We start from the raw sequence: 56780 nt of genomic DNA on the forward strand, positions 1-56780 counted from the left end.
CTGCCGGGGGTCGATGGACCGGGGCGCCTCGCGTGGCGGCCTGCCGCCGGACGAGGTCGTGGAGGACCTCGACGAGATCCTCCGGGCCACCGACGACGCGATCCGGAAATATCATGATCCGTCATTCGGGTCGATGCTGCGCGTCGCGGTCGCCCCCTGCTCGCCGTTCTCGGTCAGCGGCGAGCTCATGACCCGCTCGGCCGACCTCGCCCGTTCCCACGGCGTGCGGCTGCACACGCACGTGGCGGAGACGGCCGACGAGGACGAGCACTGCAGGGAGCAGTTCGGCGTGCTGCCCGTCGAGTACCTCGACGACCTCGGCTGGCTGGGCCCCGACGTGTGGCTGGCGCACTGTGTGCATCTGACCGACAAGGACGTGCGGCGCTTCGCCGAGACCGGCACGGGCACGGCCCACTGCCCGTCGTCGAACGGCCGTCTCGGCGCGGGCATCGCCCGGGTCGCCGATCTGCTGGCGGCGGGCGCGCCGGTCGGGCTGGGCGTCGACGGCGCGGCCTCCAGTGAGATGACCCCGCTCGCCGGGGAGATCCGCATGGCCGTCCTCACGCAGCGGGCCCGGTACGGCCCGCGCGCGCTGACCGCCCGCCAGGCTCTGGAGATGGCCACACTCGGCGGCGCCCGCTGCCTCGGCCGGGAGGCCGAGATCGGGTCGCTGGAGCCCGGCAAGCTCGCCGACGTCGCCCTGTGGCGGCTCAGCGGCTTCCACGCCGCGATCGACGATCCCGTCGTGGCGTTCGCGTACGGCGCCACGCCACCGCTGGAACGGCTGCTGGTGGGCGGCCGGACCGTCGTGGAGCGCGGGGAACTGCGCACGGTCTCCAATGAGGAGGCCGCGCGGGCCGGGGCCGGTGCCCATCGCCGCCTGACCACGGGAGATCATGTCTGAGACATCCCGGACGGATCGAGGGAGCAGGGCATGACAGGGCACGTCGTCATCGCGGTGGACAAGTTTCGCGGGTCGCTCACCGCGCCCGAGGTGGCCGCGCACGTGGCCGCCGGTCTGCGTTCTCCGGGATCGGGTGACGTGCCCGTCGTCGAGCTCCCGGTGGCCGACGGGGGCGACGGCACCGTCGACGCGGTCGTGGCGAGCGGCTTCACCCGGGTGGAGACGGAGGTGACCGGGCCCCTCGGCCACCAGGTCACCGCGAGCTACGCCGTACGCGACGAGCCCGGCGCACGGGTCGCCGTGATCGAACTGGCCGAGGCGTCGGGCCTGCGCAGGCTACCGGCGGATCCGGCGCCGCTGACCGCCACCAGCCGCGGCACCGGCGAGCTCGTCGCCCACGCCGTACGGCACGGCGCGACCCGCGTCGTGCTCGGCCTCGGCGGCAGCGCCTGCACCGACGGCGGCGCGGGGATGGTGCAGGCCCTCGGCGTGCGGCTGCTCGACGCGGCCGGCGACGACCTGCCGCCGGGCGGCGCCGCGCTGCGCGACCTGCACACGATCGACGCCTCCGGCCGCCTGCGCGGGGTCGAGGTGATCGTGGCGAGCGACGTGGACAACCCGCTGCTCGGGCCGTACGGCGCGGCGGCGGTCTACGGCCCGCAGAAGGGGGCGAGCCCGCGGGACGTGGCCGTGCTGGAGGCCGGGCTGGCCCGGCTGGCGGCCGTGGCCGCGCACACCCACGGCCTCGCGGGCGCCGCCGAGCACGACGGCGTGGTCCGCGCGATGGGCGTGGCCGGGCGGCCCGGGGCCGGCGCCGCGGGCGGGGTGGGCTTCGGCGCGCTGACGTTCCTGGACGCCGAGATCCGGCCGGGCATCGGCTACCTGCTCGACCTCGTGGAGTTCGACCGGCACGTCGAGGGCGCCCGGCTGGTGATCACCGGTGAGGGTTCGGTCGACCAGCAGACGCTGCGCGGCAAGGCCCCGGTGGGCGTCGCGGCGGCCGCGGCCAAGCACGGCGTACCGGTCGTCGCGGTCTGCGGCCGGCGGTCGGTGGGCGAGGAGGAGTTGCGGGCGGCCGGCATCGAGGCGGCGTACGCGCTGACCGACATCGAGCCCGACGCGAGCCGCTGCATGGCCGAGGCCGGGCCGCTGCTGGAGAAGCTCGCGGCGCGGGTGGCCGCCCGGCATCTCACGACATGAGGAGTGGCGCGTGGGGGAACCGTACGACCTGGTGGTGAGGTCCCGGCGGACCGTGACCCCGGAGGGGGAGCGGCCGCTCGCGGTCGCCGTACGCGGCGGTGTGATCGCCGCCCTGTGTCCCTACGACGAGCCGCCGGCGGCGCAGGAGTCCGCCGACCTCGGCGAGCTGCCGCTGCTGCCCGGGCTGGTCGACTCCCATGTGCACGTCAACGAGCCCGGCCGCACCCACTGGGAGGGCTTCGCGACCGCCACCAAAGCGGCGGCGGCCGGGGGCGTGACCACCATCGTGGACATGCCGCTCAACTCGCTGCCCCCGACCGTGGACGTGGCGGCGCTGGAGGTCAAACGGAAGGCCGCCGGGGGGCGGTGCCACGTGGACGTCGCCTTCTGGGGTGGCGCGATCCCCGGCAACCTCGCCGCCCTGCGGCCCCTGCACGAGGCCGGCGTGGCGGGCGTCAAGTGCTTCCTGTCGCCGTCCGGGGTCGACGAGTTCCCGGCGCTCGACCGCGAAGGGCTGCGGGCCGCGCTGGCGGAGGTGGCGGCCTACGACGGCCTGCTGATCGCGCACGCCGAGGACCCCGGCCTGCTGTCCGACCCCCGCGGCCCGGCGTACGACGAGTTCCTCAGGTCGCGCCCGCAGGAGGCCGAGCGCAGGGCCGTCGAGCAGGTGATCGCCCTCGCGGCGGAGACGGGCGCGCGGGCGCACATCGTGCACGTGTCGGCCGCCGCCTGCGTCGGACCGCTGCGCGCGGCCCAGGCGGCGGGAGTGCGCGTCACCGCCGAGACCTGCCCCCACTACCTGACCCTGGCGGCGGAGCAGGTCACCGGGCCCGCCTACAAGTGCTGCCCGCCGATCCGGGAGGCCGCCAACCGCGACGCGCTGTGGCGGGCGCTCGCCGAGGGGGTGCTCATGGGGATCGTCTCCGACCACTCCCCGTCGACGCCCGATCTCAAGGTGCCCGACTTCGCCGCGGCCTGGGGCGGGATCTCCTCGCTCCAGGTCGGCCTGCCCGCCGTGTGGACGGCGGCCCGCGCCCGCGGCCACGGCCTTACCGACGTGGCGCGCTGGATGGCGGAGGGACCGGCCCGCCTGGCCGGCCTGCCGCGCAAGGGGGCGATCCGCGTGGGCAACGACGCCGACCTGGTCGCCTTCGACCCCGGCGCGGAGTTCACCGTCGACGTGGCGGCGCTCCACCACCGCAACCCGGTCTCCCCCTATCACGGCGCGCGGCTCGCGGGCGTGGTGCGCACCACCTGGCTGCGCGGCGTGCCCGTCGACTTCGCCGCCCCGCGCGGACGACTGCTGACCCGAGGAGCGCGATGACCGGCTTCACCCGCCTGCCCGACCTCGCCCTGCGTACGTACGGCGGGTCGGTCGTGGCCGCCAACGACGAGTCGTTCGCCGAACGGGAGGCCCTGATCAGGCCGGGACCGGCCGAGTTCCGGCCGCAGACCTTCGGCGCCAAGGGCCAGGTCTACGACGGCTGGGAGACCCGGCGGCGGCGTGCCCCCGGCCACGACTGGGCGATCGTCCGGCTCGGCCTGCCGGGGGTCGTCCGGGGCGTGGTGGTGGACACCGCGTGGTTCCGCGGCAACTACCCGCCGTACGCGTCGGTCGAGGCGTGCGCGGCCGAGGGCCACCCCTCGCCGGACGAGCTGGACGGCTGGGCGGAGATCGTGCCGAAGAGCCCGCTGAAGGGCGACGCGGTCCACGAGTTCGCCGTGACCGACCCCCGCCGTTTCACCCACGTGCGGCTGAACATCTTCCCCGACGGCGGCGTCGCGCGGCTGCGGGTCCACGGGCGGGTCGTGCCCGACCGCACGTTTCTGGAGGGCCTCACCGTCGACCTCGCCGCGCTGGAGAACGGCGGCCTGGTCACGGCCTGCTCCGACGAGTTCTACTCCGCCCCGAACAACGTCCTCGCGCCCGGTCCGGCCCGCAACCAGTCCGAGGGCTGGGAGACCGCGCGCCGCCGCGATGGCGGCAACGACTGGCTCGTCGTCGCCCTCGCCGGGCCGGGCCGGGTGGCCGTCGCCGAGATCGACACGACCAACCTGATCTTCAACGCCCCCGGCTGGGCCTCGCTCAAGGGCGCGGACGCGGACCGGGCGCCGCTGGAGGACGAGGACGCCTGGTTCCCGCTGCTGCCCAGGACCCGCCTGCAGCCCGACACCCGTCACCGCTACCGCCTCGACGGCGACCGCAGGGTCACCCACGCCCGGCTCGACATCTACCCCGACGGCGGCCTCGCCCGCCTCCGCCTCCTCGGCACCATGGTCGCTTGACTCCCGAGCGGACCGCCACCGCGCCGTCGCGACCGGGTACGGCGGCCTCGCGGTGCGCATTGAGGCCGTGGTCGGCGAAGCGCCGTCAGCCGCTGTGCTCGCGGTCATAGGCGGCCTGGGCGGCGGCGACCGCGTCGCCGTGTCGCCTGGCCCAGTCGGTGAGCCGCAGCAGCGACGTGTGGAGTTCCCGGGCCATGTCTGTCAGCGTGTACTCGACCCTGGGCGGAACGACCGGGTGGACGGTGCGTACGAGCAAGCCGTCCCGCTCCAGCTTGCGCAGCTTGAGGGTGAGCATGCGCCTGCTGATCCCTTCGATCGAGCGTTCCAGCTCCGTGAACCGGACCGGGCCCCGCGCGACGGCGACCAGGATGCCGATGCTCCACTTCCCCGAGACGTGATCGAGGACCTCCGAGACCGGGCACGCCTCCCCGGCCAGGACTGACACATCGATGTGACGCTGGGACATGAATGTGCCTTCTTCCGCCGGGCTCGACACTCACCGATCCTGTACTCCGTATCAAATGGTGCACCGAACGGGGAGTGCGGCGTCATGCTTCAGGAACTCGCGGACCGTGCCGCGATCGTGGACACCGTCATCGCGTACGCGACGGCCGTGGACACCAGGGATTGGGGGAGGCTGGGCGCCCTGTTCACCGACGACGCCTGCTGGGAGTACGGCGGCTCGGGCGAGCGGCTCCTGGGGCCCGGCGCGATCGTCGCCAGGATCAGCGCCGGCGTGGAACGATGCGACGCCACCCATCACCTGAACGGCAACCATGCCGTCGCGGTGCACGGTGACACGGCCGGGCACACGTGCTACTACCAGGCCCAGCATGTCCGCCTCGGCCTGCCCGGCGGCGAGAGGTTCCTCGGCGGGGGCCGCTACGACGACCGGCTGCGCCGTACCCCGGACGGCTGGCGATTCACGCATCGCAGGATCGTCAGCGTCTGGAGCGAGGGAAACCGCGCCGTGTTCGCGCCCTGAGGCAGGCCGTGATCGCGGCCGGCGGCATCGGAGGTCAGTGCCAGATGGTGATCGTGCTGCCCGGCGGCTGCTGCCCGAGCGGCTTCTCACCGACCACGCGGTCGGTGCCCACCACCTTGCGGACGTTGACCTTGAAACCGGCCGCCTTCAGCTCGTTCACCGCGTCGTGGACGGACTTGAACATCACATTGGGCACGTTGACGACGGTGGGCGGAGTATGGCCGGGGTCGGCGGGGTCGGTCTCCCATGGCCAGCGGAAGCCCTGGTCCGGGCCGCGCGAGGCCGTCAGGTGGACGGTCGCCCCGGCCACCACCTCGGCGCCGCCGGACGGATCCTGGGCGATCACCGTGCCCGGCGGGGCGTCGTCGGTGGTCTCGTCGATCTGGACGTTGAAGCCCTTGTCGCGCAGGATCTTCTCCGCCTGGTCGCGCATCATCTGCGTGACGTCCGGCATCAGCAGTCCCGCGCTGACGACGAAGTTGACCACACCGCGCTTCTTGACGCGCTTGCCCACCGGCGGGTTGGTACGGATGACCTGGTCGCGGGGGATGGTGTCGCTCGCGCTCTTGCTGACCCTGCCGGGGGTCAGCCCGACCTCGGCGATCTTCGCCCGGGCGTCGGCCAGGCTGAGGCCCTCGACCTTCGGCACGGGGATGGTCTCGGGGCCGGCCGACGGGATCAGGGTGAGGACGGCGCCCTTGACCACCTCGGCGCCCGCGCCGGGCTCGGTGTCGAGGACGATGTCCTTCGGCACCTTGTCGTCGAACCTCGCCTTGCCGATCCGCACCTCGAAGCCGGCCTTCTGCGCCTCCTGCCTGGCGACCGTGATGTTCTGGTTCACCAGGTCGGGCACGATGGTGTAGCGCCCCTGGGAGAACCACCATCCGGTGAAGGCCACGCCCGCGACCATGACGAGGGCCAGCGCGGCGAGGAACCACACGGGCCTGACCCTGGTCCGGCGCCGCCGGCCCGTCTCGCCGGCGCCGGTCAGCAGTTCCGAGCGCGGCTGGATCATCGTCTGCCCGGCCGCCGGCCCGGCCTCCGGGCGCGCGTGCTGCGACGTGCCGAACGGCGAGGCCCCGCCGGGCGGCGGGAGGGTCCGGTGCGCACCCGTCCGCACGCCGCTGTGGGCGCCGGTGTGGGTGCCGGTGTCGTGGGCTCCGTGAGGGGCGGCGTGCGCGCCGGTGTGCCCGGTCCGCGGCAGCGTGCGGTGGATCTCTACGGCCGCGACGAGCATGGCGGTCGCGTCCGCCGGGCGCGCCGCGGGGTCCTTGTCGGTGGCCGCCGCGACGAGCGCGTCGATCACCGGCGGCACGTCGGGCACGATCGAGGACGGTGCGGGGACGGTCTCGTGCACGTGCCGGTAGGCGATCGACATCGGCGTCTCGCCCGCGTACGGCTGCCGCCCCGTGAGCAGCTCGAACAGCATGATCCCGGCGGCGTACACGTCGCTGCGGGCGTCGGCGGTGCCGGTCGTGACCTGCTCGGGCGACATGTAGCCGATCGTGCCGATCATCATGCCGGTCTTGGTCTGGTTGGTCGCCTCGATCGCGCGGGCCAGGCCGAAGTCCACGACCTTCACCCGGCCGTCGTCGGCGAGCAGCACGTTCTCCGGCTTGACGTCCCGGTGGATGAGCCCCGCCTGGTGGGCCGCGCCGAGGGCGGCGAGCACCGGGATGACCATCTCCAGCGCCTCGCGCGCGGGGAGGTGGCCGCGGCGGCGCAGCACGTCGCGCAGCGTCCTGCCGGGGACGTACTCCATCGACAGGTAGACGTTCGCCCCGTCCGTGCCCTGGTCGAAGACCTGCACGATGTTCGGGTGAGAAAGGCTGGCCACCGATTTGGCCTCACCGATGAACCGCCGCACGAACTGCGGGTCCTCGGCCAGCGAGCGGTGCATCACCTTGACGGCCACCGTGCGGTCGAGCCGGACGTCCAGAGCCAGGTATACGGAGGCCATGCCACCCCGGGCGATCCGGGACTCGACGCGGTAGCGCCCGTCGAGCAACTGCCCCACGAGCGGGTCGGTCAGCGTCGTGTCCACCCGCCAGAGTTTACGGGTGATTTGCCGCCGGGCGTGTTCCCGAATCCCAAACCGAGACCGATTCGGCAGCCTTCCGCGCCGTCCGAAAAGCCGTGCGGAATCCGAAAACCGGGCTTACCAGACGTGGATTCCCGCGACTGTCCGCCCGCCGGCGAAACACGCCGGACGGGCGGGGAGGACGCCTCTGCGTGGTGGATGCGGCGGGCTCAGGACGGGCGGCCCGGGGAGGAGGCCTCGGCGTAGCGGCGGCGCGGGATGCGCCCCGCGAGCCGGGCCAGGCGCCCGGCCGTGACCGCCTGCCGCATGGCCGCCGCCATCAGGTCCGGCCGGTGCGCCCGCGTCACGGCGCTGGCCAGCAGCACGGCGTCGCAGCCCAGCTCCATCGCCAGCGCGGCGTCGCTGGCCGTGCCGATGCCGGCGTCGAGGATCACCGGGACCGTGGCGGCCTCGACGATCAGCTCGATGCTGTGCGGGTTGCGGATGCCCAGCCCGGAGCCGATGGGGGCGCCGAGCGGCATCACCGCCGCGCACCCGGCGTCCTGGAGCCTGCGGGCCAGCGCCGGGTCGTCGCCGATGTACGGCAACACGACGAAGCCGTCGGCGACCAGCCGCTCGGCGGCGTCGAAGGTCTCGATCGGGTCGGGCAGCAGGGTGCGCTCGTCGGCGATGACCTCCAGCTTGACCCAGTCGGTCCCCAGGGCCTCACGCGCCAGGCGGGCGGTCAGCACGGCCTCCCCGGCCGTGAAGCACCCCGCGGTGTTCGGCAGCACCTTGACGCCGCGGGCGCGCAGCACGTCCAGCACCGAACCGCGCGACGCCGGGTCGAGCCTGCGCATCGCGACGGTCGTCAGCTCGGTGCCGGACGCCTCCAGCGCCTGGTCGAGCACCTCCAGCGACGGCGCGCCGCCGGTGCCCATGATGAGGCGCGAGGTGAACTTCTCCCCACCCAGCACGAAGACGTCGTCGGTCATGCTCATCCTCCCTGCACCGCCGTCAGCACCTCGACGCCGTCGCCGTCGGCAACCGGAGTGGAGTCCCAGGCGCTCCGGCTCACCACCTCGCCGTTCAGGGCCACCGCGACCCCGGACGTCAGGGACGTGAGGGTACGTACGGCGTCGCCGACCGTGGCGCCGGCGGGCAACTCGGCCGCGCCTCCGTTGATCGTGACTTTCACTTGCTGAATCTCCCTGGATGGCAGGCCCCGGTGACCGGGGGTGGCTCGTCGCCGGTGAGGAGCGCCGCGACGGCGTCGGCGGTGATCGGGGACAGCAGCACGCCGTTGCGGCCGTGCCCGGTCGCCGCGAACACGCCGGGCGGTCCGGCGGGGCCGATGAGCGGCAGGTTGTCGGGCGTGCCCGGGCGGAAGCCGACCGTGGTCTCGGTCAGTTCGAGCTCGGTGATGCCGGGCACCAGCTCACGGGCGTCGCGCAGCAGCTCGTACACGCCGCCGGCGGTGACCCGCGCGTCGTACCCCAGCTCCTGCGCCGTGGCGCCCAGCGTGATCTCTCCGTCGCCCCGGGGCACCAGATAGGCGGGGGAGCCGTGCACCAGCCCTCGCACGCACCGCGTGAGGAACCCCTGTGGCCCGCGCAGCCGGAGGATCTCGCCCTTGACCGGGCGTACCGGCAGGCCGGGCAGCAGGGACGCCGACCACGATCCGGCCGCCACGACGACCTGGCCCGCCGCGACGGCCTCGCCGGACGCCAGCCGTACGGACGGGCCGCCCGTCCCGGAGGCGTCGATCCCGGAGACCCGCTTGGCGACCAGCGTGCCGCCCGCCTTCTCGAACGCGGTGAGCAGGGCCCGCACGACCCTGCGCGGGTTGACCCAGGCGTCGTCGCGGGCCAGCAGCCCGCCGCGTACGGAGGGGGCGAGCATCGGCTCGTAGGAGCGGCACTCGCGCCCGGTGAGCCGCTCGACCCGCAGGCCGAGCGTCCGCTCGAAGGCCGCGAGGTCGTCCAGATAGGCCATGTCGTCCGCGCCGCGGGCGACCTCGAGCGTGCCCTCGGTCCGGTAGTCCAGCTCGACGCCGCTCTCGTCCTCGAGTTCGGCCCGGAACCCCGGCCAGGCCGCCAGCGACGCGAGGCCGAGCCGCAGCAGCGGCTCCTCCGTGTAGGTCACCTCGCTGACCGGCGCGAGCATCCCGGCCGACGCGTGGGTGGCGCCGCCTCCGGGCACGGGGTCGGCCACCGCCACCGACAGGCCCCGGCGGACCGCGCGCCACGCCGCGGCCAGACCCGCCACGCCGCCGCCGGCGATCACGACGTCGTATGTGGGGGGCACAGCGCGCTCCCTTCGCCGGCATTACCCGGATCAGGTCGGGGCGGTCGAGAGCCTCACGCTCTCCTCTCAGCCCGGTCCGCCGGGCTCCCGCGCGTCTTACGTGCACCAGCGTAGTACGCCGCCTGTCATGGCCGATCGCCGGAGGCCGCGCCGTCACACGGCCGGTGCGGGACGCGCGCCGCACGGGGGCGGAGATCCGGACGCGCGCCGTCCGGCGAAGCAGCCGTCCGTTCGAACAGGGGATCCTTCACAACGTGGGCCCCCGTCGAAGTGCGCGCTACTTGCCCAACTCGTTATGAGGGGCCCGTTGGCCAGGGCCCCCGCTGACAATCTATGGTCAAGCTGTGGATCACGTCGTGGTGGTGGGTGCCGGCCTGGCCGGCGTGCGAAGCATCGAGGCGTTGAGGGCCCGTGGATTCACCGGGCGCATCACGCTCATCGGCGAGGAACACCATCGCCCCTATGACCGGCCGCCGCTGTCGAAGGCGGTGCTGCTCGGAGGCACCGATTCCACGGTGGTCGACTCCGACCTCGACGCCCTCGACGTACGGCTGTGCCTCGGCACGGCGGCCAAGGGCCTGCGTGACGGCGTGCTGGAGACGACCGAGGGCGAGCTGGAGTACGACGGCCTGGTCATCGCCACCGGCGCCGCCCCGATCCGCCTGCGCGGCGAGGGCCGCCAGCACGTGCTGCGGACCATCGAGGACGCGCTGGCGCTGCGCGAGCGGCTGGTCCCCGGCGCCCGCGTGGCGGTGGTCGGGGCCGGCTGGATCGGCGCGGAGGTCGCCACCGCCGCGGCCAGAGCCGGGTGCGCGGTGACCGTCGTGGAGGCGGGGGAGAGCCCGCTCGCCGTGGCGCTCGGCCCCGCCGTGGGCAGCCACACCATCGGCTGGTACGCGCGGGCGGGGGTCGAGCTGCGCCTCGGCGCGATGGTCGGCACCGTGGACGCCGACGGCCTCACGCTCATGTCCGGGGCCCGGGTGCCGGCGGACGTGGTCGTCACCGGCGTCGGGGTGCGCCCCGCCGTCGACTGGCTGAAGGGCTCGGCCGTCCGGCTCGACGACGGGGTGGTGGTCGACGAGCACCTGCGCACGTCGCTGCCCAACGTGGTCGCGGTGGGCGACTGCGCCAACTGGTGGTCGCGCAGGTTCGCCACCCGCCTGCGGGTCGAGCACTGGGACACCGCGCTCCAGGCCCCCGACACGGCCGTCGCCACCCTCCTGGGCGAGGACGCGGTCTACGACCCCGTGCCGTACTTCTGGTCGGAGCAGTTCGGCCACATGGTGCAGTTCGCCGGGCACCGGGAGGCCGGCGACCGTGTGCTGCTCCGCGGTGACCCCCACAGGGACGCGAAGTGGGCGGTGTGCTGGCTGACGGCCGAGGACCGGCTCGCCGCGGTGCTCACCGTGGACCGGCCGCGCGACGTGGTGCAGGGCCGCAGGATCGTCGAGGGCGGCCAGCGGCTCGACCCGAGGCGGGTGGCCGATCCGGCCGTCCCGCTCCGCGACTGCATTATGACGTAATCGAGGTGTTTCCCGGCGGCCCGCCTGTGGTAATGGTGGATCCGTGACGCTTACTGTTGCGCAGATCGACCGAGAGACCGACCAGCTCGTCGGGGAGTGGCTCCCCCTCTCGGAGGCCGCCAAGAGGCTAGGGCTCAGCATGGGCCGCGCCAAGCAACTCCTCAAGGACAAGAAGCTCGCCGGCGTCCGCAGGGGCGGGGGCGAGCCGCAGATCCCCGCGGTGTTCATCGCCGGCGGCGACGTGCTCAAGGGCCTGCCCGGCACGCTGACGCTCCTGGCCGACGCGGGCTACGACGAGGTGGAGTCGATCCGGTGGCTGTTCACCCCGGACGACTCGCTGCCGGGGTCCCCGATCGACGCGATCGTGAAGGGCCGGCACACCGAGGTCAAGCGCAGGGCCCAGGCCCTGGGTTTCTGACCGTAGGGCCGCATGGCATTGTGGTCGGGTGATTGACACCCGGCGACAGCGGCTCGCGCAGGCCAGGCTCTACCTCTGCACGGACGGCAGGAGGGACCGCGGCGACCTGGAGAAGTTCCTCGACGCGGTCCTGTCCGCCGGAGTGGACATCGTCCAGCTCAGGGAGAAGGGCTTGGAGGCGCGCGAGGAGCTGGACCTGCTCGAGGTCTTCCGCGCGGCGTGCGACAGGCACGGCGCGCTGCTGGCGGTCAACGACCGGGCGGACGTCGCCTTCGCCGCCCGGCCCGACATCCTGCACCTCGGGCAGGACGACCTCCCGGTCCCGGTGGCCCGGGAGATCCTCGGCTCCGGCGTGCTCATCGGCAGGTCCACGCACTCGGCGGCGGAGGCGTCGGCCGCCGCCGTGGAGCCCGGGGTGGACTACTTCTGCTGCGGGCCGATCTGGCCCACGCCCACCAAACCCGGCCGCCCGGCGCCCGGCCCGGCGCTGCTGGAACACGCCGCGCTCCTGGGCACCGACCGGCCGTGGTTCGGCATCGGCGGCATCGACCTGGGCAACCTCGACGAGGTGATGGCGCACGGCGTGCGCCGGGCCGTGGTCGTCCGGGCCGTCACCGAGGCCGACGACCCCGGCGCCGCCGCCGCCGCGCTCAAGGCCCGGCTGACCGCCGTCCCGCTCTGAGCCGCCGCTGGGCCGCCGCTGAGCCGCCGCTGAGCCGTCCGAGCGCCGCGTTCCGTCAGGTGCGGCGGGAGGTGGCGGTCCGGGGTCGCCACCGGTCCGGCCGCGCGTCCCGTCAGGTGCGGCGGTCAGGTGCGGCGGGACGTGGCGGCGACGGCGAGGGCGGCCAGCGCCGTCCGGGCCTCCTCCTCGATCGGCGCGTGGTCGAGGGCGTGCAGCGCGTCGTCGAGATAGCGCTTGATCATGCCCTCGCACGCGGCCAGCGCGCCGGTCTCCTCGATCACCGCGCGCAGCCGCCCGACGCCCTCGGCGTCCAGCCCGGGGTCGCCGAGCAGAGACCGTACGACCGCCGCCTGCGCGGGGCCGGCCGAGGCGAGCGCGCGCGCGATCAGGACGGTCCGCTTGCCCTCGCGAAGGTCGTCCCCGGCGGGCTTGCCGGTCTCCGCCGGGTCGCCGAACACGCCGAGGATGTCGTCGCGGAGCTGGAAGGCGATGCCCACCTGCTGGCCGTACTGCACGCAGAGCCGGTCGATCCACGCGTGCCGGGCCCGGGCGGCGAGCACGAGGCCGAGCCGGAGCGGCTGCTCGACCGAGTACTTGCCGCTCTTGTAGAGGGCCACCCGCAGCGCGCTGTCGTAGGTGCTCTCGCCCTGCGCCTGTTCGAGCAGGTCGAGATACTGTCCGCACATCAGCTCGGTGAGCATGTGGTCGTGCACCGGCTGGGCCGCGGCGAGCGCCTCGGGCGCCAGGCCGCAGGTGCGCCACATCTCTCCGGACCACACCAGCAGCAGGTTCCCCAGCAGCACGGCCGAGCCCTCGCCGAACTGCCGCGCGGAGCCGTGCCAGCCCGCCTCGGTGTGCATCCGTTCGAACCGGCGGTGCGCGGACGGCATGCCCCGGCGCACGTCGCTCGCGTCCATGACGTCGTCGTGGACGAGCGCGCTCGCCTGCAGCAGCTCCAGCGAGGCGGCGGCCGAGTGCAGCCCCGGGTCGTCGCCGCCGCCGGCGGCCCGCCACCCCCAGTGGCAGAAGGCGGGGCGCAGCCGTTTGCCGCCGGCCAGGAAATCCTCCGCGGCGGTCAGCAGGGCGGCCAGATGCGGGTCACCGAAGTGTGGTCGCTGCCGGTCGAGGAACTCCCGGAGTGCGCGGTCCACCTCCGTACGGATGGAATCGAGCGAGACGGCGGAAGCGGTCATGCTCTGAGACTAACCGGGGTTGATCCGGACACCCATCACCAGATCCCCCTTCAAGTGGGTTAACTCCCCCAGTAAGGGAAAACGTCCACATAGCAAGACTGCGACCATCCGGAAATGAGCGGCGCTGTAACCTCTCCTGTATGGCTCTCGGTCTGCCCTCGCGGCTTCCTGATCGCGTCCCGACGGTCCGCGAACTGCTGGCCGCGGGCGAGCGCTCGTTCTCGTTCGAGTTCTTCCCGCCGAAGACCGACGAGGGGGAGCGCCAGCTGTGGCGGGCCATCCGCGAGCTCGAGGCGCTGCGGCCGACGTTCGTCTCCGTGACCTACGGCGCCGGCGGCTCGACCCGCGACCGCACGGTGGACATCGTCGAGCGGCTGGCGCACGAGACGACGCTGACCCCCGTCGCGCACTTCACCGCGGTCGACCACTCGATCCGCGAGCTGCGCCACCTCGTCGGCCGGTTCGCCGACGCGGGCGTGCGCAACATCCTCGCCGTGCGCGGCGACCCGCGCGGGGGCAACCCCCTGGACGAGTGGGTCAAGCACCCGGAGGGCGTGCTGTACGCCGAGGAGCTGGTGCGGCTGATCCGCCAGGCGGGCGACTTCTGCGTGGGGGTGGCCGCCTTCCCCTACAAGCACCCCAGGTCGGCGAGCATCGAGTCGGACACCACGTATTTCGTGCAGAAGTGCCGGGCCGGCGCCGACTACGCGATCACCCAGATGTTCTTCCGCGCGGAGGACTACCTGCGGCTGCGCGACCGCGTGGCCGCCCAGGGGTGCGACACCCCGATCATCCCCGGCATCATGCCCGTCACGCAGATGAGCACGATCGCCCGGTCGGAGCAGCTGTCCGGCGCGCCGTTCCCGCCGGAGGTGGCCGAGCGGTTCGAGGCCGTCGCCGACGACCCGGCCGCGGTCCGCCGCCTCGGGATCGAGCACGCGGTCGAGCTGTGCCAGAAGCTGCTCGACGAGGGTGCGCCCGGCATCCACTTCATCACCTTCAACCGGTCGAGCGCGACCCGCGAGGTGTTCCAGGCGCTGCACAGCGTGCCCGCCGCCGTCGCCGGCTGAGCCGGCCGGGCCGTTCAGCCCTCGCGTCAGCCCTCGCGGACCGCGCGCTCGGGCAGCGGCAGCCGCACCCCGGCGATCACGTACTCCTCGTACCCGCCGGGGAAGACGAACCTGGTCATCAGGTCGGCGAACCCGACGTCCCGGTAGAGACGCCGGGCCACCGTGGGGGCGTCGTGCGTCGAGAGCACGGCCGTACGCTCGGGGCGGCCCTCGCACAGCGTGTGGATCAGGCGCCGGCCGATGCCCCGGCCCTGGTACTCGGGGCGCACGTGGATCTCGGCGATCTCCAGGGCGTCGCCGAACCAGTCCTCCGCCACCACCGGCCCGGCCCGGTCCTGCAGCGCCCCGCGTACGACGTCGTGCCACCACTGCCCGCGGCCGCCGTGGAAGCCGTACGCGAAGCCGGCGACTCCGTCGGGCGCCTGCGCGTCCTCGGCGAGCACGCAGTCGAAGTCGGGATAGGTGGAGTGGTTACGCATGATCGCCATGCGCCCCGCGAGCTGGTCCGACGGCGGGCGCATGGCGACCGTGTAGATCTCCAGCACGGTGCCCAGCACCGCCCTGAACCGGTCGGGCCCCACCCGTCGCAGTTGGATCACCCGTCGCACACTAGCAAAACGTCGTAGGGCCGGTCCGTCAGGCGTCACTCCACCTCGGCGGCCGTGCCCCCGGTGATGCGCAGCAACTCCTCGTAGGACGTGGGGAAGACCGAGTGGGGGTGCCCGGCGGCGGCCCACACCACGTCGTGCTTGCCCAGCCAGGTGTCCACCAGCGTCCGTACGGGCGCGGGGTGCCCGACCGGGGCGACGCCGCCGATGGGCTGCCCGGTGTGCTCGCGGACGAACTCCGGCGTGGCCCGCCGTACCTTCGCCGCGCCGACGAGCCGCGCGATCAGATCGGTGTTCACGCGATGGGCGCCGCTGGTCAGCACCAGCAGCGGCGCGCCGTCCGCGTCGAAGATCAGGCTGTTGGCGATCGCGCCCACCTCGCAGCCGAGCTGGGCCGCCGCAGTGGCGGCCGTCGGGGCGGCGTCGTCCAGCACGACGACCTCGCCCGTCACCTCGTGAGCCCGCAGGGCCTCTTGGACCCGGACGACGTTCGGATGCAACTTTTCTGCCACGCGGTCACTCTAAACGGATTGCCAGGACATACGTCACCGATTATGGCCACGTGTGATCACGCGGCTCACAATCGGACCGTATGGTGGGTCCTTTGATCGAGAATCGGGCTTATGAGGGGTTGGTCATGATGAGGGGTCGACGGCGACTGGCCGCGGCCACGCTCGTCACGGTGGGAGCCGTGGCGTTCGCGGCGGCCGGCGTCACCGGCACGGCGCAGGCGCGCACCACCGCGCCCGCGGGAGCGGTGACCACGGGCACCGTGCTGTCGGCGGGCACCGTGCTGTCAGCGGGCACCGCGCCGTCAGCGCTTCCGGCGCTTCCGGCGCGGGCCGCCGTGCCCGGGCGTGCCGCCTACCCGCCGTTCACCGCACCGGGCAAGACGCTCAGGCTCGGTGCCAAGGGCTCGGCCGTGAAGGCGCTGCAGTCCCGGCTCAGGGAGCTCGGGTACATGCCCGGCTCGGCCGACGGCCGTTACGGCGGAACCACGCTGACGGCGGTCTGGGCCTTCCAGAAGGTGCAGGGGATCAAGCCGACCAGCACGATCGCCGCCCGCACCTGGAGGGCGCTGGAGAATCCCCGCGCGCCCAGGGTCCTGGTGCCCCGGGGCAAGCCGGCCCGCGTCGAGGTGGACCTGACCAAACAGGTGATGGTTCTGTACCGGAACGGCGCGCCGGTGATGATCAGTCACATCTCCAGCGGCAGCGGCGTCCCCTATACCGAGTACGCCACCTGGAACGGCAAGCGGCAGCGGTTCTCCGGCAGCGCCCGCACGCCTACCGGCGACTACAAGACCACCTGGCGGGTCAAGGGCTGGCACCGGTCCTACCTCGGGCAGCTCTACAACCCGATCTTCTTCAACGGCGGCATCGCGCTCCACGGCGCGCTGTCGGTGCCGCTCTATCCGGCGTCGCACGGCTGCGTGCGGCTGCCCATGAACGTGGCCGAGGTCCTGCCGGGCATGCTCGGCAAGGGCGTCCCGGTGCACGTCAGGGGCGCCTTCAGGCGCTAGTTCCACTTCCGGAGGGGCCCCGCGCGAGGTGATCGCGCGGGGCCCCTCCGTCGTCTCGTGCCCGCGTTTGCGCCACACTCCTCGAACACGTATTCGTTGACAGCCTTGACAGTGGACATGATCGAATCTATGTTCGATGGAGTGGGCGTGGGACTCGCGGCTCGCGCCCACCCCGTTGGATTCGTGCCTTCGTCGTCGGCGGAGACGGATGCGGCACGGCCCGCGGCGTGGGCCGGACGGGGAGAGGGGAAGCTCCTCGTCCGGCCGCCCACGGGAGCCTGAGAAAGCGTCGGGCGATCTCGAGCGGTTCACGGGATCTCCCGGCCGGCGAAATTGTCGGTGCGATCTGCGACTGTGAGGTCACCGGCGACCTTCGCCGGAGTGCCACGACTCAAGGAGGCGGGCATGACTGAGCAGAATGACGATCAGAAGAGCGGGCCCCGGCTCTCGCAGGCGGTTCTGGCACACCTCGCGGATGCCAGGGCATGCCTCGCGGACGCCACCGTCGGGCCCACCCCCGCGGACCGCTACGTGTCGGCCCACCTGGCGGCCCTCCGTGCGGCCGCCGGGATCCTCGCGGCGCGTCCGCGGCCGATGGACGGCCGCAGGCGGCGCCTGCGCAGCGCCTGGGAGCTGCTGCCTGAGGCCGAGCCCAAGCTCGCGGACTGGGCGGCCTACTTCGCGGTGAGCGCGACCAAGCGCGCGGCGGCCGAGGCCGGCATGGTCCGCGCCGTCACGCAGAACGACGCGGAAGAGATCATAGCGGAGGCGGACAGGTTCGTCGGCGAGGTCGAGTCGATCCTCGGTCTGCCCGGCCGCCCCACCCTGCCCATGGCCGGCTGACCTCCGTCTCCGGCCATGGTCCCGCTCGTCCCGTCCGGGCGAGCTGTGCGGGTGCGGGCGCGGGTGCTCAGACGGGGTCGCGCTCCAGCGGGCAGCTCATGCAACGCGGCCCGCCGCGTCCGCGTCCGAGCTCGCTGCCGCGGATCGTGATGACCTCGATGCCGTGCCTGCGCAGGTAATTGTTGGTCGTGGTGTTGCGTTCGTAGGCGACCACCACGCCCGGCTCCAGCGCCAGCAGGTTGCAGCCGTCGTCCCACTGCTCGCGCTCGGCCGCGTGCACGTCCTGCGTCGGCGTGAGGACCTTGATGTCGTCCAGGCCGAGGGCCCGTGCGATCGCCTTGTGCATGTCCTCCGGCGGATGGTCGGTGACCTTCAGCTCCTTGTCGGTGTCGCCCGGCTCCACCGTGTACGAGGGGAGCATGCCGAGCCCGGCGTACTTGGTGAACACGCCCACGTCGACGTTGGTCATCACGGTGTCGAGGTGCATGAACGCGCGGGTCTTGGGCAGGTCGAGCGCCACGATGCGGGTCGCCGACCCCGCGCGGAACAGGTTGGTCGCCAGCATCTCGACCGCCTGCGGCTGGGTGCGCTCGCTCACCCCGACGAGCACGACGCCGTCGCCGAGCACCAGGACGTCGCCGCCCTCGATGGTGGCCGGGGCCATGCGCACGCCCTCGTACCAGACGTTGAACCCGCCGTCGTCCGGGTTGCCGTAACCCGCGGCGAACAGCGGATGCCAGCGGTAGACGGCCTCGTAGTTGACGGTCTCCCGCCTGCGCGCCTTCTTGCGCATCGCGTTGATCGACACCCCGTCGTACACCCAGCAGGAGGTGTCGCGGGCGAACAGGTGGTTGGGCAGCGGCGGGAGGACGAAGTCGTCCATCGCGAGCGTGTGGAAGGTGATGGAGCCCGGGTCGCAGCCCAGCTCCATGATCTCGCGCTTGGTGATCCCGCCGGTCAGCAGCGGTGCGAGCCTGTCGGCGTCGAGGGAGTCGAGCGTGTTGCGGATCGCGTCGGCGGCCAGCGGGCCGAACCAGTGCTCGTCGACGCTGCCGTCGAGGATGTGCTTGCGCGCGTCGGGGATCTCGATCACCTCGCGCAGGAGGTCACCGAGGTGGTGCACCGTGACGCCGCGTCCGGCGAGCACCTCGCACCACTCCCGGTGCTCCTCCAGCGCGCGGTGCACCCAGAGCACGTCGTCGAACAGCAGGCCGTCCTTGTTGCCCGGGGTGAGCCGCTTGAGCGCGAGTTCGGGAATGTCGACCAGGACGCGGCGAAGCCTGCCCACCTCGGAGCCCACGTAAAACGTCATGTCCTGCCTATCCCCGCGTGACAGGAATCACTCGTACCGACGGCTCCCCGAAGCGATAGACGCCGCCCGTGACTACGCCGAGCGGGCGGGCACGGGGAGCCGCGTACGGGCCGAGACGGGAGGTCAGAAGGACTCGACGGCGCGTCGGGCCTCCGCGTCGAGCACGCCCCAGTGGATGAACTCCTCGGTCAGCTCGACCGGCGACTTGTCGTAGATGACCGCGAGCGAGCGCAGGTCCTCCTGCCGGATGGACAGCACCTTGCCGTTGTAGTCGCCACGCTGGCTCTGGATCGTCGCGGCGTAACGCGCCAGCGGGCCGGCCTTGTCCTTCGGCAGCTGCGACAGGCGCTCCAGGTCGATGACCAGCTTGGGCGCGGGCGCGAGCGGGCTGGGGGCGGCTCCGCCGGGAAGAAGCTCCGACACCGGCACTCCGTAGAAATCCGCGAGCTCGGCGAGCTTCTGCACGGTCACCGCGCGGTCGCCCCGCTCATAGGAGCCCACGACGACGGCCTTCCACCGTCCGCGGGACTTCTCTTCCACACCGTGCAGGGACAGCCCCTGCTGGGTCCGGATGGCGCGCAGGCGCGCGCCCAGCGACTTGGCGTAGTCAGACGGCATCGTGTGGCCCCCGGCTTTCTATGTCTCTTCTCACTTGATTGTGCGTCCTTGTCCTAAGCGTTCCGAACACCGGGGCTGGTGGCCGAGTCCGGCACCTTCGGTGACCGCTGCGTCGGGTTTTACCCAGGAAGGTCGCGTGTTGTGGTTACGGACAGTGACGGTAAAGCCGACACTCCCAAAGGTCAAGCTGATTGGAAAAAAGAGCGTCAAACAGTGCTCTCCCCGAAATCCCCGACACCCGGCGCGATGCGGCTTCCGCTCCCCGGTACGTCACCGGCACTTCTCCCGTCGCGTCCTCACCACGCCGCCCGCGAGCGGACCCGGGGTGCATCACCCCTGGCGGGAGGGGGGTTCGCAGACGGCCCTGATACTCTAAGCAGACCGAACACCCTTTAAGACCCGTCCCGTGAGGCGGGAAAGGCGGTGACTTTTTCATGTCTGATGCCCGAAATCCGGCCCGCGCCGTCCTGGAGGGGCCCGACATCCACCGGGCGCTCACCCGGATCGCACACGAGATCCTCGAACGGACCAGGGGCGCGGAGAGCGTCGTCCTGATCGGCATCCCCACTCGCGGCGCCACCCTCGCGCAGCGTATAGCCGAGCGCATCGCGCAGTTCGAGGGAATCAAGGTCCCCGTCGGCGCCATCGACGTCACGATGTACCGCGACGACCTGCGCCTGCGGCCCGCGCGCCCGCTCGGCCGCACCGAACTGCCCCCGGACGGCGTGGACGGCAGGACCGTCGTCCTGGTGGACGACGTCCTCTACTCCGGCCGCACCGTGCGCGCCGCGCTCGACGCGCTCAACGACGTGGGCAGGCCCAGGGCCGTCCAGCTCGCCACGCTCGTCGACCGCGGCCACCGGGAGCTGCCGATCCGCGCCGACTACGTCGGCAAGAACCTGCCGACTTCCAAGAGCGAGAAGGTCAAGGTCTTCCTGGAGGAGACGGACGGGCGCGACGCGGTCGTGCTCATCAAGGAGGACGACCGATGAATCGGCACCTGATCTCGACCGGCGACCTCACCCGCGACGACGCCCTCCTCATCCTCGACACAGCCGAGGAACTGGCCCAGGTGTCGCAGCGGTCCATCAAGAAGCTGCCGACGCTGCGCGGCCGCACGGTGGTGAACCTCTTCTTCGAGGACTCCACCCGGACCCGCATCTCGTTCGAGGCCGCGGCCAAGCGCCTGTCGGCCGATGTGATCAATTTCTCGGCCAAGGGGTCGAGCGTGTCCAAGGGCGAGTCGCTGAAGGACACGGCGCTCACCCTGGAGGCCATGGGCGCCGACGCCGTGGTGATCCGGCACAGCGCCTCCGGCGCGCCGCACCGCCTGGCCAACTGGGTGCGCGGCAGCGTGGTCAACGCCGGCGACGGTACCCACGAGCACCCCACCCAGGCGCTGCTCGACGCCTTCAGCATCCGCCGCCGGCTGGGGCGGCTCGAGGGCCTGAAGGTCGCCATCGTGGGCGACGTGCTGCACAGCCGGGTCGCCCGGTCAAACGTGCTGCTGCTGCACACGCTCGGCGCGGAGGTGACGCTGGTCGCGCCGCCGACCCTGCTGCCGGTCGCGGTTGGGACGTGGCCCTGCCAGGTCTCCTACGACCTCGACGCCGTGCTGCCCAAGTCGGACGTCGTGATGATGCTGCGGGTCCAGCTCGAACGGATGAACGCGGCCTACTTCCCCTCGGCGCGGGAGTACAGCCGCCGCTACGGCCTCGACCGCGACCGCTTCGCCCGGCTGCACGACGACGCCGTCGTCATGCACCCCGGCCCGATGAACCGCGGCATGGAGATCTCCGCGGAGGTCGCCGACTCGCCGCGCTCGACGATCGTCGAGCAGGTCACCAACGGCGTGACCGTCCGGATGGCCGTTCTCTACCTGCTGCTCGGCGGATCCGAGCCCGCGATCGGAGGCGCCGAATGAGCACCCACGACCTTCACGAGGGGACGGCTGTGAGCACCATCCTCATCAGGGGCGCCCGGATCCTGGGCGGCGCCCCGGGCGACATCCTGCTGCGCGACGGCGTCGTGGCGGAGACCGGCGACCTCGCGGGCGCGAGGGCCGGCCAGACGGTCGACGCCGACGGGCTGGTCGCCCTGCCCGGCCTGGTGGACCTGCACACCCACCTGCGCGAGCCCGGCCGGGAGGACGCCGAGACGGTCGAGACCGGCACCCAGGCCGCGGCGCGCGGCGGATACACCGCCGTCCACGCGATGGCCAACACCTCCCCGGTGGCCGACACCGCCGGCGTGGTGGAGCAGGTCTGGCGGCTCGGCCAGGAGCACGGCCACTGCGACGTGCAGCCGGTGGGCGCGGTGACCTCCGGCCTCGAGGGACGCCAGCTCGCCGAACTCGGCGCGATGGCCGACTCCGCGGCCCGCGTCCGGGTCTTCTCCGACGACGGCAAGTGCGTGTCCGACGCCGTGCTGATGCGCCGGGCGCTGGAGTACGTCAAGGCGTTCGACGGCGTCGTCGCCCAGCACGCCCAGGAGCCGAGGCTGACCGAGGGCGCCCAGCTCAACGAGGGAGAGGTGTCGGCCAGGCTCGGCCTGACCGGCTGGCCGGCGGTCGCCGAGGAGGCGATCATCGCGCGTGACTGCCTGCTCGCCGCGCACGTCGGCTCCCGGCTGCACGTCTGCCACGTCTCCACCGCGGGCTCCGTCGAGATCATCCGCTGGGCCAAGTCGAAGGGCTGGGACGTGACCGCCGAGGTCACCCCGCACCACCTGCTGCTGACCGACTCCTGCGCGGAGAGCTCGCCGCTCGGCTCGTACAACCCGATCTACAAGGTGAACCCGCCGCTGCGCACGGCCGAGGACGTGCGGGCGCTGCGCGAGGCGCTGGCCGACGGCACGATCGACTGCGTGGCCACCGACCACGCGCCCCACCCGGTCGAGGACAAGGAGACCGAGTGGGCCGCGGCGGCCATGGGCATGATCGGCCTGGAGACCGCCCTGTCCGTGGTCCAGGAGACCATGGTCGACACCGGCCTGCTCGACTGGGCCGGAGTCGCCGACCGCATGTCGGCGCGGCCCGCGAGGATCGGCCGCCTGACCGGGCACGGCCGCCCGATCGAGCCCGGCGCCCCCGCCAACATCACCTTGTACGACCCGTCGGCCCGGCAGCCCGTGGACCCCGCCGCGATGGTGTCGAAGAGCCGCAACACCCCCTACGAGGGGCTGACCCTGCCCGGCCGCGTCGTCGCGACGTTCCTGCGCGGCCGCCCCACCGTTCTCGAAGGGAAGCTCGTATGACAGCCCTGCTCGTGCTAGAGGACGGACGCGTCTTCGAGGGAACGCCGTACGGCGCCGTGGGCGAGACGTTCGGCGAGATGGTCTTCAACACCGGCATGACCGGCTACCAGGAGACGCTCACCGACCCCTCCTACCACCGGCAGATCGTGGCGATGACCGCCCCGCACATCGGCAACACCGGTGTCAACGACGAGGACCCCGAGTCCCGCAGGGTCTGGGTCGCCGGCTACGTCGTGCGGGAGCCGTCGCGGATCCCGTCGAACTGGCGCTCCCGCAGGACCCTCGACGACTACCTGCGCGACCAGGGCGTCGTCGGCATCGCGATGCCCGGCACCCGGGCCCTCACCCGCCACCTGCGCGAGCGCGGCGCGATGCGCGCGGGCATCTTCAGCGAGGGCGGCGAGGTCGCCGAGCTCGTCGAGCGGGTGCGGCGCGCGCCCGGCATGGAGGGCGCCGACCTGGCCCGCGAGGTCAGCACGCCCGAGCCGTACGTCGTGCCGGCCGTCGGCCGTAAGCGCTTCACCGTCGCCGCGGTCGACCTCGGCATCAAGGCCATGACCCCGCAGCGGATGTCCGAGCGGGGCTGCGAGGTGCACGTGCTGCCCGCGACCGCCAAGGCGGCCGACATCCTCGCCCTCGACCCCGACGGCGTGTTCTTCTCCAACGGCCCCGGCGACCCCGCCGCCGCCGGCTACGCGGTCGAGACCCTGCGCGAGGTGCTGGGCGAGAGCGTGCCGTTCTTCGGCATCTGCTTCGGCAACCAGATCCTCGGCCGGGCGCTCGGCCTCGGCACCTACAAGCTGCGGTACGGCCACCGCGGGGTGAACCAGCCGGTGCAGGACCGCAGGACCGGCAAGGTCGAGATCTCCGCGCACAACCACGGCTTCGCCGTGCGGGCGCCGCTGGACGGGCCCTTCGAGACGCCGTACGGCGCGGCGGAGGTGAGCCACGTCAACCTCAACGACGACTGCGTGGAAGGGCTGCGCCTGCTGGACCGCCCGGCGTTCAGCGTGCAGTACCACCCCGAGGCGGCCGCTGGCCCGCACGACGCCGCGTACCTGTTCGACGAGTTCTGCCAGCTGATGGACGACAAGAAGGGGGCCAAGGGTGCCTAAGCGTACGGACATCAGGTCCGTCATGGTGATCGGCTCCGGCCCGATCGTCATCGGACAGGCGTGCGAGTTCGACTACTCCGGCACCCAGGCCTGCCGCGTCCTGCGCAGCGAGGGGTTCCGGGTCATCCTGGTCAACAGCAACCCCGCGACGATCATGACGGACCCGGAGTTCGCCGACGCCACCTACGTCGAGCCGATCACGCCGGACATCGTCGAGAAGATCATCGCCAAGGAGCGGCCCGACGCGCTGCTGCCCACGCTGGGCGGCCAGACCGCGCTCAACACGGCCGTGGCGCTGCACGAGGCGGGCGTGCTCGGCAAGTACGGCGTCGAGCTGATCGGCGCCGACATCGACGCCATCCAGGCGGGGGAGAACCGCGAGCGGTTCAAGGAGATCGTCGCGAAGGTGGCCGCCGAGCACGGCCTCAACGCCGAGTCGGCGCGCAGCGCGATCTGCCACACGATGGACGAGTGCCTGCGCGCGGCCGGCGAGCTCGGCTACCCCGTCGTCGTCCGCCCGAGCTTCACCATGGGCGGCGCGGGCTCCGGCTTCGCCCACGACGAGCAGGAGCTGCGCCGCATCGCGGGCGCCGGCCTCGACGCGTCCCCGACCACCGAGGTGCTCCTGGAGGAGTCGATCCTCGGCTGGAAGGAGTACGAGCTGGAGGTCATGCGGGACCGCAACGACAACGTGGTCATCGTGTGCTCCATCGAGAACATCGACCCGATGGGCGTGCACACCGGCGACAGCGTGACCGTGGCGCCCGCGCTGACCCTGACCGACCGCGAGTACCAGAACATGCGCGACGTCGCGATCGCGGTCATCCGCGAGGTCGGCGTCGACACCGGCGGCTGCAACATCCAGTTCGCGGTCGACCCGGAGACCGGCCGGATGATCGTCATCGAGATGAACCCGCGCGTGTCGCGGTCGTCGGCGCTGGCGTCCAAGGCCACCGGCTTCCCGATCGCCAAGATCGCCGCCAAGCTCGCGATCGGGTACACGCTCGACGAGGTCCCCAACGACATCACCAAGGAGACCCCGGCGTCGTTCGAGCCGTCGCTCGACTACATCGTGGTCAAGGTGCCCAGGTTCGCGTTCGAGAAGTTCGCCGGCGCCGACGAGACGCTGACCACGCACATGAAGTCGGTCGGCGAGGCGATGGCGATCGGGCGGTCCTTCCCCGAGGCGCTGCAGAAGGCGCTGCGGTCGCTGGAGAAGAAGGGGTCGTCGTTCAGCTGGGCCGGTGAGCCCGGCGACCTGGACGAGCTCCTGGAGGCCTGCCGCAGGCCGCACGACGGACGGCTGCGCACGATGCAGCAGGCCATCAGGGCGGGCGCCACCCCCGAGCAGGTCCACGAGGCCACCAAGGTGGACCCGTGGTTCGTCGACCAGCTCTTCGCGATCGACGAGGTCGCCCGGTCGATCACCGCGCTCGACCGGCCCACGCTGGAGCTGGCCAAGCGGCACGGGTTCAGCGACGCGCAGATCGCCGAGATCCTGGGCGTGCCGGAGGCCGAGGTGCGGGCCACGCGCCACGAGCTCGGCCTGCGGCCCGTCTACAACACCGTGGACACCTGCGCCGCCGAGTTCGCCGCGCGCACGCCGTACCTCTACTCCACGTACGACGAGGAGACCGAGGTGCCGGTGGGGGACCGGCCGAAGGTGATCATCCTGGGCAGCGGGCCCAACCGCATCGGCCAGGGCATCGAGTTCGACTACGCCTGCGTGCACGCGTCGTTCGAGCTGGCCAAGGCCGGCTACGAGACCGTGATGGTCAACTGCAACCCCGAGACCGTCTCGACCGACTACGACACCTCCGGCCGGCTCTACTTCGAGCCGCTCACGCTGGAGGACGTCCTGGAGGTCGTGCACGCCGAGCAGGAGACCGGGCCGGTGGCCGGCGTCATCGTGCAGCTCGGCGGCCAGACGCCGCTCGGGCTCGCCCAGGCGCTCAAGGACGCCGGGGTGCCCATCGTGGGCACCTCGCCCGAGTCGATCCACCTCGCCGAGGACCGGGGCGCGTTCGGCCGGGTCCTCGCCGAGGCCGGGCTGCCCGCGCCCAAGCACGGCACCGCGACGACCGTGGACGAGGCGAAGGCCGTCGCCGAGGAGATCGGCTACCCGGTGCTCGTCCGGCCGTCGTACGTGCTCGGCGGGGCCGGCATGGCCATCGTGTACGACGAGGACACCCTCGGTGCGTACATGGCCAAGGCGGCCTCCGAGCACCCGGTGCTGATCGACCGGTTCCTCGACGACGCCATCGAGATCGACGTGGACGCGCTGTTCGACGGCGAGGAGCTCTACCTCGGCGGCGTCATGGAGCACATCGAGGAAGCTGGCATCCACTCCGGCGACTCGGCCTGCGCCCTGCCGCCGATCACGCTGGGCGGCTTCGACATCAAGCGGATCCGCGCGGCCACCGAGGGCATCGCCCGCGGCGTGGGCGTGCGCGGCCTGCTGAACGTCCAGTACGCGATGGCCTCCAACGTGCTGTACGTCCTGGAGGCCAACCCCAGGGCCAGCCGTACGGTGCCGTTCGTGTCCAAGGCCACGGCGGTGCCGCTGGCCAAGGCGGCGGCGCGGCTGATGATGGGCGCGACGATCGCCGAGCTGCGCGCCGAGGGCATGCTGCCGGCCGGCTACGACGGCGGCACGCTGCCGCTGGACGCGCCGGTAGCGGTCAAGGAGGCGGTGCTGCCGTTCAACCGGTTCCGCGGCGTGGACATCGTGCTCGGGCCGGAGATGCGCTCGACCGGCGAGGTCATGGGCATCGACGAGTTCTTCGGGACGGCCTTCGCCAAGTCGCAGTCGGCGGCCTACGGCGCGCTGCCCACCAAGGGCAGGGCGTTCGTCTCGGTCGCCAACAAGGACAAGCGGGCCATGATCTTCCCCGTGAAGGCGCTGGCGGACCTCGGCTTCGAGATCCTGGCCACGGAGGGCACCGCCGAGGTGCTGCGCCGCAACGGCGTCCATGCCAAGATCGTGCGCAAGCACAGCGACGGCGCCGGTCCCGAGGGCGAGCCGACGATCGTGCGGCGCATCCTCGACGGGGAGGTGGACCTCATCGTGAACACGCCGTTCGGCAGCCCCGGCCAGTCCGGGCCGCGCCTGGACGGGTACGAGATCCGCACCGCCGCCGTCAACCGCGGCATCGCCTGCGTCACGACCGTCCAGGGCCTGGCCGCGGCCGTCCAGGGCATCCAGCACATCGTCAGGGGCGACATCGACGTGCGTTCCCTGCAGGAACACGCCAGGAGGCTGCGAGACTAGCCCGGAGCCGCGCGAGCGGAGCGAGCCCAGAGGAGCGGGGAGTGGCCGGTAGTCCGGTTCAGGTAACGGGCACGGTGCTGACGACGCGCCGGGTGGACGCCTACCATGCGCTCACCGTCGTCGCGCCGGGCATCGCCGACCGGTTCCGGCCCGGCCACTTCGTCACGGTGGCCGTCGGAGGCCGCGACTCCTCGATGCTCACCCGGCGGGCCTTCGCCGTCCACGACGTGAAGCCGGACTACGGTGGCACGGTGGAGCTCGTCTTCGGCGTGCGCGGCGCGGGGACGGCCTGGCTCGCCGACCGGAAAGCGCGCGACACGCTCGACCTGGTCGGACCGCTCGGCCGGCCCTTCCCCCTGCCGCGCGACCCCTGCACCTGCGTGCTGGTGGGCGACGAGCACGGCTCGGCGTCGCTGTTCGCGCTGGGCGACGCGCTGCAGCAGCGGGGCTGCCGCGTCGACTTCGTGCTGGGCGCGTCGTCGGCCGACCGGGTCTTCGGGGCGTTGCGGGCGCGCCGGATGGGCGAGACGACCACGCTGACGACCGAGGACGGCTCGCTCGGCATGCGCGGCACGGTGACCGACGTGCTGCCCGGGGTGATCGCCGACGCGCGGGCCGACGCCGTCTACGCGTGCGGGCCCATGCCGACGCTGCGCGGCGTCACGGCGGTCGCCACCCAGTTCGGCATCCCCGTGCAGGTGGCCGTGGAGGAGTCCATGGCGTGCGGCATCGGCGTCTGCATGACGTGCGTCGTGCCCGTCATCGGCGACGACGGCGTGACCCGCATGGTCCGCGCCTGCACCGAGGGGCCGGTGTTCCGGGGCGAGCGGGTGCGGTTCGACGACGTCGGGACGATCCCGTTCGACGCGCTCGGCGCGCCCGGCGGGCGGCATGCCTGAGGCGGGACGGGGGGACCCGCGGTGACGGCAGACCTGCGGACCTACCTGGCGCACGTGGAGCTGCCCAACCCGGTCCTGACCGCCTCCGGCTGCGGCGGGACCGGTCGCGAGCTGGCCCACTTCTCCGACGTCCACCGGCTGGGCGCGTTCGTCACCCGGTCGATCACCATGGCCCCCCGCGCGGGCCGGCCGACGCCGCGGATGGCCGAGACCCCCTCGGGGCTGCTGAACGCCGTGGGCCTGCAGGGCCCGGGCGTCGAGGCGTTCCTGGAGCGCGAGCTGCCCTGGCTGGCCGAGCGCGGGGCCCGCACGGTGGTGTCGATCGGGGGCGGCACCGTGACCGAGTACACCGCGCTGGCGCGGCGCCTGGCCGGGGCCGAGGGCATCACCGCCGTCGAGATCAACCTGTCGTGCCCGAACGTCGAGGACCGCGGCAGGGTGTTCGCCCGCGACGGGTCCGCCGCGGCGGAGGTCGTGGCCTCGGTGCGCGCGGCCACGCCGTACGAGGTGCCGGTCATCGCCAAGCTGTCCCCGGACGTGGCGGACATCGTCGCGGTCGCGCGGGCGTGCGTGGACGGCGGCGCAGACGCCCTCGCGATGATCAACAACCCGGTCGGGATGAGCATCGACGTGGACACGATGCGTCCCGCGCTCGCGGCCGGCACCGGAGGCCTGTCCGGCCCCGCCGTACGGCCCCTGGCCGTGCGCTGCGTCTGGCAGGTCCACGCGGCGCTGCCCGGGGTGCCCATCGTGGGCATGGGCGGCGTCACGACCGGCAGGGACGCCCTTGAGCTCGTCCTGGCGGGCGCCTGCGCCGTCGCGGTGGGCACGGCCCTGTTCCACGACCCCTACGCCTGCCCGCGCGTCCTGAGGGAGCTCGAGGAGCTTCTGCAGGCGCGCGGGTTCGACCGGCTCGCCGACGCGGTGGGCCTGGCCCACCGGCCGGCGGGCGCACAACCACGATCGCGATCAGATCTCGAGGAGAGTTCGCTTTGACCACGCCCGCTCCCATCGCCGTAGCCCTGGACGCGCCCGACCTGGAGACCGCTGCCCGCTGGGCCGGCCTGGTCACCCCGCACGTCTCCACGGTGAAGGTCGGCCTGGAGCTCTACCTGCGGTACGGGCCCGACGTGATCGCCTCGGTGCGCGGCGCCAGCGGCGTGCGGGTCTTCCTGGACCTCAAGTTGCACGACATCCCGAACACGGTCGGCGCCGCCGCCAGGGCGGTCGCGCGGCTCAAGCCGACGTACCTCACCGTGCACGCCGCCGGAGGGGCGGCGATGGTCAGGGCGGCCGTCGAGGCGGCCCCCGGCACCCAGATCGCGGCCGTGACGCTCCTGACGTCGCTTTCCGAGGCCGATCTCGCCGAAATCGGCATCCAGGGACCCCCGGAGGACCTCGTGCGCCGTATGGCCGCCGTGGCCGTCGGGGCGGGCGCCCAGGCTCTCGTCTGCTCCCCCCGGGAGGTCGCCGCCGTACGCGCGGAGGTCGGCCCGGACGTGACGCTCATCACCCCGGGCGTGCGGCTCGCCGGAGCCGACACCCAGGACCAGGCGCGGGTGGCCACCCCGGAGGAGGCGATCGCCCAGGGGGCCGACCTCCTCGTGATCGGACGGCCCATCACGGGGGCCCCCGACCCCGGTGCGGCGGCCGCCGGGATCGCCGCCGCGCTGCGCCGCGTGAGCCCCTGAGGGAGCGCCGCCGCGTTGCGCCGCGTGAGCCCCTGAGGGGCTCGCCCGGCGCGTGCCAGGCCGGAGCCGCGAAGCCGCCCGGAGGCGACCGCGCCCGGCCATTCCCGGCCCGTTCCCGGCCCATGAACGTCTCATGCGCCCGTCACCAAGCGTCATCCGGTTCCGGGCCTGCTGAGGCGGTTTTGATCTACGAAGAGTAACTTTTCGAATACCAAAAGTAGTAAAATCAATTTTGTCGTCGCAGAACCCGCTCTTGACGTTGCCGTTACGGCCAAGACCAGCTAGTTTCCCCCATCGTCCGAGTACATCGACAAGAAATTCGAGGTGACCCGGCGTGGCTCTTCCTCCCCTGACCCCCGAGCAGCGCGCCGCAGCTCTTGAGAAGGCTGCCAAGGCACGCAAGGAGCGTGCCGAGGTCAAGAACCGACTCAAGCACGGCGCGGTTTCTCTGGCTGAGGTGCTGAAGGATGGGCAGACCGATGACGTCATCGGCAAGATGAAGGTCTCGGCTCTGCTGGAGTCGCTCCCTGGCGTCGGCAAGGTCCGCGCCAAGCAGCTCATGGAGCGCCTTGGTATCGCCGAATCCCGCCGCGTGCGGGGTCTCGGCGCCAACCAGCGCGCCTCCCTGGAGCGCGAGTTCGGCGGCGCCGAGAACTGATCTCGGCGGCGTACGAGCGAGTTTCACGGGGGTACGGAGTGACCGACACGTCCCGGTCCGCTGGAGATCGGGCCCACGAGGCAGTCGTGACCAGCGAGTTCCGGACACGCGACGGTGACTCCTTGCCTCGCCCGCGCCTGACGGTCCTTTCCGGTCCGTCGGGTGTGGGGAAGTCCACGGTCGTCGCCGAGCTCCGGCGGTCCCACCCCGAGGTGTGGCTGTCGGTCTCGGTGACAACCAGGAAGCCCCGTCCGGGGGAGCGGCACGGCGTGGAGTACTTCTTCGCCGACGACGACGAGTTCGACGGGCTCGTCGCCTCCGGCGAGCTCCTGGAGTGGGCCGAGTTCGCCGGCAACCGGTACGGCACGCCCAGGCGGCCGGTGCTGGAGAAGCTGGCGGCAGGCGTCCCCACGCTGCTGGAGATCGACCTGCAGGGCGCCAGGCAGGTGCGCACGACGATGCCCGAGGCACTGCTCGTGTTCCTGGCCCCGCCGAGCTGGGAGGAGCTGGAGCGGCGGCTGCGCGGCCGCGGCACCGAACCTCCCGACGTGATCGCCCGCCGTCTGGACGCGGGCCGGATCGAACTGGCGGCGGAGAAGGAGTTCGACCTCACGATCGTCAACACGTCCGTCAAGGACGTGTGCCACCGGCTGATAGCCTTGATGGGAAACTCACCTAGCTAGGGGAATCACTGACGTGGCAAGCAGCTCCGCCTACGCGGAAGGCATCACCAACCCGTCGATCGACTCGCTCCTCGACATCGTCGACAGCAAGTACAGCCTCGTGATCATGGGTGCGAAGCGGGCGCGCCAGATCAACGCTTACTACTCTCAGCTCGGCGAGGGCCTGCTGGAGTACGTGGGGCCCCTCGTGGAGACCCACGCCCAGGAGAAGCCGCTGTCCATCGCCCTGCGCGAGGTCTCCGAGGGTCTGCTCACCTCCGAGCCCATCGAGGGCTGAGCACCGCCTCGAGCCGATGACCTCTGTCGTGCTTGGCGTGAGCGCCGGCATCGCGGTCTACAAGTCCTGCGAGCTGCTCCGCCTTTTCACCGAGTCGGGACACGACGTGCGTGTCGTGCCGACGCGGGACGCTCTGCGGTTCGTCGGCGAGCCGACCTGGGCGGCGCTGTCCGGCAATCCGGTCACCACCGAGGTGTGGGAGTCGGTGCACGAGGTGCCGCACGTGCGCATCGGGCAGTCGGCCGATCTGGTGGTCGTGGCCCCGGCGACGGCGGACGTGCTGGCCAGGGCCGCGCACGGCATGGCCAACGACCTGCTCACCAACACCCTGCTCACGGCGCGCTGCCCGGTGGTGTTCGCGCCGGCGATGCACACCGAGATGTGGGAGCACCCGGCGACGCGGGCGAACGTGGCGACGCTGCGCGAGCGCGGCGCGATCGTGATCGAGCCGGCCGTCGGCAGGCTCACCGGCGCCGACACCGGTCCGGGGCGGCTGCCCGACCCCGCCGAGATCTTCGAGGTGTGCCGCCGCGTGCTGGCGGGCGGGCGCGAGGACCTGGCCGGGCGGCACGTCGTCGTCTCGGCCGGCGGCACCCGCGAGGCGATCGACCCCGTGCGCTTCATCGGCAACCGGTCCTCCGGGCTGCAGGGGTACGCCCTCGCCCGTACGGCCGTCGCCCGGGGCGCGGAGGTGACGCTCGTGGCGGCCAACGTGACGCTGCCCGATCCCGCGGGCGCCAAGGTCGTACGGGTGGAGTCGGCGCGGCAACTGCGCGACGCGGTCCTGGCGGCGGCCGAGCACGCCGACGCGGTCGTGATGGCCGCCGCGGTCGCGGACTTCCGGCCCGTACGGCAGAGCGACACCAAGATCAAGAAGTCGTCCGCCGAGCCCGATCCAATCCATCTGGTGAAAAATCCGGACATCCTTGCCGAGCTGGGTGAGATCCGCCGGGCCAGGCGGGAGGAGTACGCCGGGGGAGACGGGCCGTACGACGCGCCGGCGGGCCCCGGGCGCGCAGCCGGAGACGGCGCGGGCGCCCCGGGGGAGGCCACGCCCGGCGGGCCGCGTCCCCGGGTGATCGTGGGTTTCGCGGCGGAGACCGACGACGTCCTGGCCAACGGCCGGGCCAAGCTGCGGCGCAAGGGCTGCGACCTGCTCGTGGTGAACCAGGTCGGGGAGAACCTGGCGTTCGGCACGCCCGACAACGCGGCCGTCGTCCTCACGGCGGAGGGCGGCTCGGTGGACATTCCGAGGGGTCCCAAAGAGGATCTCGCCGACGTAGTGTGGGACTTGGTGGCGCAGCGTCTCGCCTGACCTTCGCGTGGTGCCGGCGCGGGCGCCCGCCCCGCCCCCCGCAGGTCGTGCATCGAGGGAGCGATCGTCATGCCGGTGTCCGCCACGATCAGGGAGCGCTGCCGGGCGATGCTCGGGCCCGGCGAGGACATCCGCTACGTGTTCCCCGCGGTGGCCCTGCCGCCCCCCGCCACGATCGGGTTCCTCGTCGTGGTGACGGACCGCTCGATCACGCTGCTGTCCACCAAGATGTTCAGCAGGGACGAGCCGTCCGGGGTGTGGGCCCGTTATCCCCGCCGCACCCGCCTCGGGCCGCTCGAATTCGGGTCGGGCCCTCGGATCGAGATCGGCGGTATGACCCTGGAGGTCGACGACGAGTACGCGGCCGTGGTCGCGGCGGCGGACGCGGAGGCGTTCTCGCCCGGCGACCTGCCCAGAGATCCCTTACCCGACCTGTGACTCGCCGTCCGGGGGAGCGGCAGGCCTTATCGCGGACTGCTGACTCTGTGACCGGAACCCGGACGGCTTCGCCGCTCCGCAGCGCCTAGGGCTAGACTCGCGTGAGCATCGAGTGGCCGCGGTGGGGCTCGGCTCTACCGCCGGTCACTCATGGACGTCAGCAGCCGCTGCATGAGGAGCCCTGAGTTGTCCCGTCGCCTGTTCACCTCCGAGTCGGTCACCGAGGGCCACCCGGACAAGATCGCCGACCAGATCAGTGACGCGATTCTCGACGCCATGCTCAAGGACGACCCCAAGAGCCGGGTCGCCGTCGAGACGCTGATCACTACTGGCCAGGTCCACGTCGCCGGCGAGGTGACGACGGAGACCTACGTCGACATCCCCGCCCTGATCCGCGAGAAGATCCTCGAGATCGGGTACGACGCCTCCCACAAGGGCTTCGACGGCGCCTCCTGTGGCGTGTCGGTGTCCATCGGCGCGCAGTCGCCGGACATCGCGCAGGGCGTGGACGACGCCTACGAGCACCGTGAGGGCGAGGGCGCCGACGACTTCGACCGCCAGGGCGCGGGCGACCAGGGCCTGATGTTCGGCTACGCCTGCCGCGAGACCCCCGAGCTGATGCCGCTGCCGATCACGCTCGCGCACCGGATGGCCCGGCGGCTGTCGGAGGTCCGCAAGAACGGCACGGTTCCCTACCTGCGCCCGGACGGCAAGACCCAGGTCACGATCGAGTACGACGGCGACCGGCCGGTCCGCCTGGACACCGTGGTCGTCTCCACCCAGCACGCCCCGGAGATCGACCTGCGGGAGATGCTGACCCCGGACATCCGCGAGCACGTGGTCGAGCCGATCCTGGCCGACCTGGACATCGAGACCGAGGGCTACCGCCTGCTGGTCAACCCGACCGGCCGTTTCGAGATCGGCGGCCCGATGGGCGACGCCGGGCTCACCGGCCGGAAGATCATCATCGACACCTACGGCGGCATGGCCCGCCACGGCGGCGGCGCGTTCTCCGGCAAGGACCCGTCCAAGGTCGACCGCTCGGCCGCCTACGCCATGCGCTGGGTCGCCAAGAACGTCGTCGCGGCCGGTCTGGCCGACCGCTGCGAGGTCCAGGTCGCCTACGCCATCGGCAAGGCCCAGCCGGTGGGCCTGTTCGTCGAGACGTTCGGCACCGAGAAGGCGCCGGTCAACGTGATCCAGGACGCGGTGCTCCAGGTGTTCGACCTGCGTCCGGCCGCGATCATCCGCGACCTCGACCTGCTGCGCCCGATCTACTCCGAGACCGCCGCCTACGGCCACTTCGGCCGTGAGGGCTTCTCCTGGGAGTCCACCGACCGGGCCGACGCCCTGCGTACGGCCGCCGGTCTGTGATCCGCTCCTGACGACCTCGGCGACCACCGTCGCCCCCGGCGGCGCCCGCCCTTACGGCGGGCGCCGCTCTCGTATGCGCGCCGCCGGTCCGGGCCGTCCACAGGCGGCGGGCGTACGTGCGATTGCCGCGCGCCGGTTCTGGTAGGACGTAGGAGTGACCGAGCCGACCCGCGTTCCGCACCCGCAGGAGGCGCTCCTCCCGGCGCCCCCCGCCGCCCCCGAGCGCCAGCGGGGAAGCATCGAGCGACAGCGGGGAAGCACAGAGCGGCAGCGGGGAGGCATCGAGCGGCAGCGGGCGAGCGCGGGAGGGGCGCGGCCGGGCGCGGCCAAGGGCGCGCGGGAGGCGGCGCACGAGCTGCCCGTCGCCCGGGTCGTGGTGGACACGCCGCTGCCGCACCTCGACCGGCCCTTCGACTACCTCGTCCCCTCCACGATGGACGCCGAGGCGGTGCCCGGCTGCCGGGTGCGCGTCCGCTTCGCCGGCCAGCTCGCCGACGGCTATCTCCTCGAGCGGCTGGCCGAGAGCGAGCACACGGGCAGGTTGTCCTTCCTGGAACGGGTGATCTCCCCGGAGCCCGTCCTCACCTCCGACATCGCCCGGCTGGCCCGCGCCGTGGCCGACCGGTACGCGGGGACCATGCCCGACATCCTGCGGCTGGCCGTTCCGCCGCGTCACGCCCGGGTCGAGTCCGAGGCCAAGGCTCCCGCCCGCCGGACGGCGTCCGCCGCCGGAGAGGTCCCCGCGCCCGCCGGGCAGGGCGTACGCGTGACGGTGGACACCGGCGGCAGACGCTCGGCCGAAGGCGGGGGGACCGCGGCGCAGGAGCCGGTTCAGGGAGGCTCGGAGCACGCGCGCGCGACCCACGGGGACACGATCCCGCCGGACACGGCGCGCGCGGACGACGCGCGTGAGGGCGCGGCGCGGAAGGCCACGACTCGCGCGGACACCGCGGACCCGGATACGGCGCGCGCGGACACCGCGGACGCGGACCCGGCGCGCGCACACGAGGGCATGGTGCACGAGGGTGCGGCGCACGAGGGTGCGGCGCGCGAGGGTGCGGCGCGCGAGGGTGCGGCGCGCGAGGGTGCGGCGCGGGATGACATGTCGAGCGGGGGCGCGGCGGGGGAGGACACGCCGGGCGAGACGGCGGGACGGCGGGCGGCGCGGGCGCACGGCGACGCCTGGAGCGCCTACCCGGCGGGCGCGTCCTTCCTGGAGGCGCTGGCCGAGGGCAGGGCGCCGCGCGCCGTGTGGACGGCACTGCCCGGCACGGACGCCGGCGGACCGTCGTGGCCGCACGCCATCGCGGCCGCCGCGCGGGCGACCCTGGACGGCGGCCGGGGCGTCGTCGTGGCGGTGCCCGACGGCAAGGACGTGGCGCTGGTGACGGCGGCCCTGGGCGAGACGCCGCACGTGGCGATCACGGCGGACCTCGGGCCCGCGGAGCGTTACCGGCGCTGGCTCAAGGCGCTGCGCGGCGAGGTCGGGATCGTGGTGGGAAATCGGCCCGCGGCGTACGCGCCGGTGGCCCGGCTGGGGCTGGCGGTCGTCTGGGACGACGGCGACGACCTGCACGCCGAGCGCCACGCGCCCTATCCGCACACCCGGGAGGTGCTCGGCCTGCGCGCTCACCAGGCCGGGGCGGGCCTGCTGGTCGGCGGCTACGCGCGTACGGCCGAGGCCACGGCGCTCGTCGAGGCGGGCTGGGCCGCTCCGCTCGTCCCGGACCGGGCGGCCGTCAGGGCCCGGGCGCCCAGGGTGCGCCCGGCGGGCGACGACGCGGAGCTGGCCCGCGACCAGGCGGCCAGGGCCGCCCGCCTGCCCAGCGTCGCCTGGCGGGCGCTGCGGGAGGGGCTGGAGCACGGGCCGGTGCTCGTCCAGGTGCCGCGCAGGGGTTACCTGCCCGCGCTGGCGTGCCGGCACTGCCGCGCCCCGGCGCGCTGCTCCGGGCTGCCGCCGGCGCGCCCGGCCCCGGCGCCGGACGCCGCTCCGGGAGGCGCGGCGGCGCGCGGCGGCGACGCGCGGGGCCGTGACGGAACGGGACCCGGCCGCGGACCAGGCGTCCACCCCGCCGGTGTCGGCGAGGTCCGCACCGATGTCCACCGCGCGGGGGGCGGCGGGACGGGCCCGGCGGGCGGCAGGGCGAGGATGCTCGCCGAGCCGGTGCTCGTGGAGCCCCCGTCCACGGGACCGGTCTGCTCGGGCCCGCTCGCGCTGCGCGGCGGGCACGCCGTGCCGTACTGCCGCTGGTGCGGCCGGATCGCGGGCGACTGGCGCTGCCCGTCCTGTGGCGGGACCGGCGTACGGGCCGTCATCGTCGGCGCGCGGCGCACGGCAGAGGAGCTGGGCCGGGCCTTTCCGTCGGTCGCCGTCCGCACCAGCGGGCGCGACGGCGTGCTCGCGACGGTGAGCGGCGCCCCGGCGCTGGTCGTGGCGACGCCCGGGGCCGAGCCCGTGCCGGACGGCGGCTACGCGGCCGCGGTGCTGCTCGACGGATGGGCGCTGCTGGGCCGCCCCGACCTGCGGGCGGCCGAGGAGGCGCTGCGCCGCTGGACCAACGCCGCCGCCCTGTTGCGGCCGGCGGGGGAGCTGGTGGTCCTGGCCGACGCCGCGGTGCCCGCCGTACAGGCCCTGCTGCGCTGGGACCCCGTCACCTTCTCCGAGCGCGAGCTGGACGAGCGGGCCGAGCTGGGCTTTCCCCCGGCCGTGCGGATGGCGACGCTGACGGGGCCGGCGGCGGCGATCAGGGAGACGCTCGCGGACGCCGTGCTGCCGCCGGGAGCGCAGATCCTGGGGCCGGTGCCGGTGGAGGGCGGGCCGGAGCGGGCCATGGTCCGGGTGCCGCGTCACCTCGGGTCCGCACTGGCCCGCGCGCTCAAAGGCGCCTCCGGTGTGCGCTCCGCGCGCAAGGCGCCGGACGTGGTACGTGTGAACATTGATCCTCTCGACCTCATCTGACCGATTCGCCTCGCACAAAGCGAGCCGTTAGCGTGCCTGTGTGTCGATCGAATGGGTGAACCGGGCCATCGACGGCCTCCGCGCCTGGGGGCGCGGGCGGAACGTCGAGGTCGACGTCGACGAGGTGCGTCTGCTGTGCGACTACGCCAGCGACTACCTGGAGGTGAACGAACTGGGTGATTTCCGGCCGGGCACCTTCGAGGAGCTCCTGTTGGAGATCTACCCGCGCAAGGTGATCGCGCCGCCGGAGAGCGCGCCGGAGACGGTGGCCGCGGCGCGGACGCTGGTCGAGTTCCTGCTGGACACGGGCGAGATCGGCAGCAAGACGGCATTCCGGATGCGGGAGACCATCGACCGCATCGAGCCGGAGATGCCGCGAGCGCTCGCCGACACGTCCAAGTTCGGCATGGCCAAGAGCCTGTTCAGCGCCATCGGGCCCGACTCGCTGGAGCTCGACGCCGCCCAGGGCGCTTCCGCGGAGGGCGCGGCGGACGGCGGCGAGTGCGACTGCCCCGGCTGCGCGCCCCTGCCGCCCGTACGGCTCGCGCCGCGCGAGGAGGTGGCGCGCGCCGTGCGCGAGGTGCCGCTGCTGCGCGACGCCCACCGGGTGGTGACGTGGCTGGTGGAGGGCGGCCGGACCGTGACGACGCGCCGGTCCCTGCGGGTCAGGGACGCGCGCGCGTGCACGGCCGAGCTCGGCGTCGAGCGTCCCGAGCCGGCCTGGCGCCTCGCGCTCGACCTGGGCCTCGCCCGGCTCGACGGCACGGCCGTCGCGACCGGGGAGGTGTTCCGCGAGCTGAGTTCCCGCGGGGAGGAGGAACTGCTCGGCCTGTGGCGGGGGACGCTGGAGTTCCTCGTCGAAAGGTGCGGGCCGTTCACCGGGGAGGCGGTGGTGGACGAGGGGATGTCCCAGATCCACGACCTGCTCTACCGGCTGCAGTCGCCCGTCCCGGTGGACGCGCTCGCCGACTACCTGCGCGAGGTCGCCGCCGGGCGGCCGGTGGGCAGGCTCGACGAGGCGCTGACCGCTCTGGCGTACGCGGGAACGGTCCAGCCCACCGAGGACGGCCTGGCACTGACCCCGCACGCGCTGTGGGGCCTGCGCGAGCTGTACGCCGGCATGGGCCTGGACGCGCCGCTCGCGCCGGCCCCGGCCGAGGGGGACGCGAGCGGGCTGATCGCCGGCCTCATCGGCGACGGCACGGCGGACGAGGCGGCCGAGCGGGACATCGCCGAGTGGCTGTCGCGGCGGACCGCCGAGCAGGCGGCGGCGGAGCTGCTGGCCGCCGTGGCCGGGGCCCCCGCGGAGGTGCGCGGGGTCGCGGTGACCATCGTGGACCGGCTGGGCGTGGAGGCGGCGGCGGTCGTCCGGTCCTACCTGGACGACGCCGAGCTCCGCCCGCACGCCATCCACTGGCTGTCCTCGCGCGGCCTCGACGCGCCCGCGCTCACCCCCGAGGAGGTCCTGTGGGTGAGCGTCGACATGCTGGCGCTGGCGCTGCCCGCCGCCGAGGCCGACCCGGAGGGCTTCGCGGAGAACATCGCGGCCTCGGGGCCGCCCGCGCACCTGATCGAGGACATGTGGCGGGTGGACCATCCCGACGTGGTCGAGGTTCTCGAACTGCTCGGCAGCACGCTGGCGGACCAGGCGGCGGCCAAGGCCGCCCGGAAAGCGGCTTTCAAGGCTCGTTCGCGGGGCATCAGGTGACTGCTGTGCAGTAAGTTGCTGGAATGGCCGACAGCGACGTGCTCACCTTCCCGCCGGTCGACATCGTGCCCGACGAGCAGCTCGTCCACGCGGTGCGGGAGGTCCCGCTCGTGCGGGACGCCCGCCGCCTCGCCGAGTGGGTCGGGGGCCGCTGCGACGCCTCCGCGCGGGGCGTCTGCGAGGTGACCGAGCAGGGGATGCCGCACCCGGCCGAGGCCGAGGCGGCGGTCGCCGAGCTGGGCCTGGAGGCCGCCAGGCTGCGCCTGCTGTGGGTGGTCGCGGTCAACGGCCGTCTGGTGGAGGTCACCCGGCAGGGCGCCAGCCCCGGGCCCGGCGTGCCCGACCCGATGGAGTTCTGGGACGGCGTGGTCATGGACGTCCTCGACCGGACCGAGGAGGGCCTGACCGGGTCGGCCGTCATCGACGAGCATCTGACCGAGATCCTCGCGACGATCTACTCGGTGCGTGAGGGGATGCCGCTCGCGGCCCTGGCCGGCGGCATCCTCCAGGCCCACGAGGTGGGCTGCGAGGCGCGGCCGGCGGATCTGCGGCGGCTGCGGATGACGCTGCCGGGGGAACTGGCGGCGGCCATGGCGCTGCTGGAGTACTGCGGGCTGATCGAGCTGACCGGCGAGCTGGTCCGGCTCACCCAGCCGGGCGTGTGGGCCGTGCGCCGTGACCTGCTCAGGGAGGGCCACGACGCGCCGTCCCTCGGGGAGGTGGCCGCGCTCGCCGAGCTGGGGGCCGCCGACCTCATCGACGCCATGCTGACCGGCCGCGCCTCGGCCAGCGCCGCCACGCTCTGGCTGGAGCGCCGGGTGCCGGAGGACGCGGCGCGCGAGCTCATCAAGATCGCCGCGTCCGGTAACGCCGCCCAGCGCGGCACCGCGGGGACCGTGCTGGAGGAGCTGGGCCCGGAGGCCGAGCAGGCCGTACGGGAGGCCCTGGACGAGCCGATGATGTGGCGTTACGCCGCGGCGTGGCTGGGCGTGCGCGACCTGGACGCGCCGGCTCTCGGCGAGGGCGACGGCGCCTGGGTCGCGGTGGACACCCTCGCCGCCCTGCTCTACATCGGTGCCCCGGTCGACTCGGTGGCCCACTTCGACCTCCTCGGGGAGGACCTGCTCACGCTGGTGCCCGAGATGGGCCGGGCCGACCACCCCGACGCCCTGGCCGTGCTGGAGATGCTCGGCAGGCACCACCCCGATCCGCTGATCGCGAAGACCGCCAGGAAGACGGCGATGAAGGTGCGCTCACGCCCGTAGACTGGGGTGATCCTCCTCGTGTACGTGACGTGAACGGAGCCAACCCTTGGCCATTCAGCCGATCCGCCTGTTCGGCGACCCGGTGCTGCGCACCCCGGCCGAGCCGGTGGTCGACTTCGACAAGGAACTGCGCAAGCTCGTCAAGGACCTGACCGACACGATGATGGACGCGCCGGGCGCCGGCCTGGCCGCGCCGCAGATCGGCGTCGGCCTTCGTGTGTTCACCTACTACGTGGACGAGCAGCTCGGGCACCTCATCAACCCCGATCTCGACCTCGGCGGCGAGATCGACGAGGAGGGCGAGGAGGGCTGCCTGTCCTTCCCCGGCCTGTCCTACCCGACGCCCCGCGCGATCAGGGCGGTGGCCAAGGGCTTCAACATGTACGGCGAGCCGGTGACGCTCGAGGGCACCGACCTCATGGCGCGCTGCTTCCAGCACGAGACCGACCATCTCGACGGCGTGCTGTTCATCGACCGGCTGGACTCCAAGCAGCGCAAGCTCGCCATGAAGGCGATCCGCGAGGCCGAGTGGAGCGGCCTGTCGGCGCCGGTGGTGAAGATCTCGCCGCACGCCACGCAGGGAAGGGCGCTGTAGTGCGCCTGGTCTTCGCCGGCACTCCCGACACCGCGCTTCCGTCGCTGCGCGCCCTGCTGGACTCGCCCCGTCACGAGGTGGCGGCCGTGGTGACCCGACCGGACGCGCAGTCCGGCCGGGGGCGCAAGGTCCACCCCAGCCCCGTGGCCCAGCTCGCGGAGGAGTCGGGTATCGAGGTGCTCAAACCGGCCAAGGCCGGCGACCCGGAGTTCCTCGGCCGGTTGAGGGAGATCGGCCCCGACTGCTGCCCGGTCGTCGCGTACGGCGCCCTGCTGCCGCAGGCGGCGCTCGACATCCCCCCGCAGGGGTGGATCAACCTGCATTTCTCGGTGCTTCCGGCCTGGCGCGGCGCGGCGCCCGTGCAGCACGCCGTGCTGCACGGGGACGACGTCACCGGCGCCTCGACCTTCCGCATCGTGAAGGAGCTGGACGCGGGGCCGGTCTTCGGCGTGCTCACCGAGCCGATCCGCGCCGACGACACCAGCGGGGCGTTGCTGGCCCGGCTCGCGGAGGCCGGTGCGGGCCTGCTGCTGGCCACTCTCGACGGCGTCGAGGACGGCACGCTGGAGGCGCGCCCGCAGCCCGCCGACGGCGTCAGCCTGGCCCCCAAGATCACGGTCGAGGCAGCCAGGATCGACTGGGCCGCGCCCGCCATGCGGGTGGACCGGCTGGTGCGGGCCTGCACGCCGAATCCCGGCGCGTGGGCCGAGTTCCGCGGCCAGCGGGTCAAGATCGGCCCGGTACGGCTCGCGCCCGACGCGGGCAAGCTCGCCCCGGGGGAGATCTCGGCCACGCGGAAGAGCGTCCTCGTCGGGACCGGTACCCACCCCGTCGAGCTCGGCGAGGTGCAGCCGCAGGGCAAGCGGCAGATGACGGCGGCCGAGTGGGGCCGCGGCGTCCGGTTCGCGGACGGTGAGACCCTGGTCTGAAGGGCCCTCCAGCGGGGCCCGGCGCCGCGCCGGAAGGACGCGGGCGCGGGCGACGGCAGGCACGCCGGGGCGGCGGGCAGCGGGAAGAAGGCCGCCGAGCCCGAGACGGTGGATCAGTGACGGCGGATCAGTGACGGCGGGCCAGTGGTGGCGGAGCCGAAGGCGGCGCATCGGCAAGTGACAGGGTCGAAGGTGGCAGGGTCGAAGGTGACACCGTGAAGCAGGGCAAAGGTCAGGGCGGCGGCGCGCGGCGCGGTCAAGGCGGTGGCCAGAGCGGCGGCCAGAGCGGCGGCCAGGGTGGCGGCGCCGGGCAGGTCCGCCCCGGGCACGGCGGCAGGGCGGGTCACGGCGGGCCGACCGCGCACGCGGCGAAGGCCGGGCAGAGGCAGGGCCGCGGACGCCCGCCCCGCGACGAGGCGCGCAACGCCGCCTACGACCTGATGCGGGCCGTCGACGAGCGCGACGCGTACGCCAACCTGCTCATGCCGACGCTGCTGCGGCAGCGGCGGATCACCGGCCGCGACGCGGCCCTCGCCACCGAACTCGCCTACGGCACGCTGCGCGGCCTCGGGACCTACGACGAGGTCATCGCCGCCTGCAGCGACCGGCCGCCGGAGGAGGTGGACCCGCCGCTGCTCGACGCGGTGCGGCTCGGCGTCCACCAGCTCCTGCGTACGCGGATCCCGCCGCACGCGGCGGTCAGCGCCACCATCGACCTCGTACGGTTGCGTGTGGGGGCCGGGCCCTCCCGCTACGCCAACGCCGTGCTGCGCAAGGTGGCGGGCCGCACGCTGGAGGAGTGGCTGGAGATCGTCGCCCCGCCGCGCGCGCAGGATCCGGTCGGCAACCTGTCGGTCGCCTACAGCCACCCGCGCTGGATCGTCTCCGCCCTGCGGGACGCGGTCGGCGGGGACGTGGACGAGACGGCCGCGCTGCTCGAGGCCGACAACGAGCGGCCCCGGGTGGCCCTGGTGGCGCGGCCGGGGCGGGCCACGGTGGAGGAGCTGGTCGCGGCCGGGGCCGAGCGGGCCGCCTACTCGCCGTACGCCGTGTATCTGCCGGAGGGCGACCCGGGCGCCATCCCGGCGGTGGGGGAGGCGCGCGCCGCGGTGCAGGACGAGGCGAGCCAGCTCGTCGCGCTCGCGCTGACCCGCGTGCCGCTCGACCGCGACGCGACGTGGCTGGACATGTGCGCGGGTCCCGGCGGGAAGGCCGGGCTGCTCGACGCGGTGGCGATGCGGCAGGGCGCCCGGCTGCTCGGCGCCGACGTGCAGTATCACCGCGCCCGGCTGGTGTGGGGCACCACCCGCGAGGCGAAGGTGATCACGGCCGACGGCACCCGGCCCGCCTGGCGGCCCGGCGCGTTCGACCGGGTGATGCTCGACGCGCCCTGCACCGGGCTCGGCGCCCTGCGCAGGCGACCGGAGGCACGGTGGCGCCGCGACCCCCGCAGTGTCCCCGAGCTCACCGCGCTGCAGCGGCGGCTGCTGGACTCGGCGCTCGAGGCCGTCCGGCCGGGTGGCGTGGTGGCGTACGTGACCTGCTCGCCGCACCTGGCCGAGACCCGGGCGGTGGTGGAGGACGTGCGCGACCGGGCCGAGGTGCTTGACGCGCGCGCGTTCCTGCCGGAGGTGCCCGGCCTCGGCGACGGGCCGTACGCGCAGTTCTGGCCGCATCGGCACGGCACCGACGCGATGTTCCTGGCCCTGCTGCGGCGTCCCTAGCGGGTGCCGCCGGCACCGTCGTGAGTCCCCGGACGTCGTGAACACCACGACGTCCTTCTCAGCGAGGGGTGACGTCCGCGTCCGGCGCCGGCCCCGGCCCGTGGCGGCGAGTTTCGCCCGCGGCGGCATATTTCGCGGCCGTTCCCGGGGTGCGGAGGGATCTTGGTTGGTAACGTTCGGGCCGTGCCGCGACCCGGCGGCGCCTTGGTGAGCATGAGGCAGGCCCATGACCACGACCGACTTCGACCGCGCCCGGCTGACCAGCCCGCCGCGCATCCGCTCGCTGCGCCTGGGCGAGCTCACGGTCAGCTTCGTCCCGGACGGGGCGGGGCGCCTGAAGCGCGGATGGCTGCCCGCCGCCACCGCCGCCGACTGGGAGACCCTCCACGACTATCTCGACGAGGACGGCTTCCTGACCGGAGCCTTCGGCGCGCTGCTGGTGGAGCGGGGCGAGCGGGCGCTGCTCATCGACACCGGTCTGGGGCCCGCGTCGCTCCCCGACGACCCCGGCAACCCGCTGCTGGGCAGCCTGTCCGGCGGTGAACTGCTCGACAACCTGCGGCGGCTGGGCCGCGAGCCGGGCCAGATCGAGGCCGTCGCGATCACCCACCTGCACATCGACCACCTGGGCTGGGCCTGGAGCGCCGCCCCCGGCGACGGCGCTCCGCCGTTCGCGCACGCTCCCCACCTCGTCGCCGCACCCGAATGGGAGCGGCGCGAACTGGCCGCCCAGGCCGGGGCGACCGAGGACCGCCTGGCCGCCTTCGCCTCCCGCGTCCGCACGGTCGACGACGGCGAGGAGGTCTTCCCCGGCGTCCGGGCGTCGTTCGCCACCGGGCACACCGTCGGCCACACCACCTACGTCATCACCGGCGGCGACCAGAGGCTCATCGCCTTCGGCGACGCTCTCCACTCGCCGGTCCAGGTCATCCATCCCGAGTGGTCCTGCGCTATCGACCACGACCCCACGGAATCGGAGGAACGCCGCCGCCGCCTGGTCGAGGAGCTGAGCCGGCCCGGCACCATCGGCTACGGCGGTCACTTCGCCGACGTGGTCTTCGGCCGGGCCGAGCCTCGCCCCGACGGCCGGTTCACCTGGGTTCCCGTCGCGTGACCGTTCCGGGCGCCGGGACGGGGCGGGCGGGACGCCCGGCGAAATAGACTGCAGGGACTATGGCCGTTCAGATCTCGCCCAGCATCCTGTCCGCTGACTTCGCCCGCCTCGCCGACGAGGCCGCACGGGTGGAGAACGTCGCCGACTGGCTCCACGTCGACGTGATGGACTACCAGTTCGTGCCCAACCTCACGCTCGGCCTGCCGGTCGTCGAGTCGCTGCTGAAGACCACCTCGACGCCGATCGACTGTCACCTGATGATCCAGGACCCGGACCGGTGGGCGCCGGACTACGCGGAGGCGGGAGCGGCGAGCGTCACGATCCACGCCGAGGCGGCCAAGGCCGCCGTGCGTACGCTGCGGGCGATCCGCGCCGCCGGGGCGAGAGCCGGCCTGGCGCTGAACCCGGCGACCGCCGTCGAGGGATACGAGGACCTGCTCCCCGAGATCGACATGCTGCTCGTCATGACCGTCGAGCCGGGCTTCGGAGGGCAGCGCTTCCTCGACATCGTGCTGCCGAAGGTGTCCCGGGCGAGGGCGCTGATCGACAAGCACGGCGGCGAGGTGTGGCTCCAGGTCGACGGCGGCGTGTCCACGGAGACGATCGAGCGCTGCGCGGAGGCCGGGGCCGACGTGTTCGTGGCGGGCAACGCCGTTTACGGCGCCGACGACCCCGCCCGCGCCGTCTCGGAGCTCAGGAGCCTGGCCGAGCGGGCCACCCCGCCCGCCTGACCAGTCCGCCTGACCAGCCCGCCTCATCGGCCCGATCGGCCCGGCTCCGCGCACGGCGGCGCCGGGCCGTGCAGTCCCCCCGCCGTCCACCGTCGTCCACCGAGTCCACCGGCCGCCCGCGGGGTCCGCGACCGTGGCCCGCGTCAGGCGAGGGCGGGGTCCAGCACGACGTCCTCGCCCTGCGTGGTGGGCGCCTCCGGGAAGTGGCAGGCGGTCAGGTGACCCTCGCGGTTGCCGCTGAGCCGCACCAGGGGCGGCACCTCGGTGGCGCACTTGTCCTGCGCCTTCCAGCATCGCGTGCGGAACCGGCAGCCGGACGGCGGATTGATCGGGGAGGGCACGTCACCGGCCAGGCGGATGCGCTCGCGCGGCTCGCTCGACACGTCCGGATCGGGCACGGCCGACAGCAGGGCGTGCGTGTACGGATGCCGGGGCCGCTCATAGATCGACTGGCGGTCGCCGACCTCGACGATCTTGCCGAGGTACATGACCGCGACCCGCTGGGAGAAGTGCCGCACGACGGCCAGATCGTGCGCGATGAACAGGAACGCGATGCCGAGGTCGCGCTGCAGTTCCTGCAGCAGGTTCACCACCTGCGCCTGGATGGAGACGTCCAGCGCCGACACCGGCTCGTCGGCGATGATGAGCTTGGGGTCGAGCGCCAGGGCGCGGGCGACCCCGATGCGCTGCCGCTGGCCGCCGGAGAATTCGTGCGGGAAGCGGTTGTAGTGCTCGGGGTTGAGGCCGACGATCTCCAGCAGCTCCTGGACGCGCTTCTTCCGCCCGCCGGGCGGGTCGATGTCGTTGACCTCCATGGGCCCACTGATGATCGTGCCCACGGTCTGACGCGGGTTGAGCGAGCTGTAGGGATCCTGGAAGATCATCTGGATCTCGGGCCGGATCGGCTTGAGCTGCCTGCGGGAGCTGTGGCTGATGTCCTGCCCCCGGTACAGGATCTGGCCGGAGGTGGGTTCGAGCAGGCGGGCCGCCAGCCGGCCCGTCGTCGACTTGCCGCAGCCCGACTCGCCCACCAGGCCGACGGTCTCGCCCGCGCCGACCGCGAGGTCGATGCCGTCCACGGCGTGGACGGCCCCGACCTGACGCTTGATCAGCGTGCCGCCCCGTACGGGGAAGTGCTTGACCAGCCCCTTGAGATCCAGCAGCGTCTCGTTCATGCGTCGTCCCCGGTCTGCGTGGTGTTGACGGCCTGCGCGGTGTCGCCGGCCTGCGCGGTGTCATCGGCACGCGCCGTGCCGGCGGCCCGCGCGGTGCGGAGCTCCCTCTTCTGCGCGAGGGTGAGGTAGCAGGCGTCCCCGTGCCCGGTCTCCGGCGACAGGGACGGCCGCTGGTTGAAGCACAACTCCGGCCCGGCGAGCCGCGGGTAGTCGCAGCGCGGGTGGAACGGGCAGCCGGACGGCGGGTTGAGCAGGCTCGGGGGAGTGCCGCGCACCGGCATCAGCGGCACGTCCACCGACGAGTTCAGGCGTGGCATCGACGACAGCAGGCCCCAGGTGTACGGGTGCTGCGGCTCGCGCAGCACCTCGCGTACGGTGCCGCGCTCGGCCGCCCGTCCCGCGTACATCACCAGGACGTTGTCGGCGGTGTTGGCCACCACGCCGAGGTCGTGGGTGATCAGGATGATCGACGTGCCGAACTGCTGCTGAAGCTCCTTGAGCAGGTCGAGGATCTGCGCCTGCACCGTCACGTCGAGCGCGGTCGTCGGCTCGTCGGCGATGAGCAGGTCGGGATCGCACACCAGCGCCATCGCGATCATCGCGCGCTGCCGCATGCCGCCGGAGAACTCGTGCGGATAGCTGTCGACGCGGCGCTCCGGCTGGGGGATGCCCACGCGGCGCAGCATCTCGATCGCCCGCTCGCGGGCGTCCTTCTTGCTCGCGCCCTTGTGCTTGCGGTAGACCTCCCCGATCTGCCGGCCGATCGTGTGGAACGGCGACAGCGCGGTCAGCGGATCCTGGAAGATCATCGCGACGCGGTTGCCGCGGAGCTTCTCCATCGTGCCGCGGCCCGCCGAGAGCAGCTCCTCGCCCTCCAGCCAGATCTCGCCGCCGATCTGCGTATGGGCGGGGTCGTGCAGGCCGAGGATGGCGAGGTTGGTCACCGACTTGCCCGATCCGGACTCGCCGACGATGCCGAGCGTGGTGCCCTTCTCCAGATCGAAGGACAGACCGTCGACGGCGTGGACGATGCCGTCCTCGGTGCTGAACTCGACGGTCAGATCGCGGACGGACAGGAACGGCCCGGGGCCGCGCGAGGTCCCCGCTTCGCCGCTCCACGACACGGTGGTCACTTGCTGCTCCAGTTCCAGGTTCGACTCGGTGGGGCGGGGCTCAGCCCAGGCGGACCCGCGGATCGATGAACGCGTAGAGCACGTCCACGACGATGTTCAGCAGAACGATCGCCGCCGCGCCCACGATGGTTACGCCGAGCAGCATCGGCAGGTCGGTGTTCTGCACCGCCCGTACGGCGAGCTCGCCGATGCCGTGCAGGCTGAACGTCTGCTCGGTGATGATCGCGCCGCCCAGGAGCGTGGCCAGGTCGACGCCGAAGATCGTGACGATCGGGATCATCGCGCCTCGCCAGGCGAAGCGGAAGAAGACCGCGCGGTTCGACATGCCCTTGGCGCGCGCCGTGCGCACGTAGTCCTCGGCGAGCTGTTCGACCATCTGCGACCGGGTCATGCGCGTGTAGTTGGCGGTGAAGATGATCGACAGCACCACCCACGGAAGCATGAGGTGGGTGAACCACTCCAGCGGACTCTCGGTGATCGGCACGTAGGACGGGCGCGGGATCAGCTGCATGGTGTCCACGAGGTAGAACGCCAGCAGCGGCCCGACGAAGTAGATCTGCAGCGAGGCTCCGATGACCGACGACGCGCTGGCGACCTTGTCGAGCGGCTGCCCGACCTTCCAGGCGGCGATCATGCCGGTGAGGATGCCGAACGCCAGGATGACCACGGACGCGCCGAGGGTGAGCGACAGCGTCACCGGGAACCGGTCGACGATGGCGCCGAAGACGGGCTCCTGCGTGGCGAAGGAGTAGCCGAGGCACGGCGCGGGGCACTCGCCGAACTGGACGAAGTCACGGCCCACGAAGATGCCCAGGAGCCAGTGCCAGTACTGCACGAACAGCGGCTCGTCCATGCCCAGGTTGTGGCGGATCAGCGCCAGCGTCTCGGGCTGGCAGATCTTGCCGCAGAAGGCCCGGGCGGGGTCACGCGGAATCGCGTAGAAGAGGTAGAACGTGATCGCGCTGATGATCAGCAGGATCACGAGGGCGCCGGCGACGCGGCGTGCCAGGAAACTGGTCATGGTCTCGCACTTGCTCCTGCGGGGCGGGACGGCGGGGGCCCGTCGCCCCGCCCGCGGGGAGCGGGGCGACGGACCCGGGTGCGGCTACTGCTTGACGTAGATGTCGAGCGCCGACTGCTCACCGGTGAGCGGGTCGAACTGCACCCCGCCCAGGCCGGAGCCGTACAGGCCGAAGTAGGTCTGGTAGTACTCGGGCACGATGGCGGCCTGCTCCATGATCATGCGGTCGATCGCGGCCCACGCCTTGCCGGCCTCAGCGGCATCGGTGATCGCGTTGGCCTTGTCGATGGCCTCGTTGATCTCCGGCACGTTGAGGTGCGTGTAGTTCGGCGCGTTGTCCGAGATCAGGCGGCCGTCGTACTGCGGCTGGATCGCGGTCGAGCCGGTCGGCCAGTCGGCCGCCCAGCCGCCCCAGTAGACGTCGAACTTGTTGTCCACCGGGCCGATGGCGTCGTAGTACGTCGTCGGGTTGAGCGGCTTGGCCACGACCTTGAAGCCGGCCTTGCTCAGCGCCTCCTTGATGGCGACGGTGATCTTCTCCTGCGTCGGCGTCTGGTTGTAGGCGTAGACGACGGTCGGGTTCGGGTTGCCCGAATCGGCCAGCAGCTTCTTGGCCGCCTCGGGGTCGCCCTCGGGCTTGGCCAGCTTGCCGTACAGGTCGAACGCCTCGTAACCGAGGACGGTCGGGCTCATCACGGTCGTGGCGATCTTGCCGGTGTTGACCTCGCCACCCTCGATCTGCTGGATCTGCTTCGCCGGCCAGGCGGTGATGATCGCCTTGCGGACGTTGACGTCGGTGATCCGCTTGGTGTTGATGTTGTAGAAGGTGGTGAACGGCGTCAGGCCCTGCACCGACCGCTTCATCAGCTCGGCGTTGCCCAGCACCTCCTGGACCCGCTCGGCCGCGACCGCGTTGTGGAAGGTGAACGCGTTCTTGTCGTTGCCGGTGTCGGCCATGAAGCGCTCGGTGGTCTGCTGGGCCTGGACCCCGAACTCCATGTGGAACTTGTCCGGGTAGGCGTGCCGGATCGGGTCGGTCTTCGGGTCCCAGTGCTCGTTGCGCTCCAGGTCCAGGGACTTGTCCGTGATGTGGCTCACGATTTTGTACGGACCGGACGAGAACGGCTGCTTGTCGTACTTCTGCTTGGTGTCCTGCGCCTTGGGCACCGCGCCGTAGCCGGTCATGGCCACGGTGAAGTTGAAGTCCGGGTGCGCGTCGTTGAGGTGGAAGACCACCGTCTTGTCGTCCGGCGTCTCGATGGTGTCGAGCCCCTTGCCGTCGTACGGGCCCTTGTACTGCTCGCGGAACGGCTTCTTCGGGTCCGGGACCAGCCACGTCTCGGCGTAGTCCGGGCCCTCGGTGATGAAGTCGGCGAACAGGCGCTCGAAGCTGTACTTGATGTCAGCGGAGGTGATCGGAGTGCCGTCCTGCCACTTCAGGCCGTCCTTGAGCGTGAACTTCCACGTCTTGCCGCCGTCCTCGGTGGTGCCGGTGTCCGTGGCCAGGTCGCCGACGAGCTTGATGTTGCCCGACTCGTCCTTCTTGTAGTTCGTGAGCTGGCGGGTGAACAGCGCCGAGACCGAGGAGTTGTAGTTCACATAGACGCGGCCCGGGTCCAGGTGGCTGAAGTCGTCGCGGTCGATCATGTAGACGGTGCCGCCGGACTTGGCGCCCTGGACCTCCGGGGCGGGGCCCGTGGAGTCCTGGGCGGTGCCGACCGCGATCGCGCTGACCGCCTTGTTCTCGAGCGGCTTCTGGGAGGTGCTCGCGGCGCCCTGGGGCGCCCCGCCGCCACCGCCCTTGGCGCAGCCGGCGAGGGCGAGCGCGCCCGCCGCGAGCACGGCCGTCATCGAGGCGATCCGCCTGCTATGCGATCTCATATGGTCCTTCCTATGGGGGAGAGCGCGTGTCGTCAGCGCTTGGTCTTGGGGTCGAAGGCGTCGCGGATGGAGTCCCCGAGCAGGTTGAAGGCGACGACGAAGATCAGCATCGACACGCCCGGGAAGATCAGGTACGTCACGTCGGAGTGGTAGACGTTGGCGCCCACCTGGAACATCCGGCCCCAGTCGGGGGTGGGCTCGGTCATGCCGACGCCCAGGAAGCCGAGGCCCGCCTCGGCGCCCACGTACAGCGGCAGCGCGAGGGTGGCCTGGATGATGATCGGCGTCCAGAGGTTGGGCAGCAGTTCCTTGAAGATGACGCGGCCCGGGGAGGCGCCCGTGACGCGGGCGGCCTCGACGAACTCACGTGTCCGCAGCGACAGCACCTGGGCGCGTAGCAGGCGGGCGATCGTGGCCCAGCCGAGGACGGTCAGGACGACGCAGATCGACACGTACCGGAGCCAGACCGGCGTCTCCTCCTCCGGCAGCACGATCGCGGCCTCGACGACCGGCAGGAAGACGATGAGGAAGAGCTGCGAGGGGAAGGCCAGCAGAGTGTCGATGACACGACCGATCACGTAGTCGGTCTTGCCGCCGAGGTAGCCCGAGGTGATGCCCATCGCGACGCCGATGATCGTCGTGATCACGGTGACGATGACCGCGATGCTCAGCGACGTGCGGATGCCGTACACGAGCTGCATGAACACGTCGCGGCCCAGGCCCGGCTCCAGGCCGAACCAGAACTCGCCGCTCATGCCGCCGTTCGGGGCGATGGGATAGCCGTAGTCGTTGAGCAGGCCCGGCTGGTTCTGCCCGTATGTGGTGTACGGGTCCTTGCCGTACAGGGCGGAGATCACGGGTGCCAGGAGCGCGATCAGGAAGAACGCGAGCACGATGATCGCCGAGACCACGCCGGTCTTGTCGCGCCGGAACCGGCGCCACATGAGCTGACCGGGCGAACGGCCGACGATGGCGGGACCGGACCCGGACGGCGCCGTCGTCTCCACGGAGTCCGCGGCGGCGTCGTCGGTCGTGGTCGAGGAGGGGAACGTCATGGTGCGGTGCTCCCGGATGGACCATTAACGATCGGAAGAGATCCGACTATAGGGAACCCTGGCAACTAATTTTGCGTGGGTCAATCACTTGAGGCGGGCAGTTCGCCACTTGCTTGCTTCGTTGTGCAAAGTAAATCACCTTGTGTCCTGCGACCGCATTGACCTCGGTATACGCGGCACGGGAGACTGCTTATTACATAAATGTTGTTGTGTCACAACTTTGTGACACAACCCGCACGTTCCTGAGACTGAGCGCATCCGATAAGTGTGTGCCGCAGATCACCGCAATCCCGCGCTAGGGCAACGAGCCGGGCATCGCTACACTGGCGGGTAGCAGAGCAGCGTGCTCCGGGGTCGGTGTAATTCCGAACCGGCGGTGACACCCCTGCCCCCAGGGGTGACAGTCCGCGACCCGGCCGAAGCCATCGGCCGGTGGACCTGGTGAGATTCCAGGACCGACGGTGAAAGTCCGGATGGGAGGAAGCGCGCGAACGGGCGGCCATGGTGCCGCCGGGCGGCCGTGTGGCCGCGCCGGCAGCGATGCCGCCCGTGCGGGTGATGCGAGGCCGCATCCCCGACCATCCCCGGGGCCCGCCGTAGACAACGGCGAGAGGAAGACCGGGGTGACCTCAGGGGACATCCTTCACATGCGGCGCGCCATCGCGCTCGCCGCCCGGGGCCTGGGCGGCACCAGCCCCAATCCCGTCGTCGGCTGTGTGGTCCTCGACCCGTCGGGCGAGGTCGCGGGAGAGGGCTTCCACGCCTACGCCGGCGGCCCCCACGCCGAGGTCGTGGCGCTGCGCGAGGCGGGCGGACGGGCCAGGGGCGGCACGGCCTACGTCACTTTGGAGCCCTGCGACCACACCGGCAGGACCGGCCCCTGCACCGGCGCCCTCCTGGAGGCGGGCGTGGCCCGCGTCGTCGTCGCCGTCTCCGACCCCAATCCCAAGGCCGCCGGCGGAGCCGCCACCCTGCGGCGGCACGGCGTCGTGGTGGACGAGGGCGTGCTGACCGCCGAGGCCGAGGAGGTCAACGCCGCCTGGCTGACCTTCGTGCGGGCCGGCAGGCCGTACGTGACCTGGAAGTTCGCCGCCACGGTCGACGGGCGCTCGGCGGCCGAGGACGGCACCAGCCAGTGGATCACCTCGCCGGAGGCCAGGGCCGACGTGCACCGCCTGCGCGCCGCCGCCGACGCCGTCGTCGCCGGCATCGGCACCGTGCTCGCCGACGACCCCCGGCTCACGGCCCGTGTTCCCACCCCGTCGCGCGCGGCGCCCGTGCTGCGCGTGGTCGTGGACCCGGGCGCCCGCACCCCCGCCACGGCCCGCGTCCTCGACGACGAGGCCCCCACGCTGGTCGCCGTGGCCGAGGACGCCGCCGTCCCCGCCCACCTGTCCCGCCACGCCGTACGGCTCCCGCGGGTCCCCGGCGGGATCGACCTGCACGCCCTCCTGGCCGAACTGCACGCCAGGCAGGTCGTGAGCGTGCTGGTCGAAGGCGGGCCCACCCTCGCGGGCGCCTTCCTCCGGGAGGGCCTGGTCGACCGGGTCGTCGGCTACCTCGCCCCGGCGCTGCTGGGCGCGGGGCCGGCCGCGCTCGGCGCCGCGGGAGTGTCGACGATCACCGAGATCCACCGGCTGGAGTTCGCCGAGGCGACCCCCGTAGGACCGGACCTCAAGCTGGTCCTGCGTCCGAAGTCCCCTGTGTCTCGGGAACCCGCCGTGTCTCCGGAAACCACCGTGCCCGCGGAGTCCTCCGGCCGCACGTCCCCTAAGGAGAGCTGAATGTTCACCGGAATCGTCGAGGAGCTCGGCGAGGTCGTGGCACTCGAGCCGCGGGGCGACTCCGCGCGCCTCACGGTGCGCGGCGCGGTCGTCACCGGCGACGCCCGGCACGGCGACTCGATCGCCGTCAACGGCGTCTGCCTCACGGTGGCCGAGGTCGAAGGGGACTCCTTCACCGCCGACGTGATGAGGGAGACCCTCGACCGGTCCTCGCTCGGCGCCCTGCACCCCGGCGCGCGGGTCAACCTGGAGCGCGCCGTACGGGCCGACCAGCGCCTCGGCGGGCACATCGTGCAGGGCCACGTGGACGGGACCGGGGAGGTGCTGTCGCGCGAGCCCGGGGAGCACTGGGAGGTCGTACGGCTCTCGCTGCCCGCGAACCTCGCCCGGTACGTCGTGGAGAAGGGCTCGATCGCGGTGGACGGCGTCAGCCTCACCGTGTCGGGTGTGGCGGAGGACTCCTTCGCCGTCAGCCTGATCCCCACCACCCTCGGCCTCACCACGCTGGGCCGCAAGCAGCCCGGCGAGCCGGTCAACCTCGAGGTGGACGTGATCGCCAAGTACGTCGAGAAGCTCACCCAGGGAGCGCGGGCATGAGCTGGACGGACGCGGCGGCGTTCTACGTCTTCGGCAAGCCCGTGCTGTGGACCGACCTGGTGGGCAACGTGTGCGCGCTCGGCACGGTCTGGCTCGCGATCAGGAGGACGATCTGGACCTGGCCGGTGCAGCTGCTCGGGTCGGTGCTGCTGTTCGTGGCGTCGGTCAGCGCGCACATCACCGGCAACGCGCTCAAGCAGGCGCTGTTCGGCATCCTGGCCGTCTACGGCTGGGTGAAGTGGTCGCGCGGCACCCGCGGCGGCGCCGAGCTGCCCATCCGCTCGGCACGGCTCAAGGAGCGGGCGACGCTCGTGGGCGTCATGGTCGCCGGGACGGTCGCGGTCGCCCTGCTGTTCACCTATCTCAACGCGCGGGGCCTGAACATCTCCTGGGCGCCCTGGCCCGACGCGTACATCTTCGTCGGCAGCGCGGTCGCGACGTGGGCGCAGGGCAGGGCCCTGGTCGACTTCTGGATCGTCTGGGTCGCCGTGGACCTCGTCGGCGTGCCGCTGGCGTTCAGCTCCGGGCTGGTGGTCTCCGGCCTGGTCTACGGGGTGTTCTTCGTAATGGTCATGATCGGTTTCCGCGGCTGGCTGCGGCAGTCGCGCGAGTTGCGGGCGGTGGTGGCATGAGTGGGATAAGGCTGGACCCGATCGAAAGGGCCGTCAACGACATCAGGGACGGGCGGCCCGTCGTGGTCGTGGACAACGAGAACCGGGAGAACGAGGGCGACCTCATCTTCGCGGCGTCCAAGGCGACGCCGGAGCTGGTCGCTTTCATGATCCGCTACACCAGCGGCGTGATCTGCGTGGGCATGGAGGGCGCCACGCTCGACCGGCTCGGCCTGCCGTTGATGGTGCAGGACAACCGCGAGCGCCTGCGCACGGCGTACACGATCAGCGTGGACGCCAGGGACGGGGTGACGACGGGCATCTCCGCCGCCGACCGGGCCAAGACGATCAGGACGCTGTGCGACTCGGCCACCGAGCCGTACGAGCTGGTCCGGCCGGGGCACATCTTCCCGCTGCGGTACCGCGAGGGCGGCGTGCTGGTGCGGCCCGGGCACACCGAGGCGTCGGTGGACCTGGCGAGGCTGGCCGGGCTCTCCCCGGCCGGCGCGCTCGCCGAGATCGTCAACGACGACGGCACGATGGCCCGCCTGCCCCGGCTGCGCGAGTTCGCCGACGAGCACGACCTCGCGCTGGTGTCGATCGAGCAGCTCATCGAGCACCGCCGCAGGTCCGAGCGGATGGTCACCCGGGTCGCCGAGACGCGCATCCCCAACCGGTACGGCGTCTGGCGCGCGTACGGCTACGCCAGCGCGCTCGACGGCGGCGAGCACGTCGCGCTGGTGTACGGCGACATCGAGGACGGCGAGAACGTGCTCGTCCGGGCGCACTCGGAGTGCCTCACCGGCGACGTGCTCGGCTCGCTGCGCTGCGACTGCGGCGTGCAGCTCGACACCGCGATGCGCATGATCGCGGAGAACGGGCGCGGCGTGATCGTGTACCTGCGCGGCCACGAGGGGCGGGGCATCGGCCTGCTGGCCAAGCTGCGGGCCTACAGCCTGCAGGACGACGGCAGCGACACCGTCGACGCGAACCTGGAGCTGGGGCTGCCGGTGGACGCCCGGGAGTTCTCCAACGCCGGGCAGATGCTCGCCGATCTCGGCGTGAAGTCGGTGCGCCTGCTCACCAACAACCCGGCCAAGGTGCGGGGGATGGACGGGTACGGCATCAAGGTCCTGGGCCGCGAGCCCATGCCGGTGGCGATGAACCCGTACAACGAGAGGTACCTGACGGCCAAGCGCGACCGGCTCGGCCACGAGATCTCCGGCGGGGTCCCGCGCGACATCCACGGCGAACACTTCGGCAGGGAGGCGTCATGAGCGAGCGAATCGGTGAACGCGGCGTGGTCCGCTCATGCGGCTCCGGGCCGTCAGGCGAGGAGGGCGTATGAGCGGCGAGGGACGACCGGACGCGGGGGCGGTGGACGCGGGCGGGCTGACGGTCGGCGTCGTCGCCGCCCGGTGGCACGAGAAGATCACCGACCAGTTGCTGGCGAGGGCCGAGCGGGCGGCACGGGACAGCGGCGCGACCGTGGTCACGGCCCGGGTGGCGGGGTCGCTGGAGATCCCGGTGGTCGCGCAGGCACTGGCCCGGCGCTGCGACGCCGTCGTCGCGCTCGGGGTGGTGATCCGGGGGGAGACGGCCCACTTCGACTACGTCTGCGACTCGGTGACCGCGGGCCTGACCAGGGTCTCGCTCGACGAGTCGACCCCGGTGGGCAACGGGGTGCTGACCTGTGACACCCTTGATCAAGCGATCGAGCGGTCCGGCGTGCCGGGCAGCAAGGAGGACAAGGGTTACGAGGCGACGATCGCAGCCCTGGAGACCGCGCTCCTCCTGCGCGGCCTCGCCGGCTGACCTCGCCCGAACCTCGTAGCCGCAGCGCTCGCATCCGCAGCGCCGAGCCGGGAAGACTTGACTGGTGATCACGCAGCATCCGCCCGCGGCCCCGCCGCCCGGGCACGCCGTACGCCGCCGCGCAGTGCCCACGCACGGGGGTGGTCATGTCTGAGAGCGCGCCGCCGCTGCCCGTCACCTGGCGGCCCCGCGTCACGACGATCATCGCGTACGGCC

Annotated in this window: 54 protein-coding genes and 2 riboswitches (2 of these 56 cut by a window edge); of the genes, 39 read left to right on the forward strand and 15 right to left on the reverse strand. The window is 72.6% G+C overall.

The features are described from left to right. The 4 genes in view from ACWEQG_RS03790 to alc are tightly spaced (at most 30 nt apart) and all read left to right on the forward strand, a layout consistent with a single transcriptional unit that may run on beyond the window. Positions 1-904 carry the 3' portion of an 8-oxoguanine deaminase gene (locus tag ACWEQG_RS03790; RefSeq protein ID WP_452281653.1) on the forward strand. 440 nt of this gene lie to the left of the window's left edge, so the window shows 904 of its 1344 coding nt (coding positions 441-1344); its start codon lies beyond the left edge, outside the window; it ends in the stop codon at positions 902-904. A gap of 30 nt (positions 905-934) precedes the next feature. Further along, positions 935-2104 carry a glycerate kinase gene (locus ACWEQG_RS03795; RefSeq protein WP_452281458.1) on the forward strand — a complete coding sequence of 390 codons (1170 nt, stop codon included), beginning with the start codon at positions 935-937 and terminating at the stop codon, positions 2102-2104. Positions 2105-2114: 10 nt separating this feature from the next. Next, positions 2115-3428: an allantoinase AllB gene (gene allB, locus ACWEQG_RS03800; protein WP_452281460.1), complete on the forward strand. Its 1314-nt coding sequence runs from the start codon at positions 2115-2117 to the stop codon at positions 3426-3428. Next, positions 3425-4390 (forward strand): allantoicase, encoded by a 966-nt coding sequence (alc, locus tag ACWEQG_RS03805; RefSeq protein WP_452281462.1) that lies wholly within the window; start codon positions 3425-3427, stop codon positions 4388-4390. The genes allB and alc overlap by 4 nt, the downstream gene beginning before the upstream one ends. Positions 4391-4475: 85 nt before the next feature. Here alc and ACWEQG_RS03810 read toward each other — a convergent pair whose 3' ends face one another. After that, complete coding sequence (locus ACWEQG_RS03810) at positions 4476-4856, reverse strand: winged helix-turn-helix transcriptional regulator (RefSeq protein ID WP_452281464.1); 381 nt, start codon at positions 4854-4856, stop codon at positions 4476-4478. 84 nt (positions 4857-4940) lie between these two features. On the opposite strand from ACWEQG_RS03810, the gene ACWEQG_RS03815 reads away from it, so the two are divergent. Continuing rightward, complete coding sequence (locus tag ACWEQG_RS03815) at positions 4941-5375, forward strand: nuclear transport factor 2 family protein (RefSeq protein WP_452281465.1); 435 nt, start codon at positions 4941-4943, stop codon at positions 5373-5375. Positions 5376-5409: 34 nt separating this feature from the next. Here ACWEQG_RS03815 and pknB read toward each other — a convergent pair whose 3' ends face one another. The 4 genes from pknB to thiO form a co-directional block, all read right to left on the reverse strand. Next, positions 5410-7419 carry a Stk1 family PASTA domain-containing Ser/Thr kinase gene (pknB, locus tag ACWEQG_RS03820; RefSeq protein WP_452281467.1) on the reverse strand — a complete coding sequence of 670 codons (2010 nt, stop codon included), beginning with the start codon at positions 7417-7419 and terminating at the stop codon, positions 5410-5412. A gap of 206 nt (positions 7420-7625) precedes the next feature. After that, positions 7626-8390, reverse strand: a complete 765-nt coding sequence (locus ACWEQG_RS03825; protein ID WP_452281469.1) for a thiazole synthase — start codon at positions 8388-8390, stop codon at positions 7626-7628. 2 nt (positions 8391-8392) lie between these two features. Then, positions 8393-8593, reverse strand: a complete 201-nt coding sequence (gene thiS / locus ACWEQG_RS03830; RefSeq protein ID WP_452281471.1) for a sulfur carrier protein ThiS — start codon at positions 8591-8593, stop codon at positions 8393-8395. Next, positions 8590-9702, reverse strand: coding sequence for a glycine oxidase ThiO (gene thiO, locus ACWEQG_RS03835; protein WP_452281473.1), 1113 nt, complete (start codon positions 9700-9702; stop codon positions 8590-8592). Before thiO ends, thiS begins: the two co-directional genes overlap by 4 nt. Beyond that, positions 9693-9803, reverse strand: a riboswitch (TPP riboswitch). (Overlaps the previous gene by 10 nt.) A 243-nt stretch (positions 9804-10046) precedes the next feature. Between thiO and ACWEQG_RS03840 the strand changes: the two genes are divergently transcribed. The 3 genes from ACWEQG_RS03840 to thiE are packed head-to-tail and all read left to right on the forward strand — an operon-like array spanning position 10047 to position 12325. Then, the gene (locus tag ACWEQG_RS03840) at positions 10047-11225 is read left to right on the forward strand and encodes an NAD(P)/FAD-dependent oxidoreductase (protein ID WP_452281475.1); all 1179 of its coding nucleotides are present in this window, start codon (positions 10047-10049) and stop codon (positions 11223-11225) included. A gap of 43 nt (positions 11226-11268) precedes the next feature. Next, positions 11269-11643, forward strand: coding sequence for an Rv2175c family DNA-binding protein (locus ACWEQG_RS03845; RefSeq protein WP_346225658.1), 375 nt, complete (start codon positions 11269-11271; stop codon positions 11641-11643). A 28-nt stretch (positions 11644-11671) separates the two neighbouring features. Beyond that, positions 11672-12325 carry a thiamine phosphate synthase gene (thiE, locus tag ACWEQG_RS03850; RefSeq protein WP_452281477.1) on the forward strand — a complete coding sequence of 218 codons (654 nt, stop codon included), beginning with the start codon at positions 11672-11674 and terminating at the stop codon, positions 12323-12325. A gap of 125 nt (positions 12326-12450) precedes the next feature. Here thiE and ACWEQG_RS03855 read toward each other — a convergent pair whose 3' ends face one another. After that, complete coding sequence (locus tag ACWEQG_RS03855; protein WP_452281479.1) at positions 12451-13518, reverse strand: polyprenyl synthetase family protein; 1068 nt, start codon at positions 13516-13518, stop codon at positions 12451-12453. Between the two features lie 140 nt (positions 13519-13658). Between ACWEQG_RS03855 and metF the strand changes: the two genes are divergently transcribed. Beyond that, the gene (gene metF, locus ACWEQG_RS03860) at positions 13659-14588 is read left to right on the forward strand and encodes a methylenetetrahydrofolate reductase [NAD(P)H] (protein ID WP_452281481.1); all 930 of its coding nucleotides are present in this window, start codon (positions 13659-13661) and stop codon (positions 14586-14588) included. A gap of 26 nt (positions 14589-14614) precedes the next feature. Here metF and ACWEQG_RS03865 read toward each other — a convergent pair whose 3' ends face one another. Together ACWEQG_RS03865 and ACWEQG_RS03870 are read right to left on the reverse strand one after the other, a co-directional pair. Further along, positions 14615-15187, reverse strand: coding sequence for a GNAT family N-acetyltransferase (locus ACWEQG_RS03865; RefSeq protein ID WP_452281483.1), 573 nt, complete (start codon positions 15185-15187; stop codon positions 14615-14617). 44 nt (positions 15188-15231) lie between these two features. After that, positions 15232-15708, reverse strand: a complete 477-nt coding sequence (locus ACWEQG_RS03870; protein WP_452281485.1) for a YbaK/EbsC family protein — start codon at positions 15706-15708, stop codon at positions 15232-15234. 125 nt (positions 15709-15833) lie between these two features. On the opposite strand from ACWEQG_RS03870, the gene ACWEQG_RS03875 reads away from it, so the two are divergent. Both ACWEQG_RS03875 and ACWEQG_RS03880 read left to right on the forward strand, forming a co-directional pair. Further along, on the forward strand, positions 15834-16718 hold the full coding sequence (locus ACWEQG_RS03875) for a L,D-transpeptidase family protein (RefSeq protein WP_452281487.1): 885 nt from the start codon (positions 15834-15836) through the stop codon (positions 16716-16718). Between the two features lie 405 nt (positions 16719-17123). Further along, the gene (locus ACWEQG_RS03880) at positions 17124-17561 is read left to right on the forward strand and encodes an SAV_6107 family HEPN domain-containing protein (protein ID WP_076432068.1); all 438 of its coding nucleotides are present in this window, start codon (positions 17124-17126) and stop codon (positions 17559-17561) included. 67 nt (positions 17562-17628) lie between these two features. Here the strand turns inward: ACWEQG_RS03880 and ACWEQG_RS03885 are convergent, their stop codons facing one another. Both ACWEQG_RS03885 and bldD read right to left on the reverse strand, forming a co-directional pair. Next, a complete protein-coding gene (locus tag ACWEQG_RS03885) occupies positions 17629-18873 on the reverse strand; it encodes an arginine deiminase (protein WP_452281489.1) in 1245 nt (414 codons plus the stop codon). Between the two features lie 123 nt (positions 18874-18996). Beyond that, a complete protein-coding gene (gene bldD, locus ACWEQG_RS03890; RefSeq protein ID WP_030508976.1) occupies positions 18997-19491 on the reverse strand; it encodes a transcriptional regulator BldD in 495 nt (164 codons plus the stop codon). A 434-nt stretch (positions 19492-19925) separates the two neighbouring features. Between bldD and pyrR the strand changes: the two genes are divergently transcribed. The 22 genes from pyrR (at position 19926) to rpe (ending at position 45492) form a co-directional block, all read left to right on the forward strand. Beyond that, complete coding sequence (gene pyrR / locus ACWEQG_RS03895; protein WP_363465966.1) at positions 19926-20483, forward strand: bifunctional pyr operon transcriptional regulator/uracil phosphoribosyltransferase PyrR; 558 nt, start codon at positions 19926-19928, stop codon at positions 20481-20483. Continuing rightward, positions 20480-21415: an aspartate carbamoyltransferase catalytic subunit gene (locus ACWEQG_RS03900; protein WP_452281491.1), complete on the forward strand. Its 936-nt coding sequence runs from the start codon at positions 20480-20482 to the stop codon at positions 21413-21415. The genes pyrR and ACWEQG_RS03900 overlap by 4 nt, the downstream gene beginning before the upstream one ends. Positions 21416-21444: 29 nt before the next feature. After that, positions 21445-22746 carry a dihydroorotase gene (locus ACWEQG_RS03905; protein WP_452281493.1) on the forward strand — a complete coding sequence of 434 codons (1302 nt, stop codon included), beginning with the start codon at positions 21445-21447 and terminating at the stop codon, positions 22744-22746. Continuing rightward, positions 22743-23861 (forward strand): glutamine-hydrolyzing carbamoyl-phosphate synthase small subunit, encoded by a 1119-nt coding sequence (gene carA / locus ACWEQG_RS03910; RefSeq protein WP_346228465.1) that lies wholly within the window; start codon positions 22743-22745, stop codon positions 23859-23861. The genes ACWEQG_RS03905 and carA overlap by 4 nt, the downstream gene beginning before the upstream one ends. Continuing rightward, positions 23854-27132 carry a carbamoyl-phosphate synthase large subunit gene (carB, locus tag ACWEQG_RS03915; protein ID WP_452281495.1) on the forward strand — a complete coding sequence of 1093 codons (3279 nt, stop codon included), beginning with the start codon at positions 23854-23856 and terminating at the stop codon, positions 27130-27132. The genes carA and carB overlap by 8 nt, the downstream gene beginning before the upstream one ends. Positions 27133-27173: 41 nt before the next feature. Continuing rightward, on the forward strand, positions 27174-28031 hold the full coding sequence (locus tag ACWEQG_RS03920) for a dihydroorotate dehydrogenase electron transfer subunit (RefSeq protein ID WP_363465957.1): 858 nt from the start codon (positions 27174-27176) through the stop codon (positions 28029-28031). A gap of 21 nt (positions 28032-28052) precedes the next feature. After that, a complete protein-coding gene (locus tag ACWEQG_RS03925; RefSeq protein ID WP_363465955.1) occupies positions 28053-29027 on the forward strand; it encodes a dihydroorotate dehydrogenase in 975 nt (324 codons plus the stop codon). Continuing rightward, positions 29024-29722, forward strand: a complete 699-nt coding sequence (gene pyrF, locus ACWEQG_RS03930) for an orotidine-5'-phosphate decarboxylase (protein ID WP_452281497.1) — start codon at positions 29024-29026, stop codon at positions 29720-29722. The genes ACWEQG_RS03925 and pyrF overlap by 4 nt, the downstream gene beginning before the upstream one ends. Before the next feature lie 334 nt (positions 29723-30056). Further along, the gene (gene mihF, locus ACWEQG_RS03935) at positions 30057-30380 is read left to right on the forward strand and encodes an integration host factor, actinobacterial type (RefSeq protein WP_169978578.1); all 324 of its coding nucleotides are present in this window, start codon (positions 30057-30059) and stop codon (positions 30378-30380) included. Between the two features lie 122 nt (positions 30381-30502). Continuing rightward, positions 30503-31063: a guanylate kinase gene (gene gmk / locus ACWEQG_RS03940; protein ID WP_452281499.1), complete on the forward strand. Its 561-nt coding sequence runs from the start codon at positions 30503-30505 to the stop codon at positions 31061-31063. A 13-nt stretch (positions 31064-31076) separates the two neighbouring features. Continuing rightward, complete coding sequence (gene rpoZ / locus ACWEQG_RS03945) at positions 31077-31340, forward strand: DNA-directed RNA polymerase subunit omega (RefSeq protein ID WP_363465948.1); 264 nt, start codon at positions 31077-31079, stop codon at positions 31338-31340. Positions 31341-31356: 16 nt separating this feature from the next. After that, the gene (gene coaBC / locus ACWEQG_RS03950) at positions 31357-32655 is read left to right on the forward strand and encodes a bifunctional phosphopantothenoylcysteine decarboxylase/phosphopantothenate--cysteine ligase CoaBC (protein ID WP_452281501.1); all 1299 of its coding nucleotides are present in this window, start codon (positions 31357-31359) and stop codon (positions 32653-32655) included. Positions 32656-32724: 69 nt separating this feature from the next. Further along, entirely contained in the window at positions 32725-33093 is a 369-nt protein-coding gene (locus tag ACWEQG_RS03955; RefSeq protein WP_169978572.1) for a hypothetical protein, read from the forward strand. Positions 33094-33279: 186 nt separating this feature from the next. Next, positions 33280-34467, forward strand: a complete 1188-nt coding sequence (metK, locus tag ACWEQG_RS03960; RefSeq protein ID WP_363465943.1) for a methionine adenosyltransferase — start codon at positions 33280-33282, stop codon at positions 34465-34467. A gap of 154 nt (positions 34468-34621) precedes the next feature. Further along, the gene (locus tag ACWEQG_RS03965) at positions 34622-37426 is read left to right on the forward strand and encodes a primosomal protein N' family DNA-binding protein (protein ID WP_452281503.1); all 2805 of its coding nucleotides are present in this window, start codon (positions 34622-34624) and stop codon (positions 37424-37426) included. A gap of 40 nt (positions 37427-37466) precedes the next feature. After that, positions 37467-39134, forward strand: coding sequence for a hypothetical protein (locus ACWEQG_RS03970; protein ID WP_452281505.1), 1668 nt, complete (start codon positions 37467-37469; stop codon positions 39132-39134). A 23-nt stretch (positions 39135-39157) separates the two neighbouring features. After that, on the forward strand, positions 39158-40399 hold the full coding sequence (locus ACWEQG_RS03975) for a hypothetical protein (protein ID WP_452281506.1): 1242 nt from the start codon (positions 39158-39160) through the stop codon (positions 40397-40399). Positions 40400-40445: 46 nt separating this feature from the next. Next, the gene (gene def / locus ACWEQG_RS03980) at positions 40446-40994 is read left to right on the forward strand and encodes a peptide deformylase (RefSeq protein ID WP_452281508.1); all 549 of its coding nucleotides are present in this window, start codon (positions 40446-40448) and stop codon (positions 40992-40994) included. Further along, complete coding sequence (gene fmt / locus ACWEQG_RS03985) at positions 40994-41923, forward strand: methionyl-tRNA formyltransferase (RefSeq protein WP_452281510.1); 930 nt, start codon at positions 40994-40996, stop codon at positions 41921-41923. The genes def and fmt overlap by 1 nt, the downstream gene beginning before the upstream one ends. Before the next feature lie 440 nt (positions 41924-42363). Next, the gene (locus ACWEQG_RS03990; protein WP_452281655.1) at positions 42364-43647 is read left to right on the forward strand and encodes an RsmB/NOP family class I SAM-dependent RNA methyltransferase; all 1284 of its coding nucleotides are present in this window, start codon (positions 42364-42366) and stop codon (positions 43645-43647) included. 226 nt (positions 43648-43873) lie between these two features. Next, on the forward strand, positions 43874-44761 hold the full coding sequence (locus ACWEQG_RS03995; protein ID WP_452281512.1) for an MBL fold metallo-hydrolase: 888 nt from the start codon (positions 43874-43876) through the stop codon (positions 44759-44761). A gap of 59 nt (positions 44762-44820) precedes the next feature. After that, positions 44821-45492 (forward strand): ribulose-phosphate 3-epimerase, encoded by a 672-nt coding sequence (gene rpe / locus ACWEQG_RS04000; RefSeq protein WP_452281514.1) that lies wholly within the window; start codon positions 44821-44823, stop codon positions 45490-45492. Between the two features lie 143 nt (positions 45493-45635). On the opposite strand, the gene ACWEQG_RS04005 is transcribed toward rpe, so the two are convergent. The 5 genes from ACWEQG_RS04005 to ACWEQG_RS04025 form a co-directional block, all read right to left on the reverse strand. Further along, positions 45636-46667 (reverse strand): ABC transporter ATP-binding protein, encoded by a 1032-nt coding sequence (locus tag ACWEQG_RS04005; RefSeq protein WP_363470262.1) that lies wholly within the window; start codon positions 46665-46667, stop codon positions 45636-45638. Beyond that, positions 46664-47800, reverse strand: coding sequence for an ABC transporter ATP-binding protein (locus ACWEQG_RS04010; RefSeq protein ID WP_452281516.1), 1137 nt, complete (start codon positions 47798-47800; stop codon positions 46664-46666). Before ACWEQG_RS04010 ends, ACWEQG_RS04005 begins: the two co-directional genes overlap by 4 nt. A gap of 40 nt (positions 47801-47840) precedes the next feature. Further along, positions 47841-48821, reverse strand: a complete 981-nt coding sequence (locus ACWEQG_RS04015) for an ABC transporter permease (protein WP_452281518.1) — start codon at positions 48819-48821, stop codon at positions 47841-47843. Between the two features lie 84 nt (positions 48822-48905). Then, entirely contained in the window at positions 48906-50702 is a 1797-nt protein-coding gene (locus ACWEQG_RS04020) for an ABC transporter substrate-binding protein (protein ID WP_452281520.1), read from the reverse strand. Between the two features lie 32 nt (positions 50703-50734). Continuing rightward, the gene (locus tag ACWEQG_RS04025; RefSeq protein ID WP_452281522.1) at positions 50735-51757 is read right to left on the reverse strand and encodes an ABC transporter permease; all 1023 of its coding nucleotides are present in this window, start codon (positions 51755-51757) and stop codon (positions 50735-50737) included. Between the two features lie 339 nt (positions 51758-52096). Then, positions 52097-52248: riboswitch (FMN riboswitch) on the forward strand. A 132-nt stretch (positions 52249-52380) separates the two neighbouring features. On the opposite strand from ACWEQG_RS04025, the gene ribD reads away from it, so the two are divergent. The 6 genes from ribD to ACWEQG_RS04055 form a co-directional block, all read left to right on the forward strand. Next, positions 52381-53541, forward strand: coding sequence for a bifunctional diaminohydroxyphosphoribosylaminopyrimidine deaminase/5-amino-6-(5-phosphoribosylamino)uracil reductase RibD (ribD, locus tag ACWEQG_RS04030; protein ID WP_452281524.1), 1161 nt, complete (start codon positions 52381-52383; stop codon positions 53539-53541). Further along, positions 53542-54138 (forward strand): riboflavin synthase, encoded by a 597-nt coding sequence (locus ACWEQG_RS04035; RefSeq protein WP_452281526.1) that lies wholly within the window; start codon positions 53542-53544, stop codon positions 54136-54138. It abuts the gene before it with no gap. After that, positions 54135-54770, forward strand: a complete 636-nt coding sequence (locus ACWEQG_RS04040; RefSeq protein WP_452281528.1) for a nicotinamide mononucleotide transporter family protein — start codon at positions 54135-54137, stop codon at positions 54768-54770. The genes ACWEQG_RS04035 and ACWEQG_RS04040 overlap by 4 nt, the downstream gene beginning before the upstream one ends. Continuing rightward, the gene (locus tag ACWEQG_RS04045; protein WP_363470284.1) at positions 54767-56026 is read left to right on the forward strand and encodes a bifunctional 3,4-dihydroxy-2-butanone-4-phosphate synthase/GTP cyclohydrolase II; all 1260 of its coding nucleotides are present in this window, start codon (positions 54767-54769) and stop codon (positions 56024-56026) included. Before ACWEQG_RS04040 ends, ACWEQG_RS04045 begins: the two co-directional genes overlap by 4 nt. Before the next feature lie 67 nt (positions 56027-56093). Continuing rightward, positions 56094-56564 (forward strand): 6,7-dimethyl-8-ribityllumazine synthase, encoded by a 471-nt coding sequence (ribH, locus tag ACWEQG_RS04050; RefSeq protein WP_452281530.1) that lies wholly within the window; start codon positions 56094-56096, stop codon positions 56562-56564. A gap of 146 nt (positions 56565-56710) precedes the next feature. Continuing rightward, a protein-coding gene (locus ACWEQG_RS04055) for a PH domain-containing protein (RefSeq protein ID WP_363470289.1) crosses the window boundary here: on the forward strand, positions 56711-56780 show its 5' portion. Its footprint extends 380 nt past the window's final position; 70 of the gene's 450 nt are visible here — the first part of the coding sequence; it begins with the start codon at positions 56711-56713; its stop codon lies off the right edge, out of view.

The sequence above is a fragment of the Microbispora sp. NPDC004025 genome (assembly GCF_053604425.1).

Excerpts from the sequence above, each read along its gene's own strand:
- ACWEQG_RS03990 (WP_452281655.1), top strand. The coding sequence starts at position 42,364 with ATGCGGGCCGTCGACGAGCGCGACGCGTACGCCAACCTGCTCATGCCG.
- ACWEQG_RS03855 (WP_452281479.1), bottom strand. The coding sequence starts at position 13,518 with ATGACCGCTTCCGCCGTCTCGCTCGATTCCATCCGTACGGAGGTGGAC.
- ACWEQG_RS04020 (WP_452281520.1), bottom strand. The coding sequence starts at position 50,702 with ATGAGATCGCATAGCAGGCGGATCGCCTCGATGACGGCCGTGCTCGCG.
- ACWEQG_RS03885 (WP_452281489.1), bottom strand. The coding sequence starts at position 18,873 with ATGACGTTTTACGTGGGCTCCGAGGTGGGCAGGCTTCGCCGCGTCCTG.
- ACWEQG_RS04015 (WP_452281518.1), bottom strand. The coding sequence starts at position 48,821 with ATGACCAGTTTCCTGGCACGCCGCGTCGCCGGCGCCCTCGTGATCCTG.
- ACWEQG_RS03975 (WP_452281506.1), top strand. The coding sequence starts at position 39,158 with ATGGCCGACAGCGACGTGCTCACCTTCCCGCCGGTCGACATCGTGCCC.
- ACWEQG_RS03795 (WP_452281458.1), top strand. The coding sequence starts at position 935 with ATGACAGGGCACGTCGTCATCGCGGTGGACAAGTTTCGCGGGTCGCTC.
- ACWEQG_RS04035 (WP_452281526.1), top strand. The coding sequence starts at position 53,542 with ATGTTCACCGGAATCGTCGAGGAGCTCGGCGAGGTCGTGGCACTCGAG.
- ACWEQG_RS04045 (WP_363470284.1), top strand. The coding sequence starts at position 54,767 with ATGAGTGGGATAAGGCTGGACCCGATCGAAAGGGCCGTCAACGACATC.
- ACWEQG_RS04025 (WP_452281522.1), bottom strand. The coding sequence starts at position 51,757 with ATGACGTTCCCCTCCTCGACCACGACCGACGACGCCGCCGCGGACTCC.
- ACWEQG_RS03955 (WP_169978572.1), top strand. The coding sequence starts at position 32,725 with ATGCCGGTGTCCGCCACGATCAGGGAGCGCTGCCGGGCGATGCTCGGG.
- ACWEQG_RS04005 (WP_363470262.1), bottom strand. The coding sequence starts at position 46,667 with ATGAACGAGACGCTGCTGGATCTCAAGGGGCTGGTCAAGCACTTCCCC.
- ACWEQG_RS03880 (WP_076432068.1), top strand. The coding sequence starts at position 17,124 with ATGACTGAGCAGAATGACGATCAGAAGAGCGGGCCCCGGCTCTCGCAG.
- coaBC (WP_452281501.1), top strand. The coding sequence starts at position 31,357 with ATGACCTCTGTCGTGCTTGGCGTGAGCGCCGGCATCGCGGTCTACAAG.
- ribH (WP_452281530.1), top strand. The coding sequence starts at position 56,094 with ATGAGCGGCGAGGGACGACCGGACGCGGGGGCGGTGGACGCGGGCGGG.
- ACWEQG_RS03815 (WP_452281465.1), top strand. The coding sequence starts at position 4,941 with ATGCTTCAGGAACTCGCGGACCGTGCCGCGATCGTGGACACCGTCATC.
- ACWEQG_RS03995 (WP_452281512.1), top strand. The coding sequence starts at position 43,874 with ATGACCACGACCGACTTCGACCGCGCCCGGCTGACCAGCCCGCCGCGC.
- ACWEQG_RS03810 (WP_452281464.1), bottom strand. The coding sequence starts at position 4,856 with ATGTCCCAGCGTCACATCGATGTGTCAGTCCTGGCCGGGGAGGCGTGC.
- ACWEQG_RS03900 (WP_452281491.1), top strand. The coding sequence starts at position 20,480 with ATGAATCGGCACCTGATCTCGACCGGCGACCTCACCCGCGACGACGCC.
- bldD (WP_030508976.1), bottom strand. The coding sequence starts at position 19,491 with ATGCCGTCTGACTACGCCAAGTCGCTGGGCGCGCGCCTGCGCGCCATC.
- alc (WP_452281462.1), top strand. The coding sequence starts at position 3,425 with ATGACCGGCTTCACCCGCCTGCCCGACCTCGCCCTGCGTACGTACGGC.
- ACWEQG_RS04040 (WP_452281528.1), top strand. The coding sequence starts at position 54,135 with ATGAGCTGGACGGACGCGGCGGCGTTCTACGTCTTCGGCAAGCCCGTG.
- metF (WP_452281481.1), top strand. The coding sequence starts at position 13,659 with ATGGCTCTCGGTCTGCCCTCGCGGCTTCCTGATCGCGTCCCGACGGTC.
- ACWEQG_RS03875 (WP_452281487.1), top strand. The coding sequence starts at position 15,834 with ATGATGAGGGGTCGACGGCGACTGGCCGCGGCCACGCTCGTCACGGTG.
- rpe (WP_452281514.1), top strand. The coding sequence starts at position 44,821 with ATGGCCGTTCAGATCTCGCCCAGCATCCTGTCCGCTGACTTCGCCCGC.
- carA (WP_346228465.1), top strand. The coding sequence starts at position 22,743 with ATGACAGCCCTGCTCGTGCTAGAGGACGGACGCGTCTTCGAGGGAACG.
- pyrR (WP_363465966.1), top strand. The coding sequence starts at position 19,926 with ATGTCTGATGCCCGAAATCCGGCCCGCGCCGTCCTGGAGGGGCCCGAC.
- ACWEQG_RS03825 (WP_452281469.1), bottom strand. The coding sequence starts at position 8,390 with ATGACCGACGACGTCTTCGTGCTGGGTGGGGAGAAGTTCACCTCGCGC.